Source organism: Merdimmobilis hominis, from assembly GCF_016901855.1.
Lineage (GTDB): Bacteria > Bacillota > Clostridia > Oscillospirales > Ruminococcaceae > Paludihabitans.
In genome coordinates, this window is sequence record NZ_JACJKY010000003.1 from 115,344 (window position 1) to 171,798 (window position 56,455).

General features: G+C 53.3%; 55 protein-coding genes and 6 pseudogenes (1 of these 61 running past the window's edge). 49 read left to right on the forward strand and 12 right to left on the reverse strand.

The window, feature by feature from the left end; genetic code table 11:
• From H6A12_RS02785 to H6A12_RS02965, 36 genes and pseudogenes are all read left to right on the forward strand, one after another.
• Positions 1 to 1,339: the 3' portion of a SpaA isopeptide-forming pilin-related protein gene (locus tag H6A12_RS02785; RefSeq protein WP_204444551.1), read on the forward strand. Its footprint begins 2,891 nt before the window's first position; only the last 1,339 of its 4,230 coding nucleotides appear in the window; its start codon lies beyond the left edge, outside the window; its stop codon occupies positions 1,337 to 1,339.
• A gap of 190 nt (positions 1,340 to 1,529) precedes the next feature.
• Positions 1,530 to 1,772 (forward strand): hypothetical protein, encoded by a 243-nt coding sequence (locus H6A12_RS02790; RefSeq protein WP_087242929.1) that lies wholly within the window; start codon positions 1,530 to 1,532, stop codon positions 1,770 to 1,772.
• Positions 1,765 to 2,004 carry a hypothetical protein gene (locus H6A12_RS02795; RefSeq protein WP_015535532.1) on the forward strand — a complete coding sequence of 80 codons (240 nt, stop codon included), beginning with the start codon at positions 1,765 to 1,767 and terminating at the stop codon, positions 2,002 to 2,004. Before H6A12_RS02790 ends, H6A12_RS02795 begins: the two co-directional genes overlap by 8 nt.
• Positions 2,004 to 2,627: a hypothetical protein gene (locus tag H6A12_RS02800; protein ID WP_204444553.1), complete on the forward strand. Its 624-nt coding sequence runs from the start codon at positions 2,004 to 2,006 to the stop codon at positions 2,625 to 2,627. Before H6A12_RS02795 ends, H6A12_RS02800 begins: the two co-directional genes overlap by 1 nt.
• Positions 2,624 to 3,262: a DUF7007 domain-containing protein gene (locus H6A12_RS02805; protein ID WP_204444559.1), complete on the forward strand. Its 639-nt coding sequence runs from the start codon at positions 2,624 to 2,626 to the stop codon at positions 3,260 to 3,262. The genes H6A12_RS02800 and H6A12_RS02805 overlap by 4 nt, the downstream gene beginning before the upstream one ends.
• Positions 3,259 to 4,218 (forward strand): hypothetical protein, encoded by a 960-nt coding sequence (locus H6A12_RS02810; protein WP_243415266.1) that lies wholly within the window; start codon positions 3,259 to 3,261, stop codon positions 4,216 to 4,218. The genes H6A12_RS02805 and H6A12_RS02810 overlap by 4 nt, the downstream gene beginning before the upstream one ends.
• A gap of 35 nt (positions 4,219 to 4,253) precedes the next feature.
• Positions 4,254 to 4,523, forward strand: a complete 270-nt coding sequence (locus H6A12_RS02815) for a hypothetical protein (RefSeq protein ID WP_204444561.1) — start codon at positions 4,254 to 4,256, stop codon at positions 4,521 to 4,523.
• Positions 4,520 to 5,065, forward strand: a complete 546-nt coding sequence (locus H6A12_RS02820) for a hypothetical protein (protein WP_204444564.1) — start codon at positions 4,520 to 4,522, stop codon at positions 5,063 to 5,065. The genes H6A12_RS02815 and H6A12_RS02820 overlap by 4 nt, the downstream gene beginning before the upstream one ends.
• Before the next feature lie 10 nt (positions 5,066 to 5,075).
• On the forward strand, positions 5,076 to 5,384 hold the full coding sequence (locus H6A12_RS02825; RefSeq protein ID WP_015535527.1) for a hypothetical protein: 309 nt from the start codon (positions 5,076 to 5,078) through the stop codon (positions 5,382 to 5,384).
• Positions 5,385 to 5,403: 19 nt separating this feature from the next.
• Entirely contained in the window at positions 5,404 to 14,817 is a 9,414-nt protein-coding gene (locus H6A12_RS02835; protein WP_430623625.1) for an LPD11 domain-containing protein, read from the forward strand.
• 11 nt (positions 14,818 to 14,828) lie between these two features.
• A complete protein-coding gene (locus H6A12_RS02840; protein ID WP_015535525.1) occupies positions 14,829 to 15,164 on the forward strand; it encodes a DUF3848 domain-containing protein in 336 nt (111 codons plus the stop codon).
• Between the two features lie 69 nt (positions 15,165 to 15,233).
• Positions 15,234 to 15,566, forward strand: coding sequence for a DUF6664 family protein (locus H6A12_RS02845; RefSeq protein WP_204444569.1), 333 nt, complete (start codon positions 15,234 to 15,236; stop codon positions 15,564 to 15,566).
• A 167-nt stretch (positions 15,567 to 15,733) separates the two neighbouring features.
• Positions 15,734 to 16,933, forward strand: coding sequence for an ATP-binding protein (locus H6A12_RS02850; RefSeq protein ID WP_204444571.1), 1,200 nt, complete (start codon positions 15,734 to 15,736; stop codon positions 16,931 to 16,933).
• A gap of 37 nt (positions 16,934 to 16,970) precedes the next feature.
• On the forward strand, positions 16,971 to 17,183 hold the full coding sequence (locus tag H6A12_RS02855) for a DUF3791 domain-containing protein (RefSeq protein WP_204444573.1): 213 nt from the start codon (positions 16,971 to 16,973) through the stop codon (positions 17,181 to 17,183).
• Positions 17,184 to 17,377: 194 nt separating this feature from the next.
• Positions 17,378 to 18,349 (forward strand): DUF3991 and TOPRIM domain-containing protein, encoded by a 972-nt coding sequence (locus H6A12_RS02860; RefSeq protein ID WP_204444575.1) that lies wholly within the window; start codon positions 17,378 to 17,380, stop codon positions 18,347 to 18,349.
• Between the two features lie 84 nt (positions 18,350 to 18,433).
• Positions 18,434 to 19,828, forward strand: coding sequence for a helix-turn-helix domain-containing protein (locus H6A12_RS02865; RefSeq protein WP_204444578.1), 1,395 nt, complete (start codon positions 18,434 to 18,436; stop codon positions 19,826 to 19,828).
• A gap of 79 nt (positions 19,829 to 19,907) precedes the next feature.
• Positions 19,908 to 20,099, forward strand: coding sequence for a DpnD/PcfM family protein (locus tag H6A12_RS02870; protein ID WP_058967065.1), 192 nt, complete (start codon positions 19,908 to 19,910; stop codon positions 20,097 to 20,099).
• A 141-nt stretch (positions 20,100 to 20,240) separates the two neighbouring features.
• The gene (locus H6A12_RS02875) at positions 20,241 to 20,354 is read left to right on the forward strand and encodes a DUF3789 domain-containing protein (protein ID WP_075877504.1); all 114 of its coding nucleotides are present in this window, start codon (positions 20,241 to 20,243) and stop codon (positions 20,352 to 20,354) included.
• The gene (locus H6A12_RS02880) at positions 20,351 to 20,782 is read left to right on the forward strand and encodes a plasmid mobilization protein (protein WP_015535519.1); all 432 of its coding nucleotides are present in this window, start codon (positions 20,351 to 20,353) and stop codon (positions 20,780 to 20,782) included. Before H6A12_RS02875 ends, H6A12_RS02880 begins: the two co-directional genes overlap by 4 nt.
• Before the next feature lies 1 nt (position 20,783).
• Positions 20,784 to 22,220, forward strand: a complete 1,437-nt coding sequence (locus H6A12_RS02885; RefSeq protein WP_204444580.1) for a relaxase/mobilization nuclease domain-containing protein — start codon at positions 20,784 to 20,786, stop codon at positions 22,218 to 22,220.
• Between the two features lie 6 nt (positions 22,221 to 22,226).
• Positions 22,227 to 23,039 carry a PcfB family protein gene (locus H6A12_RS02890; protein ID WP_204444582.1) on the forward strand — a complete coding sequence of 271 codons (813 nt, stop codon included), beginning with the start codon at positions 22,227 to 22,229 and terminating at the stop codon, positions 23,037 to 23,039.
• Positions 23,040 to 23,045: 6 nt separating this feature from the next.
• The gene (locus H6A12_RS02895) at positions 23,046 to 23,969 is read left to right on the forward strand and encodes a hypothetical protein (RefSeq protein WP_204444584.1); all 924 of its coding nucleotides are present in this window, start codon (positions 23,046 to 23,048) and stop codon (positions 23,967 to 23,969) included.
• A 15-nt stretch (positions 23,970 to 23,984) separates the two neighbouring features.
• Positions 23,985 to 24,182: a hypothetical protein gene (locus tag H6A12_RS02900; RefSeq protein WP_015535516.1), complete on the forward strand. Its 198-nt coding sequence runs from the start codon at positions 23,985 to 23,987 to the stop codon at positions 24,180 to 24,182.
• The gene (locus H6A12_RS02905; RefSeq protein WP_204444586.1) at positions 24,169 to 25,992 is read left to right on the forward strand and encodes a VirD4-like conjugal transfer protein, CD1115 family; all 1,824 of its coding nucleotides are present in this window, start codon (positions 24,169 to 24,171) and stop codon (positions 25,990 to 25,992) included. The genes H6A12_RS02900 and H6A12_RS02905 overlap by 14 nt, the downstream gene beginning before the upstream one ends.
• An 88-nt stretch (positions 25,993 to 26,080) precedes the next feature.
• Positions 26,081 to 26,329: a glutamyl-tRNA amidotransferase gene (locus H6A12_RS02910; RefSeq protein WP_430623627.1), complete on the forward strand. Its 249-nt coding sequence runs from the start codon at positions 26,081 to 26,083 to the stop codon at positions 26,327 to 26,329.
• A 73-nt stretch (positions 26,330 to 26,402) separates the two neighbouring features.
• Positions 26,403 to 26,945 (forward strand): annotated as a pseudogene (locus tag H6A12_RS02915) (hypothetical protein); the annotation flags it as partial.
• Positions 26,946 to 27,548: 603 nt separating this feature from the next.
• A complete protein-coding gene (locus H6A12_RS02920) occupies positions 27,549 to 29,381 on the forward strand; it encodes a reverse transcriptase domain-containing protein (protein ID WP_204444593.1) in 1,833 nt (610 codons plus the stop codon).
• Positions 29,382 to 29,483: 102 nt separating this feature from the next.
• Positions 29,484 to 29,777: pseudogene (locus H6A12_RS02925) on the forward strand (hypothetical protein); the annotation flags it as partial.
• Between the two features lie 16 nt (positions 29,778 to 29,793).
• Entirely contained in the window at positions 29,794 to 30,009 is a 216-nt protein-coding gene (locus H6A12_RS02930) for a hypothetical protein (RefSeq protein ID WP_087168739.1), read from the forward strand.
• Between the two features lie 4 nt (positions 30,010 to 30,013).
• Positions 30,014 to 30,427 carry a PrgI family protein gene (locus tag H6A12_RS02935; protein ID WP_154259047.1) on the forward strand — a complete coding sequence of 138 codons (414 nt, stop codon included), beginning with the start codon at positions 30,014 to 30,016 and terminating at the stop codon, positions 30,425 to 30,427.
• A complete protein-coding gene (locus H6A12_RS02940; RefSeq protein ID WP_204444595.1) occupies positions 30,420 to 32,777 on the forward strand; it encodes a VirB4-like conjugal transfer ATPase, CD1110 family in 2,358 nt (785 codons plus the stop codon). The genes H6A12_RS02935 and H6A12_RS02940 overlap by 8 nt, the downstream gene beginning before the upstream one ends.
• Positions 32,774 to 33,178, forward strand: coding sequence for a DUF6075 family protein (locus H6A12_RS02945; RefSeq protein ID WP_204444598.1), 405 nt, complete (start codon positions 32,774 to 32,776; stop codon positions 33,176 to 33,178). Before H6A12_RS02940 ends, H6A12_RS02945 begins: the two co-directional genes overlap by 4 nt.
• Before the next feature lie 26 nt (positions 33,179 to 33,204).
• On the forward strand, positions 33,205 to 33,957 hold the full coding sequence (locus H6A12_RS02950; RefSeq protein ID WP_204444600.1) for a DUF6674 family protein: 753 nt from the start codon (positions 33,205 to 33,207) through the stop codon (positions 33,955 to 33,957).
• An 18-nt stretch (positions 33,958 to 33,975) separates the two neighbouring features.
• Positions 33,976 to 34,764, forward strand: coding sequence for a class B sortase (srtB, locus tag H6A12_RS02955; protein ID WP_204444602.1), 789 nt, complete (start codon positions 33,976 to 33,978; stop codon positions 34,762 to 34,764).
• Positions 34,765 to 34,797: 33 nt separating this feature from the next.
• Complete coding sequence (locus H6A12_RS02960) at positions 34,798 to 36,609, forward strand: CHAP domain-containing protein (RefSeq protein ID WP_204444604.1); 1,812 nt, start codon at positions 34,798 to 34,800, stop codon at positions 36,607 to 36,609.
• A 52-nt stretch (positions 36,610 to 36,661) separates the two neighbouring features.
• A pseudogene (locus H6A12_RS02965) lies at positions 36,662 to 36,928 on the forward strand (TnpV protein); the annotation flags it as partial.
• Positions 36,929 to 36,985: 57 nt separating this feature from the next.
• Here H6A12_RS02965 and H6A12_RS02970 read toward each other — a convergent pair.
• The gene (locus H6A12_RS02970) at positions 36,986 to 37,861 is read right to left on the reverse strand and encodes a helix-turn-helix domain-containing protein (protein WP_243415267.1); all 876 of its coding nucleotides are present in this window, start codon (positions 37,859 to 37,861) and stop codon (positions 36,986 to 36,988) included.
• A complete protein-coding gene (locus H6A12_RS02975) occupies positions 37,824 to 38,195 on the reverse strand; it encodes a helix-turn-helix domain-containing protein (RefSeq protein WP_204444607.1) in 372 nt (123 codons plus the stop codon). The genes H6A12_RS02970 and H6A12_RS02975 overlap by 38 nt, the downstream gene beginning before the upstream one ends.
• Positions 38,196 to 38,376: 181 nt before the next feature.
• Between H6A12_RS02975 and H6A12_RS02980 the strand changes: the two genes are divergently transcribed.
• The 7 genes from H6A12_RS02980 to H6A12_RS03010 all read left to right on the forward strand — a co-directional run bounded on the left by H6A12_RS02980 (position 38,377) and on the right by H6A12_RS03010 (position 42,373).
• The gene (locus H6A12_RS02980; protein WP_082669688.1) at positions 38,377 to 38,592 is read left to right on the forward strand and encodes an AbrB/MazE/SpoVT family DNA-binding domain-containing protein; all 216 of its coding nucleotides are present in this window, start codon (positions 38,377 to 38,379) and stop codon (positions 38,590 to 38,592) included.
• A 164-nt stretch (positions 38,593 to 38,756) separates the two neighbouring features.
• Positions 38,757 to 38,990, forward strand: a complete 234-nt coding sequence (locus tag H6A12_RS02985; RefSeq protein ID WP_204444609.1) for an AbrB/MazE/SpoVT family DNA-binding domain-containing protein — start codon at positions 38,757 to 38,759, stop codon at positions 38,988 to 38,990.
• A gap of 17 nt (positions 38,991 to 39,007) precedes the next feature.
• Positions 39,008 to 39,751: an ABC transporter ATP-binding protein gene (locus tag H6A12_RS02990; RefSeq protein WP_204444612.1), complete on the forward strand. Its 744-nt coding sequence runs from the start codon at positions 39,008 to 39,010 to the stop codon at positions 39,749 to 39,751.
• Complete coding sequence (locus tag H6A12_RS02995; protein WP_058966924.1) at positions 39,744 to 40,385, forward strand: ABC-2 transporter permease; 642 nt, start codon at positions 39,744 to 39,746, stop codon at positions 40,383 to 40,385. Before H6A12_RS02990 ends, H6A12_RS02995 begins: the two co-directional genes overlap by 8 nt.
• 514 nt (positions 40,386 to 40,899) lie before the next feature.
• Entirely contained in the window at positions 40,900 to 41,334 is a 435-nt protein-coding gene (locus tag H6A12_RS03000; RefSeq protein ID WP_204444614.1) for an RNA polymerase sigma factor, read from the forward strand.
• Positions 41,331 to 41,570, forward strand: coding sequence for a helix-turn-helix domain-containing protein (locus H6A12_RS03005; protein ID WP_204444616.1), 240 nt, complete (start codon positions 41,331 to 41,333; stop codon positions 41,568 to 41,570). The genes H6A12_RS03000 and H6A12_RS03005 overlap by 4 nt, the downstream gene beginning before the upstream one ends.
• 608 nt (positions 41,571 to 42,178) lie before the next feature.
• A complete protein-coding gene (locus H6A12_RS03010; protein WP_204444619.1) occupies positions 42,179 to 42,373 on the forward strand; it encodes a helix-turn-helix transcriptional regulator in 195 nt (64 codons plus the stop codon).
• Positions 42,374 to 42,614: 241 nt separating this feature from the next.
• On the opposite strand, the pseudogene H6A12_RS03015 reads toward H6A12_RS03010, so the two are convergent.
• The 4 genes and pseudogenes from H6A12_RS03015 to H6A12_RS03030 all read right to left on the reverse strand — a co-directional run.
• Positions 42,615 to 43,821: pseudogene (locus H6A12_RS03015) on the reverse strand (tyrosine-type recombinase/integrase); the annotation flags it as partial.
• A gap of 79 nt (positions 43,822 to 43,900) precedes the next feature.
• Positions 43,901 to 44,104: an excisionase gene (locus H6A12_RS03020; protein ID WP_087154949.1), complete on the reverse strand. Its 204-nt coding sequence runs from the start codon at positions 44,102 to 44,104 to the stop codon at positions 43,901 to 43,903.
• Between the two features lie 434 nt (positions 44,105 to 44,538).
• On the reverse strand, positions 44,539 to 44,778 hold the full coding sequence (locus H6A12_RS03025) for a helix-turn-helix domain-containing protein (protein WP_144364363.1): 240 nt from the start codon (positions 44,776 to 44,778) through the stop codon (positions 44,539 to 44,541).
• A 5-nt stretch (positions 44,779 to 44,783) separates the two neighbouring features.
• Entirely contained in the window at positions 44,784 to 45,215 is a 432-nt protein-coding gene (locus H6A12_RS03030) for an RNA polymerase sigma factor (protein WP_204444622.1), read from the reverse strand.
• 690 nt (positions 45,216 to 45,905) lie between these two features.
• On the opposite strand from H6A12_RS03030, the gene H6A12_RS03035 reads away from it, so the two are divergent.
• From H6A12_RS03035 to H6A12_RS03055, 5 genes are all read left to right on the forward strand, one after another.
• Positions 45,906 to 46,589: a response regulator transcription factor gene (locus tag H6A12_RS03035; protein ID WP_204444624.1), complete on the forward strand. Its 684-nt coding sequence runs from the start codon at positions 45,906 to 45,908 to the stop codon at positions 46,587 to 46,589.
• Positions 46,586 to 47,617 (forward strand): sensor histidine kinase, encoded by a 1,032-nt coding sequence (locus H6A12_RS03040; protein ID WP_204444626.1) that lies wholly within the window; start codon positions 46,586 to 46,588, stop codon positions 47,615 to 47,617. The genes H6A12_RS03035 and H6A12_RS03040 overlap by 4 nt, the downstream gene beginning before the upstream one ends.
• Before the next feature lie 119 nt (positions 47,618 to 47,736).
• Positions 47,737 to 48,402, forward strand: coding sequence for an ABC transporter ATP-binding protein (locus H6A12_RS03045; protein ID WP_204444651.1), 666 nt, complete (start codon positions 47,737 to 47,739; stop codon positions 48,400 to 48,402).
• A gap of 14 nt (positions 48,403 to 48,416) precedes the next feature.
• On the forward strand, positions 48,417 to 50,921 hold the full coding sequence (locus H6A12_RS03050) for an ABC transporter permease (RefSeq protein ID WP_204444628.1): 2,505 nt from the start codon (positions 48,417 to 48,419) through the stop codon (positions 50,919 to 50,921).
• A gap of 276 nt (positions 50,922 to 51,197) precedes the next feature.
• Positions 51,198 to 51,392 carry a helix-turn-helix domain-containing protein gene (locus H6A12_RS03055; RefSeq protein WP_177310995.1) on the forward strand — a complete coding sequence of 65 codons (195 nt, stop codon included), beginning with the start codon at positions 51,198 to 51,200 and terminating at the stop codon, positions 51,390 to 51,392.
• A gap of 68 nt (positions 51,393 to 51,460) precedes the next feature.
• Here the strand turns inward: H6A12_RS03055 and H6A12_RS03060 are convergent, their stop codons facing one another.
• From H6A12_RS03060 to H6A12_RS03080, 5 genes and pseudogenes are all read right to left on the reverse strand, one after another.
• The gene (locus tag H6A12_RS03060; protein WP_204444630.1) at positions 51,461 to 51,661 is read right to left on the reverse strand and encodes a transposon-transfer assisting family protein; all 201 of its coding nucleotides are present in this window, start codon (positions 51,659 to 51,661) and stop codon (positions 51,461 to 51,463) included.
• A gap of 2 nt (positions 51,662 to 51,663) precedes the next feature.
• The gene (locus H6A12_RS03065) at positions 51,664 to 52,608 is read right to left on the reverse strand and encodes a hypothetical protein (RefSeq protein ID WP_204444632.1); all 945 of its coding nucleotides are present in this window, start codon (positions 52,606 to 52,608) and stop codon (positions 51,664 to 51,666) included.
• Between the two features lie 4 nt (positions 52,609 to 52,612).
• Positions 52,613 to 53,245: pseudogene (locus tag H6A12_RS03070) on the reverse strand (YodL domain-containing protein); the annotation flags it as partial.
• A gap of 824 nt (positions 53,246 to 54,069) precedes the next feature.
• Complete coding sequence (locus H6A12_RS03075) at positions 54,070 to 55,149, reverse strand: hypothetical protein (RefSeq protein WP_430623626.1); 1,080 nt, start codon at positions 55,147 to 55,149, stop codon at positions 54,070 to 54,072.
• 31 nt (positions 55,150 to 55,180) lie between these two features.
• Positions 55,181 to 55,390, reverse strand: a pseudogene (locus H6A12_RS03080) (hypothetical protein); the annotation flags it as partial.
• Positions 55,391 to 55,670: 280 nt separating this feature from the next.
• On the opposite strand from H6A12_RS03080, the gene H6A12_RS03085 reads away from it, so the two are divergent.
• Positions 55,671 to 56,108, forward strand: a complete 438-nt coding sequence (locus tag H6A12_RS03085) for an RNA polymerase sigma factor (protein ID WP_204444635.1) — start codon at positions 55,671 to 55,673, stop codon at positions 56,106 to 56,108.
• Between the two features lie 129 nt (positions 56,109 to 56,237).
• Here the strand turns inward: H6A12_RS03085 and H6A12_RS13380 are convergent.
• Positions 56,238 to 56,455, reverse strand: a 218-nt coding sequence (locus H6A12_RS13380; protein ID WP_243415276.1) for a hypothetical protein, incomplete at its 5' end; no start/stop codon positions are given.

The window sequence follows — 56,455 nt, forward strand, 5'->3', positions numbered from 1 at the left end:
GCAGGATGAAACATTTGGGATTGGCATGAATGGCGAAATTTCCGCCGTGACCTTCGGCCTCTATGCACAGGAGGACATCACCGCAGCGGATGGTTCCGTGATCCCGGCAGACGGGCTTCTGGAAATCGTTTCTGTGAATGAGAACGGCCAGGCCGTTTGCAGCACCGACCTGCCTTTCGGCAGCTTCTACCTGAAGGAGCTGTCCACTGACAGCCATTACCTGCTGAATGGCGAAACCTTCCCGTTCACCTTTGAGTACGGCGGGCCTTCCGTTGCCGTGGTAGAGATTTCCGCTAATGATGGCGAGGCTGTCACAAACGAGCTGATCCGCGGCGAAATCAAGGGCCTCAAAACCGATGAGAACGGCACGGGCCTGGGCGGGGCTGTAATCGGTCTGTTTAAGTCCGATGAAACCGAGTTTACCGCAGAAAATGCCTTGGCCACCGCCATCTCAGCGGAGGACGGCAGCTTCTCCTTCGCAGGCGTCCCCTACGGGAATTGGGCGCTGAAAGAGATGGAAAGCCCGGAAGGGTTCATCCTCTCCGATGAAGTGATCCCCGTTACTGTGGAGGAAGATGGGCAGGTAGTGGAAATCTCCCTTGCCAATGAGCGCATTTACGGCGACCTGCGTTTGACGAAGGTGGATAAGGATTATCCCAACAACAAGCTCACCGGTGCCGAGTTCGAGGTATACCGCGACACCAACGGCAACAAAGAGCTGGACGAGGGTGACGAGCTGCTGGGCAAGCTGGAGGAAACCAGCACCGGCATTTATGAGATGTCCCACATCCTCTACGGCGGCGTGTTCGTAAAGGAAACCAAAGCGCCGGAGGGCTTCCTGCTGGATGAAAACGCCTACTATGTGGAGATCAGCGAGAACGGCAAGATCTACGAGGTAGAGAACGAGGCCGGGATTGGCTTCACCAACATGGCCCAGACCGGTTCCCTGCGGATTGAAAAGACGTCCAGCGACGGCAAGGTGGAGGGCTTCTCCTTCCGCGTGACCGGAGCCAACGGTTATGAGCAGATTTTCACCACGGACGCGAACGGTGAAATCTTTATCGAGGGCCTGCGCGTGGGCGATTACACCGTGTCCGAGGTGTCGGATGGGGCCAGCGCCAACTATGTGCTGCCTGCGGATAAGACGGTAACGATTTTTGCGGATAAGACCACCGTGGCGGAAATGCACAACGAGCTGCGCGACACCCCGAAAACTGGCGATGACAGCAAGCCCTGGCTGTGGGCGGCTCTCATGGGCGTGTCCGCTATGGGCGCTGCCGCCCTGGGCGTTGCGGCCTATGTGGGCAAGCGCAAGAAGGGCAAAAACACCGTGAAATAACTGCGGCTTGATTCTGTGTTAGGAGGAATGATTTCATGGAATTGAAAACGATCATTGCCATTGCGCTGGTGGTATTCATCATCGGCAGCCTGATTTTCCTGAAAGTCAGAAGCCGGAAGAAGTAACCAGCCAGGGGGCGGCCATGCGGGGCCGCCCCTTTTACATACCAAAAAAGAAAGGAGCTTTGCAGATGAGAGAACGATTTGAACAACGGCTGTTCCGCATCTTTGCCCAGGCTGGTTACTCCCCGGTGCAGCTTCTCACCATCACTCCGGAGGAGATGGTGGAAATCCCCGGCATTACCGTTCCCAACATCCGGGCGGTGCTGTGCGTCCAGAACAAGGTGCTGGCAGACCGGAATAAAGTCCGCAGCGGCAGGCTGGTGGAGGAATTGCTGAAAGAAGCTGAAGAAAGCAGGTGTTGCCATGAATGAACTGCACCTGCTGGACATACTGGCGGCCCGGCATGGCTGTTTCATCTCCGACTTAAATCTTTCGCCTATCCTGCGGCGGGCGGCCCTTTTGGACCTGTGCAGGATGGATGAGAACAGCTACCCGCTGTCTCAATGGCAGGACACGGTGCGCTACCTTACCGGGGATGAACGGGATTTTGCCAGTGTAAAGGAAATCAAAGTATTTATTAAACAGGAATTGGAGGCAGAGTGATGAACGATGATTCCACAGAAAAACGCATGGCCGGTGATTATGAGATTATCCAGGCGGTGCATATAGGCGACCGCGAGGTTGTCCTGGGGGAAAATCCGCAGGATGATACCGGCATGAAGTATATGTGCGCCTTTTGTCGGCAAAACGCCTTATTTGCAGAATACAGCGAAGTGATGGCCAGTGATGATTTCCCGGAGATTGTGGAGCTGTTCGGCCAGCGGGTTGCCGAGCAAGCACAGAAAACCCACATAGAGCTGAACAAGCCCCGCATACAGGGCATAGACGACCGCCCCATCACAGCGGAGGGCTGCATCCCCATTTCCCATGAGGATGATCTGCACGGGAAAATCATAGTGATAAAGCCGGAGGTGCTGCGCCGGGAATACCGCAGGGCTACCCGTCAGCTCAAGCTCTGTATGGGAGGCTTTGGGGCTTCCCCACACAGCAGGGGGTCAGCCTGTTACTGCGTTGACCTTTATACTGGCAAAGAAAGCCGCTATGAGCGCATGGACGTGCTTGGTACGATACAGCCGGAGAACCTTCCCGGCTGGGCCAAGCATGGCCTTACTGCGATCCAGCAGGAACAGGCCAAAAAGAAAACGACGAAGGAGCGTGAACGATGATGGATTACAGAGAAAACGCCGGATATATCATTACGGATTCCTGTCATGTGGGCGACAGCGAGTTTGTGTTGGGCGTTCATTTGACAGCGCCCCAGCAGTTTGTCACCTGGAAATGCAGTAACCGGACGGACTACGATTGGGGCCACTATTTCAGCGATCTGTTTTCTGCGCAGAAAGATTTGGTGGCGCGGGCGCAGGAGGAGGTGCAGTGTCTGGAGGATCAGCGGCAAAACGCCATTGTGCCGGAGGCCCCTTCCTATTCCCCGTGGGGCAATATTCAGGAATGTGAAACGCTCTGCCCCGGCGTTTATTCCGTTTCCACCCCAGGGCATGGCGGAATTATGGTGCGCCGGGAACTGGCGGAAAAGATATTCCGAAAAGAAGCGATGGGCTGCGCCTTTGTTGAGGGCGGCTACCTCTGCTTTGAGGAGGACTGCGACGCGCAGGTGGCTCTCCGGGAGCTGATGGATAAAAAGATGATCCAGGCTCCAGTGAACGAGCGCTTTGGCCCCGGCGCGTATGAGGCTGTTATCAATAGCAGCGTGCAAATTCACCACCCCGAATATTGGCAGGCACGGGAAAAGGCCATATCGGAGCAAAACCGACAAGCGAAAAAGAAAGGACGTGAACGATGATGGAGCTGAAAATCACCAGCATGACCCCGGCAGATCGCCTGTATGCGTACAACCAGAGCAGCCAGCTTGAAGGGCAAACCGGCTGTATCGGCCATCTGCGCGGGGATTTTGGCGGCGGCCAGGAGTTTTACACTTCCTGGTTCGACCACCGGAGGGAATACAAGACGGACGAGTTTAAGGCGGAGTTTGATGAAGTGGTCAACACTCTGCGGGAAAAGGACGGGCTGCTCTGCACCCGTGACAGCATGACCAGGTTTTGCTATCAGAACCCGGAGGCTGAGTTTGAGGGAAACTACTGCGCCGAGTACGGTTTTAAGGTGCAGACGCCCCAACACACCTATATGCTCCGGTGCAACCCCAATTATGGAGACTACAACTTTTACCTCTATGCCTACGTTGCCCGATTTCTGGAACACCACATGGAAAAGGCCAAACAGGGCATCCGGTTTATCACGCCCGGCTACAAGGAGCTATTCCGTATCCCCGATGGCGACCACATCCGCATTTTCACTGGCGGCGGAGGAACCCGCGACCGCACCTGCCGGTTTATCGACGAAACCCATTTTGAAACCAGCGGAGGGTATTCCAGCGCCCTTTATCATATCTGCGAATTTGCAGAGCGTTTGGAGCAAACTCACGGGAGCGTGATCCCGCTGCGTTCTTCTCTGCCTGTACAGTGCTTTAGTACGCTGCCCTCATCCGGGGAGCTGATTCTTCTGACCAGGGGCGAAAAAGGATACAACCCCTGTCCTGAATTTTCAGCGGCGGACGCCGGAGAAAATCGCAGATTTGCAGAGGACAGCAATGGAAAAAACGGCGTCACCAAAGCACAGGAGGCCGCCATGCTGGCCGGCTCCATGTTTGGCTGGCAGACCCCCGCCGCCGATCCCAAAAACTATGACGAGCAGGGGCAGCCCATCAAGCCCAGGCAGAAAGACCGGGGTGAAGCCCGATGAAGAATAGGCATAATCAAATCTGGGCGCGGATAGGTATGACATTTTCTCTTACGCCGGATGAAATGGAGCTGCTTGTTTCTGGAAACGACTTGGACAAACGAAAATGTCTTTCCCGGATTTTCACGGAGGGCAGAGCCGTGGTTAATGGTGACAGCTATATTCCAGATTCTATTATGGAGAAGTATAACGAAACCTATGGAACGCATTATGACTGCGGGGACGTGGATTTAGATACAGAAGAACTCTCCGGGAAAACTGTGTGTTTGGGTAAATTCCCTTTAAGAAATCGAAGTGAAGCCCGATGAAGGAGGAAAGACACGTTATCTGGAGCAATTATGGCCTGGACTATGAGGATTGGCGGGACGATCTGGAGGCAGAATACCCGGATTTATCCGAAAATGAGCGCATTTCCTTGATGTATGAAATCAATGGGGATTACCTGGATGATGAACGCGCTAACCTCAATGTGCAGCTCTCCCAGCCGATTTTAGTCGTAGGCGACCTGGGCCTGTGGAATGGGCGGCGCATGGGATATAAGGAAATCCCCAGCGGCAACATCCGGGACTGCCTGTATTCCGATACGGATTATTCCACCTGGTATGTGGACAGGCTGGGCGATCTGCGGTGCGACGCCATCCACCATGATGGCACGAACTTTTACCTCTACCGCGTTTACAAGGACAGCGCCAGCCCTTCTCAAATTGAACTGCTGAAAGAAAAACTATATCGCGGCATTGCAACCCGCGCCGATATTACGAGAGTGACCCGCAGGCTGGGCGACGACATCGCCAAAGTCTACGGGTTTTCCATTCCCCGGCAGCGGCAGGCCGTCGCCATGGAAAGATGAGGTGATAAAAATGGCGTCTTTACCGCCTGTAAAACTGGATACGCATGAGGACTGGTTCAACTTGCTGATGACGGTTCTCCATCAGCAGGCGGAACAGAACCCCTATGAAGAATACCGGGAGATGGCCCAAAAGCTGATCGACCAGTTTATGCGTTATGGGAGGCCCTTTGTTGACAGCGACCATGCGCCCTGCGTGGCGCTTCGGATGTACCCGAAGGAGGCCGGAAATACCATCTGGCTGTTGCTGCTCTCCCTGTGCAATCAATATGACCCGGATAAGGATTACAGCGCAGAACTGAAAGCTGCGAAAAAAGAATAAGAAAAGGAGGGGGCAACCGATGGCGATACGATATAAAGCCTTGACGGAGCTGTACCAGGAAACGCAGCGCAGCGTAACAGCTCCCGACCAGTGGCGGGCGTTTCTGGCTTCTGCCTGCCGTAACTACCGGCTTTCTTTCGATGAACAACTGCTTGTCTACGCCCAGCGCCCAGACGCCACCGCCGTCCTGGAGATCGAGCGATGGAACCGGCAATTTGGGCGCTGGGTAAACCGGGGCGCAAACGGCATTGCCGTTTTTGACGGCGAGCATACTGGCAAACCCCGGCTGAAATACTACTTTGACATTTCCGATACCCACGAGGCCCGTTTTCCCCGCCCCGTCCCCCTTTGGACGGTGCGGGAGGAATATGCGCCGGACATCATTGAAACGCTGGAAAACAGCTTTGGAGAGCTGGAGCGCAAGGAGGATTTGGGTGAAGCACTGCTCTCTGCGGCAAAGAACGCCGTGGAGGACAATATGCCCGACTACCTGGCAGAATTGAAAACCCTCACGGAAGGCAGCTTTCTGGAAGAACTGGATGAGCTGAACCTGGAAGTGGAATACCGCAGGGCGGTGCAAAACAGCATTGGATATATGCTGCTGGTGCGCTGCGGCCTTGACCCGTCTGAATATTTTGAGGACATGGATTTCCGGGATGTGACGGACTTTAACACCCCGCAGACGTTGAACGCTTTAGGCGTGGCCACCGGGGACATCTCCCAGATGTGCCTTTCCGCCATTTCCCGCACGGTTCTTGCCCTGCAAAGACAGCCCCAAAAAGAAAATCGCACATTTGAACCCCAGCAGAAAAACCAGTATGCTGTAACTGAACAGGAAAACACACAGCCGGAAAGGAGTTTTGAATATGACCGAGATCACTTACACCAGGCAGGGCGATTACAATCTGCCGAACCTTCTGCCGCCCCAGGAGGAGCCGGTTCCCCATGGGAAATACGCATTGCTTCGGAAGAAGTTCCTCAAGGAGCACCGCAGGGTGACGTACACCAACCTGCTGACCAGCGGCAAGCTGAACAGCCATCTGGCGGAGATCCAGCAGACCGCCCAGCGCCGGATGGAGCAGATCGTGGCGCAGATGGCCAAGAACCAGGGCGTGACGGAGGAACTGAAAGCCAGCGACCAGATGAAGTGGGTGCAGATGATGAGCAACCTGCAGAACGCGGCGGAGGAAACGGTGCTGGCGGAGCTGATTTACAGCTAATTGATGAACCGGAAGAAAGCGCAGGTGGCGAACAGCTCCCTGCGCTTTTGGATGAAAAGCAGATCATGGCCATCATCGCCAACAAAGATGATGACCTGAAATATAAGAAAAATCAGATCGAGCTTTTCTTTTCGGTTCACAGCGACGTTCAGGAACGGGCCGACTACCTGAAATCCGCTTATCAGGACCGGTACACTGAGATCATCGCTGACGGGCAGCGCCTGGGATATAAGCCCCAGGAGAATGGCCTGCTCATGTGGGAAGGCTCTTACCCATCCCGCACCAAGGAATCCGTTTTTTCCTGGGATATTGTGGCCCAGTGGACTGCCCAGCTCATTGACAAAAAAGAATATTTCATTCAGACGGACATCCCGCAGCTCCTTACCCAGGAGAGCCAGCAGATGTCCCTTTTTGATTTTGCGGCGCTTCAGCAGCCAGCCCAGGCCGAGGGTACGGCCCAACCATCCATTTTCCCTCACCCGGCTCTGCCTCAGCAGGTAATCGACGAGGCGCTGTGCATTGGTGCCAACGACCAGAACAGCCGCCTCATCATCTGCGCCTATTTCAAAAAGGATAAGCCGGACAATGCCAGGTTCCTGGCAGAGCACTATGGAGAGAACGGCGCTGGCTTTTATCTGGATGGCCGACAGTATGCCATCTGGTACAACGCCGAGGGAATCCGCATTGCCCAGGGCGAAAGCGCCCAGCGTTCCAGCGCCACCCTCATCCCCTGGGAACAGGCGGCGGCCCGTATCCGGGAACTGCTGGATTTGGGCCGGTATATGCCCCAGAGCGAGCTGGACCGGGTGGACGGGTATGAACGCCAGCAACGGGCCGCGCAGCTATGGTATCTCCGGCAGGATTTTGCAGAAGGCACCGCCGACGCGGGCTATCTTCCCACGGTGAATGCCATTTACGGCAAAAATCATGGGTTTCCAGAGGAAAGCGCCGCCATAAGCGATTTGTTAGGCCATCCGGAGGGGCTGCAGAACCTGCGGGATGAGCTGGAGCAGTTTGTCCAGGCATACAGAGAGAACCGGGAACTGCTGCGATTCCATTTCCACCGTCCGCAAAAATTGCTGGAGCAGCTTTCCGACCTGCAGCGGGAACCGCTGCACTTTACCGCCGCCGAAGGGTACGCCCCCCAGCGGCGTTTTTTCATCTCCGGGGACGAGATCGACAACCTTCTCCGGGGTGGAAAACGCAGCACCGATTACCGGCTGGCCGTGTATTCTTTCTATCGCAACCACACAGAGCGCAAGGAACGGGAGAATTTCTTAAAGCACTACCACGGCGAGTACAGCGGCCATTCCGGTGGGAATGACGATGTGACCTACCAGCTCAGTAAAGGTGTTTCTTTCAGCCACGGCAGTATTACCGCCCCCTACGCCAAGGTGGAGCTGAAATGGAACGCCGTGGAAAAGCGCGTCAGCGCCATGATCGCCCAGGGGCGGTTCCTCCCCGATGAGGACCGCGCCGCCATGCCGCAGTATGAGAAGCACCAGCTTGCCCGGAATATCCGCACTTTCTTTGAGAATGTGCCGCAGGAGCAGCCCCACCCCTATCCCTTTGGCTTTGACTATTGGGACGCGGTGAAGCTCATCGAGACGCAGCTTGACGACCCGGCCCGTGTGGAAGAAATCTATCAGATGATGGTCCCCGTTTGGGAGGCCACCCCGCAGGATGACAGGATGTATGCCCTGCGCCAGCAGGCATTTGAAAACCTCACCGCCTTCCGGCAGGGAACCTTCACGCTCTTTGCAGAGCACAAGGAGCCTGCGGCTCCTGCTATGCCGCAAGCCAAAGCCTACGACCTGGGCTATGGCCATTTGGGAAATGGGATTACTGTGTGGAACCGGCTGGAGGAAGAACACGGGGACTACAAAACGGTTGCCCACATCGCGCCGGACCGCACGGTAACGATTTATGATGAGGAAATGCCCCAGGCAGTGCGGGAGGAAATCCAGCGGATTGCTGACACTTCGGAAATGACCATTTCCGTGACCCAGGACGCGCCGGTGTTCGCCGTGCCACCCAGGGTACAGGAACCGCTTCAAAAAGAAGAACCGGCAGACCCCTACCCGGAGCTGGCCGCCCAGGTGCTGCGCTTTGTGGGAGAGTTTGACGGTTCCCGCATGGGCTATGGTGAAGATGACGCCCAAGCGTTGGAAAATATTGCCCAGCAGCTTCACGACCCCGTTCAGCGGGAGGAAATCCGCAGACTGCTTCAATCCTTCCTGGATCATGCGGACCCGGAAGAAGAAATCGCGGTGGACATCACCCTCTGTATGGAGCAGATCGGGGAGCTGCCCCTGGCCCTTACCCCGGAACAGGCGCAGATAGAAGAAATCGCCGGTTATCTGGAGGAGGCCGGATATGCGGCTTCCAGAGAACTGGTCGAAGAAGGCTTGATGGATTACCGTGCTCATGGCGGCAAAGGTAACAGCCAGGATGTTGCCGACTTCATTGAGCGCGAGTTTTTGTCCGAGGAGACGGAACCTGCTTCACTGGAGATCGCCAAAGAGTTTATCAACGATTTCTGCGAGGCCGAGTATGGCAGCCCAGCCGACTTCAGTGATCTGGAAAAGGTGGGCATTGCCTACACCACTGTCACGGATGAGGAAATCCCCATCCAGGTCAATGCCGATCTGGTCCATTACCGTATTGAGCGTTATCTGGGCGGGCAGTTTTTGGAGCGCAGGCAGTATGAGAGCCTGGATGAACTCATCCAAAATGAGCTGGCCGAACTGGATTTTGACGACCTTATTTCCGTTTCCGATGAGGAGCTGGAATCCATCAGTACCACGCCGGAGCAGGATTCGGATGACTACCGCTTACTCAGCCGCCTGAAAGCCGACTGCGACTACTTCCTGGGCGCTGGCGGACGGGCGGAAAAGCACCTGTGGGCTGGGAACGTGCGAGAGCAAATCGCCAAAATGCGGGAACTCTATGACGCCCTGCCGGAAAAACCGGAATGGCTCACCATGGAGGACATCGACCGCTATGCCCAGCGCATGGAGCCGCCTTTTGAGGTGGTGGTGTACCACCACTTCGAAAATGGCTATGATGAACGGCTGGATTACCAAACGCTGGCGGAGGCCGAACAAGCTGCGCAGAAATATGTGGCCGGCACTATGGAGGGCGAGGATGGCTTTGCCTATGATGGCGCGGGTATCTATGACCTTCAGGAGAACAGATGGCTGCGGGTTTACGGGAACTTCCCTGATGAACGAGCCATTGAGCAGGCAAAACAAGCCCCTGCCGCAGAGGAACAGCCAGCCAGCCCAGAGCAGGCCGATTTACAGCCTAAAAAAGAAGAAGCACTCCCCCTGCCGCCGAAGCACCCCCGCCGTGAGCGCATTACTTTCACAACCCTGCACCCGGAGGTCCCCAGGGATCAGCGCCATGATTTCCACATCACCGACGACGCCTTGGGCCACGGCACCCCCAGCGAGAAATACGCGGCCAATGCTGCCGCCATCCGCACCTTGAAGCAGATTGAGGCGGAGGAACGGCTGGCCACACCCGAAGAACAGGAAATCCTATCCCGCTATGTGGGCTGGGGCGGCCTTGCAAACTGCTTTGAACAAACCAGCCCCCATTATGAGGAACTGAAATCTCTGCTGGATTCGGAGGAATACGCAGCGGCCAGGGCCAGCTCCCTCACCGCCTTTTACACGCCGCCTGTGGTCATCCGGGGAATCTATAAGGCCCTCGCTCAGATGGGCTTTACCCAGGGCAACATTTTGGAGCCATCCTGCGGCACCGGTAATTTCCTTGGCTTGCTCCCCACAGATTTGGCGGGCAGCAAAGCCTATGGCGTAGAGCTGGATTCCATTTCCGGGCGGATTGCGGGCCAGCTTTACCAGAATGCCAACATTTCCGTAAACGGCTTTGAAACTGTGCAAATGCCCGACAGCTTTTTTGATGTAGCCGTGGGCAACGTCCCCTTTGGGGATTTCAAGGTGCTGGATAAACGGTACGACAAGCACCACTGGCTGATCCACGACTATTTCTTCGGAAAGACGCTGGACAAGGTGCGGCCCGGCGGTATTGTGGCGTTCATTACCAGCAAAGGCACTCTGGACAAGGAAAACTCCAGCGTCCGAAAGTACCTGGCACAGCGCGCCGACCTGATCGGGGCCATCCGCCTGCCGGATAACACCTTCAAGCAGAACGCCGGAACGGAAGTGACCAGCGACATCATCTTTCTGCAAAAGCGCGACCACATCACCGATTTAGACCAGGATTGGGTGCATTTGGACACGGATGAAAACGGAATCCGTATGAACCGCTATTTCGTGCAGCACCCGGAGATGATTCTGGGCGACATGGTGATGGAATCCACCCGGTTCGGGCCGGACAGCGCCTGCAAAGCCCGCGAGGGGGAAGATTTGTCCGAGCAGCTTGCCAATGCCATCCAGTTTTTGCAGGCGGAAATCAAGCCCTACGAGCTGGAGGAGCTGGACGAGGAGGAAGATCGCTCCATCCCTGCCGACCCCACAGTGAAGAATTTCAGCTACACGATTGCAGATGGGCAAGTATACTACCGGGAAAACAGCCTCATGCACCCGGTGGAAGTCTCCGTCACGGCGGAAAACCGCATCCGGGGCATGATCGAGCTGCGGGAATGTGTCCGCAGGCTCATTGAGTACCAGACCGAAGGCTACCCGGATGAGGAGATTGCAGCCGAGCAGCAAAAGCTCAATGACCTTTACGACAGCTTCACCGCCAAGTATGGGCTGCTGAACAGTCGCGGCAACAAGCTGGCCTTTTCGGAGGACTCCAGCTACTGCCTCTTGTGCTCTCTGGAGGTGCTGGATGAGCAGGGCAACCTAAAAAGAAAAGCCGATATGTTCACCCGGCGCACCATCCGGCCCCATGTGGCTGTCACCAGTGTGGATACAGCCAGTGAAGCGTTGGCGGTGTCCATTTCGGAAAAAGCCCGTGTGGATATGGACTATATGGCAGAGCTGTCGGGTAAATCCCTGGAGGAACTGGAAAAAGAGCTTGCCGGGGTGATCTACCGGGATATTCGCTGTGCGGAGAACCCGGAGGACATCCTGCCTTCTTTGGCGGATTTGAGCCGCTATCCTCTTGTCACGGCGGATGAGTACCTTTCCGGGAAAGTGCGCCAAAAGCTGCGGATGGCAAAAGCATTCCTGGAAGTGGCCCCTGACAATCAGAAGGAAACCGCCCGCAGGAATGTGGAGGCCCTGGAAGCCGTTCAGCCCCAGGATTTGGGCGCTGGAGAAATTGGCGTGCGCATTGGCGCGAACTGGGTGCCCATCGAGGTGTACCAGCAATTCATGGTGGAGCTGCTCACCCCCAATTACTATGTGCGGGACCGTATCAAAATCCTGCGCTCCGAAGCCACCGGCCAATGGAGCATCCGGGAGAAAAACGCCGACCGCAGCAATGTAAAAGCCAATACCACCTACGGCACCAAGCGGATGAGCGCCTACCACATCTTGGAGCAGACTCTAAATCAAAGGGATGTGCGGGTATTTGACTATATTGAGGACGAGAACGGCAAGAAAAAGCCTGTCCTCAACAAAAAGGAAACCGCGATTGCCCAGGACCGGCAGGAACTCATCAAGCAGAAGTTTGCCGAGTGGATCTGGAAAGACATCGACCGCCGGGAACTGCTGTGCCGTATTTACAACGAAACCTTCAACGGCGTCCGTCCCCGTGAGTATGATGGGCGGCACATCCGGTTTGAGGGCATGAACCCGGAAATTTCCTTACGTCCCCATCAGATCAATGCCATTGCGCACATTTTGTATGGCGGAAACACCCTACTGGCTCACGAAGTAGGGGCAGGCAAAACCTACGAGATGGTGGCCGCTGCCATGGAGATGAAGCGTTTGGGCCTTTGCACCAAGTCGCTGATCGTGGTGCCAAACCACATCACCGAGCAGTGGGCGGCGGAATGGCTCCAGCTCTATCCCAGCGCCAACATTTTAGTTGCCACGAAGAAAGATTTTGAAACCCAGAACCGCAAGAAGTTTTGCAGCCGCATTGCCACCGGGGACTATGACGCCATCATTATCGGGCACTCGCAATTTGAGAAAATCCCCATGAGCGTGGAGCGCCAGCAGGCTATTTTGGAGCGCCAGATTGAGGAAATCCTGGAAGGGATCGAACAGGCCAAGGTGCAGAAGGCGGAACGCTACACGGTCAAGCAGATGGAGCGTACCCGGAAATCGCTGGAGACAAGGCTGGCCAAGCTCAACGACCAGAGCCGCAAGGATGATGTGGTCACGTTTGAGCAGCTTGGTGTTGACAGGCTCTTTATTGATGAGAGCCATTATTTTAAGAACTTGTTTTTGGCGACAAAAATGCGAAACGTGGGCGGCATTGCCCAGACCGAAGCCCAGAAATCCAGCGATCTGTTTATGAAAACGCAGTACCTGGACGAGCTGACCGGCGGGCGCGGCGTGATTTTTGCCACCGGCACCCCTATCTCCAACTCCATGGTAGAGCTTTACACCATCCAGAGGTATTTGCAGTACAGGCTCCTGCAGGAGATGGGCCTGATCCATTTTGACGATTGGGCAAGTAACTTTGGGGAGACTGTCACCGCCATCGAGTTATCGCCGGAGGGCACCGGCTACCGTGCTAAAACCAGGTTTGCCAAGTTTTATAACCTGCCGGAGCTGATGGCTGCTTTCAAGGAGGTGGCTGACATCCAAACAGCGGATATGCTCAAACTCCCCGTGCCCAAGGCCAACTTCCACACGGAAGTAATCCAGCCCTCGGAGCTTCAGAAGGAGATGATAAAGGGGCTGGCGGAACGGGCTGAGAAGATTCGCGGCGGCGGTGTTGATCCTCATGTGGACAATATGCTGCGCATTACCAACGATGGAAGAAAACTGGCGTTGGATATGCGGCTGATTCAGCCTCTGGCCCCGGATGACCCCAATGGCAAGGTGGCTGTCTGCGCCCGGAATGTGTTCCGCATCTGGGAACAGACCAAAGAAAAACGCTCTGCACAGCTTGTGTTCTGCGACCTGTCCACCCCTACCACCGATGGCTCTTTCAGTGTTTATGACGACCTAAAAAAGAAACTGATGGACGCCGGTATCCCGGAGGAGGAAATCGCCTTTATCCACACGGCAGACAGCGAAGCCAAAAAGAAGGAGCTGTTTTCCAAGGTGCGCGCCGGGCAGGTGCAGGTGCTGCTGGGTTCCACGGCCAAAATGGGCGCAGGCACTAACGTCCAGGATAAGCTCATTGCCCTGCATGACCTGGACTGCCCCTGGCGGCCTTCCGACCTTCAGCAGCGGCTGGGGCGTATCGTCCGCCAGGGCAATGAAAATGAGGAGGTGGAAATCTATCGGTATGTAACGGAAGGCACTTTTGACGCTTACCTCTACCAGCTTGTGGAGAACAAGCAGAAGTTCATCGCCCAGATCATGACCAGCAAGGCCCCCGTCCGTGTGGCGGATGATGTAGATGAAACTGCCCTCAGCTATTCGGAAATCAAGGCATTGGCCACCGGCAACCCACTTATTATCGAGAAGTGCAACCTGGATATGGAGGTGGCGCGGCTCAATATGCTGAAAGCCAGCCACTTGAACCAGGTGTACGCTCTGGAGGAACTGGTGTATCGGAAATACCCGGAGGAAATCACCCGGCTCACGGAACGGATCGCGGGTTATGAGCAGGATGTGGCGCTGGTAGCGGACCACCCCAAGGCTCAGGAGGGCTTCTGCGGCATGGAGGTGGATGGCAAACACTACACCGAAAAAGAGGACGCAGGCAAGGCTATCATTGACGTTTGCACCCGCATGACTGGTTCCGACGCTGTTCTTTTGGGGCAGTACCGGGGCTTTTCCATGGTGCTGGCCTATGACGGGATGAGCAATGAATACCGGATCACCCTCAAAGGAACTCTTTCCCACACGGTGACGCTGGGCGCGGATGTGTTCGGCAATATCACCCGCCTGGACAATGCCCTGGAAAATCTGCCGAAAGCACTGGAGTCGGAACAGGCCAAGCTGGCAGAAACCAATGCCCAGCTTGAAAACGCCCGCACCGAACTGGCTGCCCCTTTTGCCCGCGAGGAGGAGCTGGCGGAGAAAACAGCCCGTTTGAAAGAGCTGAATATTCTGCTCAACATGGATGAGAAGGACAAAACATTGATGGACGATACCCCAGACGAGGGCGAGGATGTGCCTGCCCGGAGGGTTGCGGAGCTGGCACGGTAAAGGAGGATACGATGACCAACGAAGAATTAAATACCAGGCTCTATGAGAAAATGTTTGCGGAACAGGAGCAGTTCCGGGATTGGCTGCTCTCCCAACCGCCGGCTGAGATTTTGAACCATGCCTATGAGTACACGGTGCGGGAGGACATCCTGATGTCTCTTGAATACCACGATCTGGAGGATAGTCAGGCCAGGGCGCTGCTGAAATCTGACAAGCCCTTGAAGCAGATTTTTGAGCGGTGGGAGAACCAGGAAACCTCTTATATGGATACGGTATGGGATACTGTCCAGGAACAGGCCAGGGCCGCCGAAGCCAAACAGAAAGCCAAAGCGCAGAAAGAAAGGTGATCGCACATTTGCCATTGCGCTGCGGGGCAGGTATAGTATAATAAAAATCGTAACAAGGGGTGATGATAGATGGACGATAGCTACTGCCTGCTCCCGGAGCGCATTTCCGAGCAGTTTTCTGAAATCGACAGCGACATCGTGATGGATTTGGCGGCTGCCAGCCCGGAATATACCGAGTTGAAGGCCCAGATGGAGGAACTGAAACGCCGAAATCCTGTGATTGGCGCTCTGCTGGAGGGCAAGGGAGAACTTTCTTTTACCGCTGAGGAGCATGAAGCCTTGAAGGAATTTATCCGGCTGTATATGCGGGCCGATAATATGGAACGGGAACACATCTACTTTCGGGGCCATGCAGATGGATTTGCCTATCTGAAGAAAATCGGCGCTTTCAAAACGGAATAGCTCTTTAGGCGGCATGGAGAAATCCATGCCGCTTTTACATACCAAAATTCATTCGAACCCAAAAAAGGTTTTGTAGAAAATAAGTTTTTACGGATTACAAGTAAAAACTATTGATATTCTTGGAGTTTTTCGCTATACTACTAGTAAGGAACAAGGAGGCGAACGATATGATTATCCGACCACAATATATGAACACGCTGAAAACCTATCGGGATGTTCCGCTGGTGAAGATACTGGCAGGAATCCGGCGCTGTGGTAAATCCACAATTTTAGATATGCTGCGGGATGATCTGCTGAAAAGCGGGATTGCCGCAGACCACATTATCAGTATGCGCTATACGTCGGAGGACTTTGACGACGGTATGACCGACAAGGATATGTATCACGGTATCAAGGAGCAAATGACCGGCAATGGGCGCTACTATCTGCTGCTGGACGAAGTACAGGAAATTACCGGCTGGGAAAAAGCGGTCAACAGCCTGCTGGAAAACGCCGACACCGATATTTATGTGACCGGTTCCAATTCCAAGCTGATGTCCAGCGAGATCTCGACCTATTTGACGGGACGGTATATCTCCATCCCGGTCTATACCCTGTCCTTTGCTGAATATCTGGATTTCAAAAAAACGGATTCCCGTTCCCCAAAGGAGCTGTTAAACGAATATCTGCGGCTGGGTGGATTCCCTATTGTGGCGCTGGGCAACTTTGACGAACGCTCTGCCTATCAGATCGTGGAGGGAATCTATAACTCTGTGATTACCAACGATATTACAAAGCGGCATAACATCATGAACTTTGATTTGTTCAACCGTGTTGTTAAGTATATCGTGGAAAATGTGGGCAAGACCTTTTCTGCCAACGCCATTGCAAAGTTCCTCAAAAGCGAGGGGCGCTCCCTATCCGTGGAGGCAGTTTACAACTATCTGAACTGGCTGGAAAAGGCGTTTGTGATCTATCGCTGCCAGCGGTATGATTTGCAGGGAAAATCCGTGCTGAAAACCCAGGAAAAATTCTATCTGGCAGACGCTTCTCTGAAATACTGCATCATGGGTTTTAATCCGAAGTCCATTGCCGCTATGCTGGAAAACATCGTGTATTTTGAATTGCGGCGGCGGGGCTATGAAGTTTATATCGGGAAGAATGAAACGAAAGAAATTGATTTTGTGGCAGTGCAGCGCGACGAGCGTATCTACGTTCAGGTGTGCCGCAGGTTGCCGGAGGAATCGGATCGGGAGGTTGCCAATCTCCTCGAAATCAAAGACCACTATCCGAAATATGTGGTAACGCTGGATGAGCTGGCGGCAGGAAATATCAATGGCGTGAAGATCGTGCATTTGGCGGATTTCCTGCTGAGTGACACATACTGATTTAAGAGTGTGATACAGTGGCGAAAGAAGGGTGGATGTGACCAGACAGGGCGATTTTCTCATTTATTGCGTGGAGACCTACAAAAATGCCAAGCACTTGACTGGCAGGCAGGTGGCGGAACTCTTTACCCGTTACCATGTGTGGGACTATGTGTATTCCTGTTATGAAGCCCTGCACACCACCGGGGCCAATTATATCGTGGAGGACATCGACCTCTATATCGAGGCAAGGAAACCTGCTATGGCTTAAAGCTGTCTGACCGAAACTGCACATTCCCCATTCATATCTGCATATAAATCGCAAAAGTATATGCAGAAAAAGCCGATTGGAGCGATCCGGTCGGCTTTTTTCATATCTGAAAAGAGTACAGCCCCCTTTACATAGTCAGCTACCCCACATGGGGCGGCTAATCTACGGCTATGTGAAGGGGGCTGTATTTTTTTATGCCTTTTTACGATTCAGAAGCCATCGAACGGGCAAGGCAGGTGGATCTTCTCACCTATCTGCAAACCTGCGAACCCCAGGAGTTGGTCCATGTGTCCGGCAACGTCTACTGCACCAAGACCCATGACAGCCTGCGGATTTCCAACGGCAAATGGTGCTGGTTTTCCCGCGGGATCGGCGGTTACAGCGCGCTGGACTATCTCATCAAGGTCAACGGCTATTCCTTTCTGGAGGCCATGGAAACCATCTCCGGCAGGGCGGCTATCCCGCCGCCTTCCTTTGTGCCAGCGCCGAAGGAGGAAAAGCCTAAGAACCTGCTTCTGCCCCAGGCCGCCCCGGATAACCGGGCGATGATGGCCTATCTCAAGGGGCGGGGCATTGACCAGGAGATTTTGGACTACTGCGTCCAGACCGGACGGATTTATGAGAGCCGGAACAAGGGCCACGGCAACGTGGTTTTCGTTGGTTTTGACAAGGATGGCAAGGCGCGGTTCGGCTGCCTGCGGGGAATCAGCGAAGCCCGGTTCCACGGGGATTTAAGCGGTAGCGATAAGCAATTTTCCTTTGCTCTGCCCGCCTGCGTGGAAAATCCGGCAGTCCATCTGTGTGAGTGCGCCATTGATGTCATGTCCTATGCCACTCTCTGCAGGCTGGACGGGATCGACTGGCGGCGGCACAATCTGCTGTCCCTGGCCGGGGTGTACCAGCCAAAGAAAAAGATCGAGGAAAGCAAGCTGCCGGTGGCCCTCACCCGATTTTTGGAGGACCACCCCCATGTGAAAACCATCTATCTTCATCTGGACAACGACACCGCTGGCCGGCTGGCGGCCAAGGCAATCATGGCTGTCATGCCGGAGGGCTACCGGGTGGAGAACAAACCGCCGCCCCGTGGAAAGGATGTGAACGATTTTCTGTGCCACCGGCTGGGGATTCCCATTCGGGGCAGCCACAGCAAAGAGCCGGAGCGGTGAGTTGCCGGTTTCCCAGCTTCGACAGATTCTCCCTCTTGCAAATTGTTATCATATATGTTAACATTAAAGCAGTGAGGTGAGAGTATGGATGAACTGCGCAAACGGCAGAAAATCATATCCCAGCTTGTGGAGGCCCGTCTGGAGCAGGGCATTTCCCAGGCAGAACTGGCAAGGCGGCTGGGAATCCAGCGTTCCGGCATTAACCGCCTGGAAAGTGGGACACAGAACCCTACGCTTGATATGATCTTAAAAATCGCCTCGGCGCTGGGAAAGGATGTTTCACTGGAACTGAACGACAAGGAGGAGCCTATGAGTCATGTTTACAGTCTCCGCATTTATGATACGGAGCTAATGCGCTTTTCCATGGAAAAGCAGGGCTTGTCCGGCCTTGTGGCTGAAATCTTATACACCAACGAGGAGCAGGCCCATTTGCTGCCTTTGGATATGGAGCGCACCGGCGAGGGCGTCATTCATTGGCTGGAGCGGCGGGTTATCCCCAAAAACCGCGCCTTTGTGGACGAGATTTTGAAAACCCTTGGCCTTAGCCACAACGACACCAAGGGAATCATCGACGTGTGCAAGGGGCTGTCGCTGAACGACAGCTATTGGGTGGTGCGGTCAGGATTTGAGGGGAAGTTCTCCCAATACAATCTTTATGAGCGCCCATTTCCAGAGAGGCTGGCATCCGTTGCGTTCACCGGACATGGCCACGGGAAAAACAGTTCAGCTATTTCCCCGGAGCTGACCACAGGCGGTATGCTGCCCAAGGCGTGGCGCTATGTGGAGCACGATGGGATTTATCTCTACAAGGGCGGCACGACCGGCGCGTCCAATACGGGCCGGGAACCGTACTGCGAGTATTATGCTTCGCAGATTGCGGAAACCATGCGTCTGAACGCCGTGCATTATGACCTGGAGAACTGGAAAGGCATTACCGCCTCTAAGTGCGCCCTGTTTACCAACATCGACACAGCCTATATCCCCATCGGGCGCATTGTCCGAACCGGGGGCATTGCCGCCTGCCTTGCCTACTACGACAAGCTGGGGCCGGAGTTTTCCGAGCAAATCCGCAGTATGCTGGTGTTTGACGCCCTGATCTACAATGAGGACCGCCACTTTGGAAACTTCGGCGTCCTGCGGGATAACCACAGCGGCAACATCATTGCGCCCGCCCCCATTTTTGACAACGGGCTGTCCCTGTTCTGCTATGCCGGCAAGGAAGATTATGCGAACCTGGACGAGTATGCAAAAACCCGTTCTAACCCCTACAACATCTCCTATGAGGAAGTGTGTGCGGAAGTCATGGGGCCAAAGCAGAAAGAGCAGCTTCGCCGCATGATCGGGTTCCGGTTCAAGCGTCACGAAAGCCTGGGCCTGCCGGAAGAACATTTGCAGGCTATTGAGAAGCATTTGGAGGGCCGGGTGCGTAAACTGCTGGCAATCCCCACCCGTCATTTGAAACAGGAGAAGGCGCGGTAAAAACGAATATCTTTTTTGGAGAGCGTTCTGAAAATAGACGCTCTTTTTTGCTGCCCATTTTTAGAGAGGAGCGTGAGCGATGAACCATTATGATGTTACCATCCGGGAAACGCTGGAGGTGAAAATGAAGGTGGCGGCAAACAGCCGGGAGGAGGCCGAGCAGTTTGCCAGGGACCAATGGAAACGCGGCGAGGTCGTTCTGGACGCCAGCCATTTTACCGGCGTGGAGTTCCATGCCAAGCGGTATTCCCGTGACCGGGGCGAGCGATGAGTTCTTTTTTCGACTGTCCCAGATTCCCCGCAGGGGAATGGAATGTAGCTGTACCAGCAAGCATCGCCTTTGTGATACCACAAAGGCCGCTTGTTAGGGGGAACGCCCCCTAATACCCCTTTTGAAAGGATGGAGGTTTTCATGGAAGGATTGTTTTTTGCCATTGGATTTCTGCTGGGCGGTGTGGTCGGCGTGCTGATTATGTGCCTGCTTCAAATCAACCGCATCGGCAAAAAGGAGGATTCAGAAGAATGAGAAAACGCAACGTACACGTCCAGTTCTGGCTGGACAAAAAAGAGGCGGAAGCCTTTAACAAGAAAGTAAAACGCAGCGGCCTTTCCCGCGAGGCGTACCTGCGCCATCTGGTGAACGGCCTGGTTCCCCAGGACGCGCCGCCGCCCGCCTACTACGACTTTATGCGGGAGCTTCACCGGATTGGCGGCAACCTCAACCAGATCGCCCAGAAAGCCCATGTGCTGGGCGTCATTGATGAGCGCCGCTACGATGAGGAAATGCGGAAGTTTGACCAGCTCGTCCGGGACATCACCAAAGCGGTGATCCTTCCCCGCGCTATGGACACGAAGGGGTCCCCGCGAAGCCTGCTTCGTGGGGAGAAGGAGCACCCGCGAAGCGGTGAGCCTTTTGACGCTTGCGGCAAAAGCGGCAAGCGGAGCGCGGTGTGACGTGGCTACCACGTCCATCTGGCGGGTGAACGGCTGGCTGGGCAAGGTCCTCATCTATATCGAGAATCCAGATAAGACCGAAAATCCTGATTTCTTTGAAAAGCAGGATATGGATGGCAAGGAGGCCCAGGGCCTATCCGATGTGATCGAATATGCCGTCCAACAGCAAAAAACAGGCAAGGCGGTGGAAAGCGAAGGCGAAACGGTCATGCGGCAGTTTGTTTCCGGGGTGAATTGCAGCCCCTCTACTGCCCGCGATGAGATGATAGCGGTAAAAAAGCGTTTCGGAAAGGAGGACGGGACTGTGGCCTACCACGGCTATCAGAGCTTTGCCCCCGGCGAGGCCACGCCGGAGCTGGCCCATGAGATCGGCCTTGCCCTGGCAAAAAAGCTGTGGGGTGAAAAATACCAGGTGCTGGTGGCTACCCATCTGGACAGGGAAAATCATCTGCACAATCATTTTGTAGTGAACACGGTTTCCTTCGTGGACGGCATCAAGTACCATCGTACCGAGCAGGATTATTTCGATATGCAGCGGGAATCCGACCGGCTGTGCCGGGAGTATGGGCTTTCTGTCATTGAGAACCCCCAGCGGGGAAAATCCAAGCACTACGGGGAATGGCGGGCCGAGCAGGAAGGCCGCCCCACCTATCTCTCCCTTATCAAAGCCGATGTGGATACTGCCATCCGTCAGTCTATGACGGAACGGCAGTTTTTTTATCATCTGCGGCAGATGGGCTATGACGTCAAGGTGGGCAAGGATATTACGGTCCGCCCGCCGAATTACCCCCGTGGACGCAAGCTCATGCGTAACTTTGGCGAGGACTACTCGATGGAGAACATCCGCAGGCGGATTTTAGCCCAGCGCCGCCCCCAGCGGGAACACAGGCCGGAGCCGTTTCGGTGCAGGCTCCACGGGGATTTGAAACAGGCTAAAAAGGCGACGGGGTTCCGCGCCCTCTACTTTCACTACTGCTATCTGCTGGGGGTATTCCCCCAAAAGCAGAACCGCCCGCCCAGGCGGGTGCCTCATGCACTGCGGGAGGATTTGATCCGGGCGCAGGAGCTTACCGATGAAGCCCGCCTTCTTTCCCGGCACCGCATTGACACCCTGGAGCAGCTTAACGCCTATCAGTCCGATGTGGAATCTCAGCTTGCCGGCCTGACGGAACAGCGGAAAAGCCTGTACCGGAAACTTCGCACCAAGGCGGTTCTGGCCGACCCTGCCCAGCAGGAGCACATCCGGGCTGAGATCTCCAAACTGTCTGCGCAGATCAAGGAGCTGCGCCGGGAGGTGAAGCTGTGCGAGGATATTGCCCTGCGCTCCACTTCCATCAAGGATAAGATACAGGCCGCCCGTGAGGAAGTCTCCGGCAGGGATGAGAAAGCCCGCCAGGAGCCGGAGCAGGGCCGGGCGGCTCCCCCAGGAAGGAGATGATTTTTGATGTATAACTCAGGCGACGCGGCGGAGCAAGTGGTACGGATGAGCCTGGAGGGTGCTGAATTTGCCCTCAAAATCACCGGTTCTGCTGCTAAAAATCTGGCCGCCGCCCTTTACACGGTTTTGAAAGACCAGAAAAAGACCAAGGGCAAAGCCCGCATTGAGGCTATGCTGCGGGAAAAGCGCCCCTTAAAGGTTTACACCATCAAGAAGGAGGATTGCCCGGAGTTTGCCAAGCAAGCCAAGGGGTACGGGATTCTCTATGCGCCTATCCCGGTGAAGAAAGGCGATGATACCATCGACATTCTGGTGTTCGAGGATGACGCCGCCAGAGCCAACCGGATCGTGGAGAAGTTCAAGCTCACCGTTGTGGATACGGCTTCGATCAAGGAGGACATTGAGAAATCCCGCGAACAGCGCGGCAGCGAACCCGCCGCGCCGGAGCAGGCCATGCCGGAAAAGAGCGAGGACGATCAGCTTTTGGATGAGCTGATGGAAAAGCCCGTCCAGAAGGAGAAGGCCCAGCCGGAGAACCCGGCTGCAGAGAAGAACGCCCCTTTTGCTCCAGCGGCGGAAAAATCCCATCCGTCCGCGCCTATCTCCGAGAACAGCAGCAAGTCCGCAAGGGGTACTTCTGATGGGGCCGAAAAGCCTTCCGTCCAGCAGGAGCTGCGGGACATCCAGGCCCAGCGGAAGAAGGAGGCGGAGGCTGCCAGGGCCGAGGAGCCGGCTGCGCCCCAGAAGAAGGCGGCTCAGAAAACCACACGGCACCAGCCGCCCAAACCCAAAAAGAAACCCAAATCGAAAGAGAGGTAATCTGTGATGAATAACTTTGATGATCTGTTTGAACAGCATCCCCAGGCGGAGGCCGCGCCGCAGAAACAGGAAAGCCGGAAAGAGCGCCCTAAGCGCCAGTGGTGGCAGGTAAAAGAGGAAAAGCAGCGAAAAGAAGCCTATGCCACCTTGGACCGGATTTTTGGAGAGTTCTCCGAGGGTACGGGCAGTATGGAGGCATATCTGGATGTGCAGAGCCGTTTTCCCTTCCACTCTGCTCGCAATGCGCTGCTGATTGGGGATAAATGCCCCGACGCGGTGCGTGTGGGCGGCTACAAGGAGTGGCATTCCCAGGGGATCGAGATTTTGGAGGATGAGAAGCGTTTGCCCATTATCATCCTGGAGCCGGGCAAGGCATACCGCCGTGAGGATGGCAGCGTGGGCCAGAACTTTTACGCCAAGGAAGTCTATGATATTTCCCAGACCACGGCGCGGGATCTGGCGCAGCCCCAGGTGAGCTACGATGACCGCCTGCTCTTGAAGGGCCTGATCGCCAGTTCCCCGGTGCCCATCCGGGCTGTGGAGGAGCTGCCCCAGGGCCGTGGTGCCATGTTTTCCGCAGAGCAGAACGCCATCCTGGTGAAAAAGGGCATGGACGCGCCGGACATCTTCCGCTGTGTTTCGCTGGAGGTTGCCAATGTGCAGCTTGCCCAAAGCATGGACGGCTATTCCAGGGAAACGGACGGCTACAAAGCCTATGCGGTCAGCTATATGCTCTGCAAGCGGTATGGCGTGGACGCCAAAGAGTATGAGATTTCCAAACTGGACGGCGTGTTTCAGGGGCAGGTCCCCAGGGAGGATATTCCTGCTGCCCTCACCGATATGCGGGATACGTTCAAATCCCTCAATGGCCGTATGGCCAGGGCTATGGGCCTCACCCGCGACAGCAAGCAGAAGGAACAGGAACGGTAAAGGAGGAGTAGACCCATGGAAAAACAGGAAAAAGTCGTCCTCACCCTGGACAGCTATGAGCATGGGATCATGATTCGCGCCCTCAACGAACTGCGCAACGATATGCTGGAGGAACAGCGCGACCCCGGCCCGGTGGAGGACGTTCTGCTGAAAACCATTGACGCCCCAGCCCAAAAAGACAAGAAAGCGAAGCGCCGGGATGAAGCCAGATAACAAGGCGGGCGGCCCCTGGCTCTATGCCCTGGGGCTGGTCCCGGTGATCTGGTTCGCCCTGTTGATTGCGCCTGCCATTTCCGGGGGACTTTCGGAGATTGTCAGCGCCCTGCCTGCGGCAATGAACAATCCATTCAAAATTGCGTGGTGTGAGGACAGTGTAAAAACTGTCCTCATTTTTATTGCCGCCTATGGGCTGGGTATTGGCATTTATCTCTCCTCCCGGCGCAATTACCGCAGAGGCGAAGAACACGGTTCCGCCAAATGGGGCGATCCGCGGGCCGTGAATAAGAAATACCGGGACAAGGACCCGTTCAAAAACCGCATTTTTACCCAGCACGTCCGCATGGGGCTGGATGGCCGGAAACACCGCCGCAATCTCAACACTTTGGTGGTGGGCGGCAGCGGCGCGGGCAAGAGCCGGTTTTATGCCAAAGTGAACATCTGCCAATGCAATACGTCGCTTTTTATTTTGGACTGTAAGGGGGAGCTGCTCCGTGACTGCGGCGGTCTGCTGGAACGGATGGGCTATGAGATCAAGGTGGTGGACCTTCTGAACATGGAGAAAAGTCACTGCTACAATCCCTTTGCTTATCTGAAATCCGACAACGATGTGCAGAAGATGGTGACGAACCTGTTCAAAGCCACTACCCCGAAAGGGAGCCAGTCCAACGACCCTTTCTGGGACACGGCGGCCAGTATGCTCCTCATGGCGCTGGTGTTTTATCTGTGGTACGAAGCGCCGGAGGACGAGAAGAATTTCCCCATGATTATGGAGATGCTCCGAGCCGGGGAGGTGCGGGAGGATGATGATTCCTACCAATCCCCCCTGGACGAGCTGTTTGACCGGCTGGAAATGCGCTCTCCGGACCACATCGCCGTGAAGTATTACAAGGATTACCGTTCCGGCTCTGCCAAAACGCTGAAATCCATTCAAATCACCCTGGCGTCCCGCCTGGAAAAATTCAATCTTTCCTCGGTGGCGGCCCTCACCGCCACGGATGAACTGGACCTTTCCAGCCTGGGCGAGAAAAAAGTAGCACTCTTTGCGCTGATCCCGGACAACGACGCCAGCTTCAATTTCTTGGTAAGTTTGCTGTATGCCAGCACTTTCCAGGAACTTTTTTATTCTGCCGACCGGATACACGGCGGGAGCCTTCCCGTACCGGTGCATTTTCTCATGGATGAGTTCGCCAACGTGAGCTTGCCGGATGATTTCGACAAGCTGCTGGCCACCATGCGCTCCCGGAATATCAGCGTTTCCATCATCATCCAGAACATTGCCCAGCTCAAGGCGCTGTTTGAAAAGCAATGGGAATCCATCATCGGCAACTGTGATGAATTTCTGTACCTGGGCGGCAACGAAACGTCCACCCACAAGCTGATCTCCGAGAACTACCTGGGGAAAAGCACCCTCTGGCTGGACACCTACGGCAAGAGCACCGGGCATTCCGGCAGCTATTCCACCAACAACCAGATCACGGGCCGGGAGCTGATGACGCCCGATGAGGTCCGTATGCTGGACAACAACCTGGCCCTGCTCTTTATCCGTGGCGAAGCGCCGCTGATGGATGAAAAGTATGACCTCTTAATGCACCCCAACATCAAGTACACCACCGATGGCGGCGCGCCCGTCTATTCCCACGGCGGCACCGAAAACGCCGTGGCGGATATGACCATTGGCCGCCTCACCCCCGGCGACCTTGCCAATATCCAGGAGCCGGAAACCCTTTACGAACTTCTGTCCGATGAGGACATGGAGAATATCTTTCAATTTAAGGAGGACACCCAAAATGAAACTGTTTCATAACGAAAGCAAGCAGAAGAAAGAAACCCGCAGCCTGCCCATGGGCAAAAAGAGCCGGAGCGCCTTTGCTGTTTATGCAGCCCTGGTGCTCATGCTGTGCTGCTGCACCACCACGGCCTTTGCCGCCAGCGACCCGTTGACGGTTATCAACAACCTCAGCGATTTCATCTTCGGCCTGATTCGCGCCATTGGTATGATTCTGCTGGGCTTCGGCGTCGTGCAGATCGGCCTTTCTCTGAAAAGCCATGACCCCAGCCAGCGAGCCAATGGTTTTCTCACTCTGGCCGGCGGTGTTGTGATTACGTTTGCGAAGGAGATTTTGACCCTGATTACCGGCTGATTCTAATAACGGCAGTGTGGGGGCAGGCCCGTGGCGGCCTGCCCCTTACCGTTGCCGGAAAGGAGGTTGTTGAATGTCCGATAACTGGGTTGTTCAAAATTTGCAAAATGCCCTCGACACCTGGAACAAGTACCTGTCCGAGATCTGGCAGCTCATCACCCAAAGCCCGGAGCAGTTTAAGGGCGGCTCCATCTGGGGCGTCATTGTCAACATCCACGATGCGGTGCGGGCCATTGGCCTTGCGCTTTTGGTGCTGTTCTTTGTGGTGGGCGTTATGCGCACCTGCGGCAGCTTTGCCGAGGTGAAAAAACCGGAACACGCCCTGAAGCTGTTCATTCGGTTCGCTATTGCCAAAGGCGTCGTGACCTATGGATTGGAGCTGATGATGGCTCTCTTTAATATTGTCCAGGGCCTCGTTTCGACCATAATGAACGCGGCGGGCTTTGGTTCGGCCCAACAGACTGTGTTGCCGCAGGAAATCATTGACGCAGTGGAAAGCTGCGGCTTTTTCGAGAGTATCCCCCTCTGGGCGGTGACGCTCATCGGCGGGCTGTTTATCACGATATTGTCTTTCATTATGATAATGACCGTCTACGGGAGATTTTTTAAGCTCTATTGTGCGCCCGGAAGGGCTGCGGCGTAAGCCAAAGCAGCTCGCGGGCAATTTGGGATTCTGCCAGTAGCGCGGCAGTAGGAAAAGGTATTCCGAAGGGAGGTGCAAATTACCCTATCACCAACCGATTTATCCGGCGGGGAAACCCAATGGGGAGTGTAGCATATCGGTAACGTCGTAAGTTGGGAAACTATCGAACCACTACTGAACGGCAAGGTGAAACGTTGTGAATGAGGAATAAAGCTGGATTGCTTGAAGGGCAGTCCAAGGCGGCATACTTGAGCCGGCGGCGCAGGATAGTTGTATTCGCCGCATGCCGTGGCAATCGGTGACAGGTACACGCCGATTGCGAAATACCCACGACAGCCAACCGCAGTAAGCGGATAACGGACGAAAACCCATTCCGACATCACAACACGCTGTCCCAAACTGCCTAACCGGGGATTGCCTAACCCGGAACGCCCCTATAGGCTATGGCTTTCAGAGCCTGAAAATCCGGTATGGCAACGGAGCCGCCGTAGTAGTCCGAGCAAGGGAAAGCCTTGCACATGGCGAAGGGCGGCAGGATATCAACCAAACTATCAATGGAAAGGTGCGTGAGGCATTATGAGAAATCCAAAGAACGTTTTGGAAAGTCTGACATCAAAAGCAGCAAGCAAAGATTACCACTATCAAAGGCTCTATCGAAACTTGTACAATCCTGCATTTTTTCTGCTGGCGTATGAGCGTATCCAAGCAAAACCCGGCAACATGACAGCCGGAAGCGATGGGAAAACAATCGATGGCATGAGTATGAAGCGAATTGAAGCCCTCATTCAGAAACTGAAGGATTTCAGCTATCAGCCGAAACCGGCCAGAAGAACGTATATCCCGAAAGCAAACGGTAAAACACGCCCGCTTGGTATTCCGTCCTTTGATGACAAACTGGTACAAGAGGTGGTGCGCATGATACTGGAAAGTATCTACGAACCTACCTTCTGTGCTACTTCCCATGGATTTCGCCCAAAGCGGAGCTGTCATACAGCCCTGCAACATATCAAGCGGAATTACACGGGGGTCAAATGGTTTGTTGAGGGTGATATCAAAGGGTGCTTTGACCATGTTGACCATCATGTGCTGGTGCAGATACTGCGCAGACGCATTGCGGATAAGCATTTCATCGGCCTGATTTGGAAATTCCTGAAAGCGGGATATATGGAAAATTGGGTGTACTACAACACCTATTCCGGCACCCCGCAAGGGTCGCTGATTAGCCCAATCCTGGCGAACATCTACCTCAATGAACTGGATGTATTCATGGCGGAATATTCCAAATCCTTTAACTGCGGTACAAAACGGAAAATCAACCCGGCCTACAAAAAGCCGTTGGATGTCCGGCGCGGAAAACAGGAATGGCTGAAACGCAATGAAGCAAAAATCAGCGAGGAAAAACGCCGGGAGGTCATGGCGCAGATACAGGAACTTAATAGCCGACTGCGTTCTATCCCTTACAGCGACCCCATGGATACGGAATACAGACGGGTTGTTTATGTCCGCTACGCTGATGATTTCCTGATTGGTGTGATTGGGAGCAAAGAGGACGCAAGACAGGTCAAATCCGATGTGGGGACGTTCATCAAGGGACATCTCCATTTGGAGATGTCCCCGGAAAAAACGCTCATCACCCACGGAAGTGACTTCGCCCACTTCCTCGGATATCTGATTGCAGTCAGCCGGGAACAAAACAGTACCCGGACAAAGACGGGGGTTACACGCCGAACCTATGTAGGAAAAGTCAAGCTGTATGTGCCCAAAGAGAAATGGCTGAACCGCCTTCTCTCCTATGGCGCGCTGAAAATCGGCTATGACAAAACCCATGGGAACAAAGAGGTATGGGAACCGGTACGGCGTCCGGGGTTGATACGTCTGGATGATATTGAGATTCTGAACCAGTACAATGCAGAAGTACGGGGCATGTACAACTATTATCGGCTGGCAAACAATGCAACGGTGTTGAACTCCTTCCTCTATGTGATGAAGTTCAGCATGTACAAGACCTTCGCCGGAAAATATCGGACGAGCATGCGGAAAATTATTCGCAAATACTGCCACAACGGGGATTTTACCGTATCGTATCCAACGAAAAACGGGACAAAATCCGTGGTGTTTTACAATCAGGGCATGCGTCATAACGACAAAGTCGTTGTAACGGAAAACCCGGACATTATTGGCAGGGCTAACGAGAACCGCCGCTATACCCGGCTGACAGACCGGTTGCAAGGCCATATCTGCGAGTTCTGCGGAGCCGAAACAGAGAATATTGAAATCCATCATGTCCGAAAACTGAAAGATTTAAGTGGTAAGGCAGAATGGGAACGCCAAATGATTGCGCGTAAACGCAAGACAATGGCGCTGTGCCACTCCTGCCATGTAAAGCTGCACAATGGAAAGTTAGACTGATATCTGGAAAGCCGGATACATCGAGAGGTGTACGTCCGGTTTGGAGGGGAGCGTTTGGAAACCTACCGCAGTAATGCGGCAAGGCGCTGGGCGCTTACCCTACTATATACGGCCATCGCCCCCGTCCCTCTCTCCACCTTCGCCGGGGAACCGACCCAAAACGTGGGCAAGAGCTTTATCAAGAGCTATGCCGCTGTCTGCCTTGAAGGTGCCATCATTGTGCTGGCCTGCATTATCTTTTCCCTATTTGCGGCGTCCCCGCCTGCCATTGACCCCAATGCGGCGGCTGTCACCCAGGTGTGGAGCTATATCGGGGAGCTGGTATTTAACATGTTAGTGCTCGTGGGCGCGGTGAAAATGGCCGACCGCGTGGTGCGCGAGATGATGGGCCTGTAAAAAAGGAGGAAAACAAATGCGTTATCAAACCTATGTGCTGCACTTGATTGATGGAACCGCCATCCCAATGGTGGAGGATTACGACCTGCCCGCTGAAAAGGGAATTGTGGGCCATTTCTCCAAAGCAGCCCCTGACGAGATTTTTACCGTGGGCGACCGGCTGCTGGGCTTTGCCTATATTCCCAAGAGCAGCATTGTTTACCTGGAAACCGGCGATGTGATTGTGAGGTGATATTTTGGAAGTCAAGATCAACCGGGAAATCCGTAATTACACGGAGAGTATGTTCTTTGGACTGTCTATGCGGCAGTTCATTTTTTCGGTGCTGGCCTGCGGCGTGGCCGTGGGCCTTTACTTTATCCTGCGTCCGTACTTTGGGGTGGAAACCCTGTCCTGGATGTGTATTTTGGGGGCGGCCCCCTTTGCCATGCTGGGCTTTATCACCTACCACGGCATGACAGCAGAACAATTCATCTGGGCGTGGCTGCGCTCGGAAATGCTGGAGCCGAAGGAGTTTAAGTTCGAGGACAGCAACTACTACTATGCGGCTCTGAAAGATACCATCGAGGAGCTGCAAACCGGGCGGCCCGGCAAGAAGCGCCGGCAGGAGCCGAAACACTTTAGCAAGCGAAAGGAGGCCAAGCATGATTAAGACCATCAAAACCATGTCCAAGCAGGAAAAGGAACGCTACACCGTCCCCCGGAAGGTGCAGGATGTGATCCCCGTCCGCCGTATCTGGCCGGACGGTATTTTTCTTGTGGGGAATAAGTTTTCCAAAACCTATAAATTCAGCGACATCAACTATCTGGTGGCCAGCCGGGAGGACAAGGAATCCATGTTTCTCACCTACTCGGAGCTGCTCAATTCCCTGGATTCCGGTGCGGTGACGAAAATCACCATCAACAACCGCCGCATGAACAAGGCCAACTTTGAAACGTCTATTCTCATGCCCATGCAGGGGGATTTTCGGGATGAGTACCGTAAGGAGTACAACCAAATGCTGCTGGACAAGGCCACCGGAGCCAACGGCATAACCCAAGAGAAGTATATCACCATCTCCGTGGTGAAGAAGGACATCGAGGAGGCCCGCGCCTACTTTGCCCGCGTGGGGGCCGACTTGATTTCCCACTTTGCGGCCCTTGGCTCCAAGTGCGTGGAGCTGGACGCCACCGAGCGCCTGCGAATCCTGCACGACTTCTACCGCCAGGGTGAGGAAACTGAATTTGTCTTTAACGCCCGCGAGATGATGAAGCGGGGCCACAGCTTCAAGGACTATATCTGCCCGGACGGGATCGAGAAAAACAGCGACTATCTGAAGCTGGGCGATAAGTTCTGCCGTGTGCTGTTCCTCAAAGACTACGCCTCTTATATTAAGGATAATATGGTGACGGAGCTGACGGATTTCAACCGCAATCTGATGTTCTCCATCGACATTGTGCCGGTGCCTACGGACGAAGCTGTGCGGGAGGTGGAAAACCGCCTGCTGGGTGTGGAAACCAATATTACCAACTGGCAGCGCCGCCAGAATGCCAACAACAATTTCAGCGCCGTGGTTCCTTATGACATGGAGCTGCAGCGGAAAGAAAGTAAAGAGTTCCTGGACGATCTTACCACCCGCGACCAGCGGATGATGTTTGCGGTAATGACCCTGGCCATCACCGCCGATACCAAGGAGCAGCTTGACAGCGACACCGAAGCCGTACTCTCCGTGGCTCGAAAGCACATGTGCCAGCTTGCGGTGCTCAAGTTCCAGCAGCTTGATGGCCTGAATACCGCCCTGCCCATCGGGGTGCGGAAAATCAATGCGTTTCGCACTCTTACTACGGAATCTCTGGCCGTGTTTATTCCCTTCAAGGTACAGGAAATCCAGGATAAAGGCGGCATTTACTTTGGAGAGAACGCCATTTCCCACAATCTCATTATGTGCAACAAGGCGAACCTTTTGAACCAGTCGGCCTTCCTGCTGGGCGTACCTGGTGCGGGTAAATCCTTCAGCGCTAAAGAGCTGATCGCGTTTCTCATGCTTCACCCGGATTACGCCAATGATGACATCCTGATCTGCGACCCGGAGGGAGAATTTGGCGCACTCGTCAAAGCCCTGGGCCAGGAGAAAGCGACGGTGGCCCACCTGGTGGCGGGCGGCAAAGACAGGCTCAACGCCATGTATATGGTGGAGGGCTACGGTGAGCAAAACCCCATCGTGGAAAAGAGCCAGTTTGTCATGTCCCTCATCGAGCAGATCGACAAGCGCGGCGTGGGGCCGCAGCATAAATCCATCATCGACCGCTGCACCGCCCTGGTGTACCCGGAGGCGGAGAATGCCGGGAGGGTGGCCACCCTCTGCGACCTGCGGAATAAGCTGCTGGAGCAGCCGGAGGACAAGGCCAAAGAGATCGCCCTTTCCTTGGAGCTGTACACCACCGGCTCCCTGGACATCTTTGGCCGGGAAAGCACAGTGGATTTGAACAAGCCCTATGTGGTGTTCGACATCCACGGCCTGGGCGAGCAGCTAAAGCCTGCCGGTTCCCTGGTCATCACCGATACGATCCTCAACCGCGTCACCCTCAACTGGAAACGGGGCAAGCGCACCCATGTGTTCATCGACGAGTTCCATGTGATGTTTGAGAATGAGCAAAGCGGCATTTTCTTTAACAGCGCATGGCGGCAGTTCAGAAAACGTGGGGCCTACCCGACTGCTATCACCCAGAACGTGGAGTACCTTTTGGATTCCGTCCAGGCCAGCACCATGCTCTCCAACTCGGAGTTCATCGTCATGCTGAACCAGGCGGCGTCCGACCGGGCAAAGCTGGCGAAGCTCCTCAATATCTCCAATGAGCAGATGAGCTATGTCACCAATGCGGACGCAGGCTGCGGCCTCATCCGGTATGGCAGCGCCCTGGTGCCGTTCATCAACCGGTTCCCGCGTGATACCCGGCTCTATGCTTTGATGACCACCAAGCCCGGTGAAGGCGTATTCGGCGGCGAGGAGGTGCCGGCATGAGCAATATCCGGTTTGCCTCCCCGGAGCACCGGGATTTCTTTTTGGATATGATGAGTGAGGCGCGGAGGAACGACTGTTACCACCGGGCCTTTTTCTATGTGATGGGGATTGCCCCGGAAACGCGGGCGAACATCCGCCAGATGTTTGATTTCAAGCAGGATTGCATTGAACCGGATGGTATGCACGGCGGCTGGCAGACCAGCGGCACCGTCCGGGTGTGCCGCCTTGCTTTCAATCTCTGGAACGGCTACACCGACCCGGAGCACAGCAACGCCTATTCCCCGGAGGATTTGTTCTGCTGCGAGTTTGCGCCTTACTTTATGGAGGGCGTGAAAATCCGTTACCCGGAATACTGCCGGGAGCTACCCCCTGCGAAAAAGCAGGTGGAACCGACGCGATGATACTTTTGAGAATGGAGGAATGAACAATGGCTGAACCAGCTCTTGCGCTGCGGGACCATCCGCAGATCATAGACCTGATTTCCGTTCTGGAACAGAGCGGGCTTCAAAAGCAGAAGGAAGAAGTGCAGGCCCTGGTGGGCTATATCGACGGTATGGAAGAAAAGCTGGCGCAGATGATGGACGAAATGAAAGAAATGCGTCTGGAGGTAGGCAAGCTCCACGACAAAGGAATCCGCGCCCGGTGCTCTCAGCTTGTGGACACTGTGGAGGGTAAAGTCCACCAGACCAAAGTGATGGTTTCCACGGCAAAAGAAAACCTCATTTCATCTGCAAAGCAGATGGTGCAGACTTTCCGAGAGAAAGGGCGCTCCGCCCTGTGCCATGCGGCCCAGACCCTGCGTATTCCCTCGGTTCTTTCCCGGATGGGACGGGGCTTTGCCCATGCGGAAAAAAGCATGGGGCAGCTCGCCGTGAGACTGGACGCCATGCGGGAAGAATTGTACCAGGCGGGCGGCCACATCAAAAACGCCGGGCTTGCCCTTGCGGGAAAGGAACCCCAGGAAAGCAAGGAATTATCTGCGGATAAGGGTGTGCTTGCCAAGCTGCGGAGCTTTGTGCTGTCCTGCGGCAAGGCATTTTCTGAGATGGATCGTGACACGGCGCTCACGGTGGAGCGAATCAATGGAGGGCGTTCATCGGTGAAAACTGAGCTGCAGGGGCTGAAATCGGCCCAGGCCGGGCAGCGCCGCCAAGCCGCCAGTAAAGAGCAGGCACGATAAGTACAGGAGGGTGAAAATATGAGTGACAAAGCAAAAAGCAGACTGATGATTGCTGGGGCGGCCCTTTGTGCCGCCCTGTTCCTTTTCTCCGGGGCTATGCTGGCCCGCGAATACCTGGATCAGAAACAGAGCACCGAAGCCTTTGACGAGGTGGCGGATTTGGTTAAGGAAGATGTAGAGCTGCCCACGCTGGAGCTTGCCGATGATCCGGCCCAGGAGCCGGACGAACTCACAGCCTTTGAAAAGTATGCGGATGTGTACGCACAGAACAGCGATTTGGTGGGCTGGATTTCCATTCCCGGCACCCGGATTGATTATCCCGTCATGCAGACCAAGGATAACCCCAATTTCTATCTGAAGCACGCTTTTGATAAGTCGTATAGCAGCTATGGGGTGCCCTATATGCAGGAAAACTGCGACATCGGCATTTCCGACAATCTGGTGCTGTACGGCCACCACATGAACAACGGCAGTATGTTCTCCGACCTGTGCAAGTACGAGAGTGAGGATTTCTACCAGGAACACAAGACCATCCGCTTTGATACTCTGGACAGCTTTGGTGAATACGCGGTGCTCGCCGCCTTTAAGACGGTGGCCTACTCGGAATCTGGCTTTAAGTATTACCATTTCGTCAATGCAGAAAGCGAAGCCGCTTTTGATGAGTATATTGAGGGGTGCAAGGAACTTTCCCTATATGATACGGGCGTGACTGCGGAATATGGCGACCAGCTCATCACCCTTTCCACCTGCGAGTATTCTCGGACCAACGGGCGGATGGTGGTTGTGGCCAAGCTACTGGAGGAATAAGGGCGGCTCCGCCCTGGGAAGGAGGTGAAGCCCATGGGCAAGGGCATAAAAACAAGAGTTTCTGAGAAAAAAGGCATTAAAGCGATTGATAAAGCGGCGGTTGCTTCTGAACGGATGAAGGAGGCATATATCCGCACCAAGGATAAAGCCGAGCATGGGATGTATGCTGAGGACGGTTCCCCCGGTGAGTATGCGTCCGACCGCCTTTCCGCTGGGGTGGATAATGTCACCCATGAAGCGGTCCACCAGTTTGATAAACAAGGCCGCAAGGGGGTTCAGACGACTAAGGAGAACATCTCCAAGGTCAAGGAGAAAATCCAAAAGCGGAAAGCCGCAGCCGAACAGCCGAAAAAACAAGCGGAGAAACAGGCGGCTCGGCAGGCTGGACAGCCTACCACACGCTGGAGCGGGCGTCAGGCGGCGGATACGGTTTCCGAGCCAGCCAAGGCGGTCCGTCAGGAGCGCGGGGCCATCAAGACCCTGGACCGTGGTAAGAAAGGCATTAAGACAGTGGACAGGAGCCGCAAAACTATCAAGCAGGCTTCTTCCACGGCCAAGGGGACAATAAAAACCACCAGCAAATCTATCAAAACGGCGGAAAAGACTGCCAAGGCCAGTATCAAGACCAGTCAGCAGGCGGCCAAAGCCGCCCAGCGGACTGCCCAGGCCACGGCGCGGGCTGCCAGGGCTGCGGCCCATGCTGCCCGTGTAGCGGCCCGGACTGCGGTAGTTGCGGCAAAGGCGGCGGTCAAGGCTACGGTTGCGGCTGTGAAAGCCATCATTGCGGCGACCAAGGCGCTGATTGCGGCCATTGCTGCTGGCGGTTGGATTGCCGTGCTGGTGATTATTGTGATCTGCCTCATCGGTATGATTATCGGCTCCTGCTTTGGAATTTTCTTTTCCGGCGAGGATTCGGGCACCGGGCAGACCATGCAGACTGCCGTACAGGAGATCAATACGGATTACCAGGAGAATCTGGACGAAATCAAGGCATCCCACAGCTATGATGTGCTGGAGATGTCCGGTTCCCGCGCTGTGTGGAAAGAGGTGCTGGCGGTTTACGCTGTCAAAACCACCACCGACCCGGACAACGCCCAGGAAGTGGCTACCATGGATGATGAGAAGTTGGAGCTTTTGAAGGACATCTTCTGGCAGATGAATGAGATCTCGTCCAGCACGTCCACCCAGACGGAAACGGTGATTGAAACATCCGATGATGGCAACGGCAACATCGTGGAAACGGAAACCACGGTCACGCAAACCTATCTGTATATTACCGTCAGCCATAAGACCGCCGAGGAAATGGCAGACCAGTTCGGCTTTAACGAGGACCAGCGGGAACAGATGACGGAGCTTTTGGCCGATGAGAACAACTCCCTTTGGTCCCAGGTGCTCTACGGCATTACCGGAGGGGATGGCGAAATTGTCACGGTGGCGCTCTCCCAGGTGGGAAACATCGGCGGCGAACCGTACTGGAGCTGGTACGGCTTTGGCAGCCGTGTGGAATGGTGCGCCTGCTTTGTAAGCTGGTGCGCCAACGAGTGCGGTTATATCGAAGCCGGCGTTATCCCGAAATTTGCGGCCTGCACGTCCCAGGGCGTTCCCTGGTTCCAATCGCATGGGCTGTGGCAAGACAACAGCTATGAACCGCGCCCCGGTGACATCATCTTTTTTGACTGGGATAATGGAGGCCAAGACGGGCAATCTGACCATGTGGGAATTGTGGAGAAGGTCGAGAATGGCCGTGTCTACACCATAGAAGGCAACTCCGGCGATTCTGTGCGCCAGAACAGCTACCCCATTGGGTACTATGAGATTTATGGGTACGGCACCCCGGCTTATTAACTTTCTCAAAAAAGAAAGACCCAGCCGAATTCTGGCTGGGTACATAACTTTGTATGGCTGTATGAGGCAACGCTATCTGAAGGAACACCGGCCCGCCCTTTACAGCAGTTTGATTTTGAGTGAAAAGCTGTACTCACACCTGTTGGAGATTGACCGGGCGGCGCGTGAACGGATGGACGCCATGTTGCCCCGCATGATGGAGGCGGCAGGCGTCACCGAGGAACTGAAAGCCCGTGACCCCATGCGCTGGGTAGTGCTGATGAACACGCTGAAAGCGCAGGCGGAGGAAGTTATTTTTCAAGAATTGATTTATACATAGTTTTGAACATAGGCAGGAGCCGAGACATTATCTCGAAAGAGATTTCTCGGCTCCTACCTAAATATTTTTTAATTTTTTTGAGCGCCGATATTCCAGCGGGTTCATCTGAAATTGTTGACGGAATACCTCGGCAAACTTACCCTGTTTTGTATATCCAATTTGTGCAGCGATTTCAGATATGGATAGCGTGGTTTCAGTCAATAACTTTTCTGCCATGCTCATACGCAAATCGCGCAGATAATCAGAAACATTTTTCCCATACACTCCACGGAAATAGTTTTTCAGACTTGTTTCACTAACGCCGAATTGCTGTGCAATCTGCTTCATGGGAATATGCTGTTTCAAATCAGCGGTTAATATCTGTTCTGCTTTTTTCGCAATTTCTACTTGTATGCTGGTATAGAAGGTAAGAGTTTTTTCCTGGACAACATTTCCAGCATCTAACAGCAGATGCAGCAACTCTAAGACGCAAAGTTTCATGTGAAAAGGGGACGGTGTTTCATAGAGCTGCCATAAATTCTCAAGGATTTTTCCCATTTCACTGCTGGCTTCTGCGATGTATGTATCCTTTTTTTCAAAGTAGATTTCTGACAGTTGCGACAAGTTCAAATTAAAAAGATTATCCACATTGGAGTTGGCTTCTGTAAAAAAATCAGGGTCAAAATACATGGTAATACCGTGATAATACTTCGTAGGGAAATAAGATTCGCTTTGCGAGGTCTGCCTGCTGATGCAAAAATCTTTTTCTTTTGCTTGCTGTTTTTGTTCTTCTCCGCTATAAGTACATTCGGAAAGCTCCAAACTACCCGCAAAACAGGGACTTCCCCGGAAAAAAGTGCAAAAAAATAAGGACGCTTCCGCGTCCCCGCAAACAGAAGAAAACAGAGGATGGTTTTCAGGCATCCCCCGTTTCTTTCTTCTTTGGCTGTTCAATTTTCATAGCCCCGTCAATCGCGCCCTCAATGATCGGCAGGTATTCTTCGGGACAGAGTTTCAGCTTGTGGCCGACCCGCTGGCGCTGCTCACTTTCCGAGCGCAGCACTTCGGGATTGAAATACCGTTCCACAGGAAGCCCGCAAGTCTTGATAAGCTGGATCACGACCGGGAGGCTGGGGATTGTCCCTTTATTCTCAATGTTGGCGAGATACCGCCACTCAATACCTACCATTTCCGCCAGCGCCTTACGCGCCAGACGCCGGGCTTTCCGCGCAGCCTTTACATCCGCGCCGAAAGTTTCAAAGCCGGGGCAATCTTCTACTTTCGCCATATAACATCACCCATTTACATTGTATAATTCATATTTGCCCAATGGAATGTTGTTATATGCAGGTAGATTAAACTTTATAATTCATATTCAGATCGGACGGCGCGATTGACTTTGCGTGAGTTGTGTGGTAAAATTTTTTCTACAAGTAAAACTACGTTCCCCCCGGAAAGGAAGTGAAACAATGGGAAAGGAAAAGCCAGTAGAGGGAAAATTTGTTACTTCGGTCAAAGTCGGGCCGAAAGGACAGATCATTGTCCCGAAAGAGGTTCGGGATATGTTTAATATCCAGCCGGGAGATATGCTGTTGATGTTGGCCGATGTCGAACAGGGTATTGCTATCCAAACATTCAATACCACGAATGAAATGTTTGAAAATCTGTTTCCGGGAAAGAAATAATTTATGGAGAATATATTACCGCGCTTCATTTCGAGGCGCGGTGTTTTTTTGTCGCAAAAGTAAAACTTGTAAAACTTATATTGACTTTCACTACTTCACGCGCTATAATGCAAGTATGGTGTTACAAGTAAAACTTGTAACACTAATAAAAAGGAGGAAACCGGATGACAGAAGAAAAAAAGAATAGTACATCTGTCGGGAAAAACCGTTACATGGCTACCGTCAAAGTCGGTTCAAAAGGTCAGATTGTCATACCGCAAAAGGCACGACAGCTTTTGCACCTTAAACCGGGCGATATGCTCCTGATACGAGCTGATAGCTCCCTCGGTATTGCCATTCAACCGCTTGATATGGTTGGCGATTTGTTTGACGATCTTTTCCGCACATCACCTGACTAATTTTTAAGGAGGATCTTATGAGATTGCTTGAAGTAGAGGGGTTGACGAAGAAGTACCCCAAATTTACATTGAAGAATGTTTCGTTCTCTTTGGAGCAAGGGCGGATTATGGGCCTGATCGGTAAAAACGGCGCTGGCAAAAGTACAACGCTTAAATCCATGCTCAACATGGTTTGCCCGGACAAGGGGACAATTAAAATGCTCGGTCACGATTTCCGGCAGGATGAAGAAAGCTGCAAACAAAATATCGGTGTGGTTTTAGGGAGTATTCAGTTTTACCAAGACAAAAAACTGCAAACGATTACCGGCGTGACGAAGCGTTTTTACCAGAACTGGGATGATGCTGCATACCGAAAATATATGTCCATGTTTGAACTCGACGAGCAAAAGCAGGTAAAGCAACTTTCCGAAGGTATGAAGGTAAAATATTTAATTGCGCTTGCACTTTCGCACGACGCCAAGCTGCTTATTTTCGATGAACCGACCAGCGGCCTTGACCCTGTGGCTCGTGAGGATTTGTTGGAGCTTTTTCAGCAGTTGGTAAAGGACGGGAAAAGAAGCATTTTATTTTCCACGCATATCACCTCGGATTTGGACAAATGCGCTGACGATATAACCTATATCAAAAATGGTGAAATTATCGCCAGTGCGGATAAGGCTTCTTTTATTCAGACTTTCCAATCCCTGAAAGCTCCCGGCGAAGATAGCCTGAATTTGGAGGAAATCATGGTGAGAAATGAAAGGGGGACTTATAATGTCTAATTTACTCTATAAGGAGTGGCACCTTGCCGTACATTCCGTTGTTTACCTGTTCCTGTTGATTGGGGCGCTGCTTCTGGTTCCCGCATATCCGTATGGCATGATCTTTTTCTTTGGCTGCCTCGGACTATATTTTACTTCCCAATTTGCCAGAGAAAATTCCGACGCCTTTTACACAGCCACGCTTCCCATCAAAAAGCGCCATGTGGTAAAAAGTAAATGCCTGTTGTTCGTGAGCATCGAGATTGCACAACTTATCATCTGCATACCGTTTTCGATCATCCGCTTGTGGACGCTCCCTGACGGCAATCCTGTTGGCATTGAGGCGAATGTGGCATACTTTGGATTTGGCCTGATTGTCTATGCAATATTTAACTTTCTGTACCTAACTGTGCTTTTTCAGTCTGCATACCAAGTAGGCAAGGCGTTTGTAATTGCCATTATCCCGGCAACTGCGGTAATCGCGTTGATGGAATACAGCGTACATCTGCCGTCCTTTACATGGCTTGATAGCTTACAGACAGGCGATTTGATAAGGCAGCTTCCTATATTGGGCATCGGCATCTTGATCTACATTGTCGGCAACATTTTGACCTATCGCGTTGCATCGAAGCGTTTTGAACACGTTGACCTCTAATGCACTGACATCCATATTAGGATTTTGATTTAGGCCATAAACGCTTGATACACAATTCATTCCATAATCATCTGCCGGACGACGGCAAAGAAAAAAAGCCGTCGTTCAGCAGCCATTTCCCATGCCTGATTACATTACGGCGGCTTTGAACAAATCAAGGCCGCCGTTCTCTATGCCCTCATACTGACGACGCCCTGACGCTGGCGGGATCGGCGGCCCACGGAGGGAGCCGCCATGAAGCAAAGAGCGTTTCGACAAAATCCGACGGGGTATAAACCGTTAAAAAAAGCCCGTCCCCGGTAGCGGGGACAAGCGGCCATGAGTATGTACTATACCATGTAAATCAACTGCACATTACTTCTTCTTTCGCCCGGTGGGTCTGCAACCTGCCGGGCGAAATTTGTTGTTTCCTGCGGTTCGTCGGTGCGGGCCGGGGCCGCAATGTTGCTGCCAATGAAAGGAGTGGCATAAGCAGCTTTATCTTCTCACTCTCCCGCAGATCGGGGGTGAGAAGATGAACGAATACACCTTTGACTATGTGGAACGGAACCGGCTGGACGCTTTCTGCAAGACAGTTCTTCGCAACGAGGCCATCAACTACCTGTCGGAGCTGACCCGCCGCCGCGACCGGGAAAAGCCGCTGGACACCTTGCCGCAGGCAGAAATGGACAAGCTCTGTACGCTGGACGAATACCCCAGCGACAGCTTTGTGTTCTCGGCCTTTGGCTATGACCTACATATCCGGGACGAACTGGTGGCCGGAGCCTTTGCCAGCCTGCCGGAGCAGGAGCAGCAGATTTTAATTCTGCACTGTGTCGCGGCTATGGCGGACGGCGAGATCGGCGGCCTTGTGGGGATCTCCCGCAGCGCCGTCCAGCGCCACCGCACAAAGACTTTGAACGATTTGCGGCAGAGATTGGAGGACAACGGAGGGAGGAACGCGAAATGAAGCAGCCCACATTCCACGGCAGGGTGCTTCTGCCCCTGTCAGTCTTTGCAGAGGCCCGCACCGGTGATCCGCTGGCAATGGAGCGCATCTTGCGGTACTATGACGGCTACATGAATAAGCTGTGTACCCGGACGCTCTATGAGCTGGACGGTACGCCTCATGTACGGGTGGACGAGTACATGAAACACCGCTTGCAAAATAAGCTGATCCGGGCCATCCTAAAGAACAGCCTATGAGAAAGCGCCGGGCGCAGGGCCAGTAGGCCGCGTCCGGCGCTTTCTCATGGGTTGTTTTCTACGCATTTAAAAGTGTGTTCTGGCGGGGATTGGATAGTCTGTCCCGCTTGCCTGCCGACCATGCCGGAAAAGCCTTGAAATGGCTGGCTTATTACTGGCCTAAATGCGTAGACAGGAGGTATTTCAACCGGGCCATCCCCGGCTACCACAACAAGATTGAGATTTGAAAACACAGGCGGAAACGCTTTTTCCATATCTTCACGCCTTGTCACCCCTTTGCCGGTCTGATTTTGAGTACTTCCGCAACGGCCTTGCGTGCATTATACGGAATTGTTCATCGGATTTGTAGGACGCTCATTAACCAAACCGGCGCAGATCGTTGACATATTTTTATCTACAAGAGATTTTTCATGTGTGTTCATTTCCGTGCGGCCAAAGACAGGTATCTTTATCGCTGCCGTTCGGCCTCTTTCTTCCGGCGCATCCGCACCGCGTCCAGAGGAATGACGGCGGCCTTAAACTACCATAGACATATTGAAAATATCTTTTACAAATAGCAAGAAATATGTTATACTGAAAAGCAAATTTTCGAGGAAGGCGGTGAGTAGATGGCGGGAAAAAGCAAATACACTTTTGAGAGCAAAATCCATGTGTACCGAGCAACCAAGCGAATGACCCAGCAGGAACTTGCCGATTTAGTCGGTGTGTCCCGCCAAACCATTATGCAGCTTGAAAGAAACCGTTATAACCCATCTATGCTTTTGGCATATAGCATTGCGAAAGTATTTAATCAAATAGTTTAATAGATTTCAGATTATCTCTTTAGAAATTCTTATATGCCGGTATAGCCCATAACTACGGGCTTTCCCGGCATTTTCCGTAACGGGAGAAGCTCACGTTTCCTCTCATAACCCCTCATGTTTTTGCGTCCTAAAGTAGTAGGAACGGTAGTAAATACCGGCTTCCTGTTTAGGCAGCAGCCTTGGTTTCCTCCGTGTTCTCCACGGTGGTTTCCGCAGCGGCTACGGCGGTTTCTGCCTTGGCCGCTTCCAGCCGTTCCATTTCCGCCTGTGCGGAATTGAACGTGGCGTGTGCGTAATAGTTCAGCGTCATAACGATGTTGGCGTGTCCCATGATGTACTGTAAAGCCTTGGGGTTCATCCCGGCGTTTGCCATCCTTGTACAGAATGTGTGCCTCATGGTGTGGGGCGTCATTACCGGCGGCAACGGCTCCTTGTGACACTTGTTGAATTTCTTGGCGAGGCCCTTAAACATGGCGTCATAGTTGACGGCCACTTTCGGCAGGCCGTCCCGGTTCAGGAACAGGAAATTGCTGTACCCGTCAACCTCAATGGCCTTTGCGCCTCTGCGGTTCTGCAACACTCGCTGGAACGCTTCATACGCGGCTGCACTCATAGGCACCTGCCGAAATCCACTGTCCGTCTTGGGCGTTTCGATATAGTAGCCATCCTCTGTGCTTCTCAAAAGCTGGTGGTCTACATTGACAAAACGCTTTTCAAAGTTCAGGTCGGTTTCGGTCAGGCCGCAAAGCTCGGAAATCCGAAGCCCTGTTTCCAGCAGGATCACAACCTCGTCACAATACTTGGCATACACGGGATCGTCCTGCATGAATTTCAGGAGTTCTTCTTCCTGTGCGGGGGGTGAGAGGCACCTTTGGTTCCGTGTCGTCGTTGATTACGTCATTGATCGGGAAGTCAAACGGGTTCTTGCGGATGCAATCGTCCTGAATAGCCATATAAAAGATCGCTTTCAGGGAACGCTTGCTGTTGCAGATGGTGTTATAGGCAACACCCTGTTCCTGCATACGCAAGGCCCATTCTTTTGCGTCGGACAGCTTCACGCTGTCGATGCTGGCCGCCCCCAGCTTGTCGTCCGATAAAAGTTTCATCAACTGTTCGCGGCTTTTTTTCGTCCCACGCTTCACGTTTCCCCGCTGCCGGATGTACTTGGCATAAAGCTGGCAGACCGTCATTTTCTTGCCGATGGGGTCGATCCCGTCGGCAATGTCCTGTTGTATCTGCCTGACCTTTTCACGCAGAGAAAGGTCGGGGCGCTTCCCGGCAGGGATTTTGTCGGTGGGTACTAACTTCCATGAGTACACAAACTTGGGGTTTCCAAAGGCGTCCATATATTTGTAAGCGTATCTTCCGTCTGGTCGCTGGCTCTCTCCAGATTTCAAAAGGCGGCCTTTGCTGTCGCGCCTTTTTTCATCTCGTTCTTTTCTCGGCATATCGTCATGCTCCTTTCCATGACGGAAAGAGCCTTGACACGCTATAAGGATATTATAGCATATTCAAGGCCCGATTTCACTATATGGCGTCAAGGCTGTCAATAATTTTTTCAAACTGCTTCCGCTTGATTTGGATGCGGTTGCCGTTCATAATCACCCAGCCAGCGGTAGGGTTTTCCTCGGCCAGTTTACGCAGCTTGTTTTCCCCGACGCGGAAATATTTGGACGCTTCTTCAATCGTCAGCGTGTATTTTTCCCAGATTGGCACATCAGTATTATTCATACTTTTAGCCCCCTTTCCAATGGCTAAAAAAGTTTGTAGTTGCAAAAGGGGCCATAACGGACGGCTGCTGGCGCAGCTCCACGGGACTTTCACCCCCGCGTGGTTCTCACACGGCCATGCTCGTTGCCTGCGACGCTTTGAACGCTCGGACTACGACGGCAAGGGAGTATCATTGTCCTGCCTGCACGTCGTCGCCCGCAAGCTGCCACACTTGCTTTACGGCCCTGTGTTTTCCGCTCCGCTTTTCCCGTAGGGAAAAGCCTCATGGCGCACCAGCCGCCCGGCTCGGCACAGACAGAATGTGTCCGTTTTGCCCTATGATGCGCCGCCGTTATCTTGCGGGCATATTTGTCAAGGTGCAAGCCTGCGGCCAGCGGGTCGGCGGAAATGTGGAAAGGGAGTAAAAAGCGATTTCCGTTTCCGTGGCCGGGTCGTTACTTCAAATCAACGACGATGGCATGAATGAGCTTGATTTCCAGACGGCGCTTCATGTACTCGTCCACGCACACATAAGGGATGCCGTTGCTGTCGTACAAGGTACGGGTACAGAGCTTGTTTATGTAGCACTCGTAGTACCGCAGCACTTGTTCCATAGCTATTGCGTCCCCAGCGTGGGCGGCTTCCATCACCGAAAGGGGCAGAAGCTCCCTGCCGTTGAATGTGGGCTGCTTCATCCGCGTTACCTCCCTCCCGGCATTAACGCCATCAATTTCACGCGCAACTGTTTCAGGGTGCTTGTCCTGTGGCGCTGGACGGCGCTGCGGGACATCCCCACAAGACCGCCGATCTCGCCGTCCGCCATAGCCGCGACACAGTGCAGAATTAAAATCTGCTGCTCCTGCTCTGGCAAGGTGGCAAAGGCTCCGGCCACCAGCTCGTCCCGGATATGTAGGTCATAACCAAAGGCCGAGAATATAAAGCTGTCGCTGGGGTATTCGTCCAGCGTACAGAGCTTGTCCATTTCAGCCTGCGGCAAGGTGTCCAGTGACTTTTCCCGGTCACGGCGACGGGCCAGCTCCGACAGGTAGTTGATGGCCTCGTTGCGGAGAACGGTCTTGCAGAAAGCGTCCATCCGGTTCCGTTCCACATAGTCAAAGGTGTATTCATTCATCTTCTCACCCCCGATCTGCGGGAGAATGAGAAGATAAAGCTGCTTACACCACTCCTTTCATTGGCAGCAACATGGCGGCTCTGGCCCGCACCAAAGAGCCGCAGGAAACAACAAATTTCGCCCGGCAGGTCACAGACCCACCGGGCAAAACAGGAAGTGTTATGCACTTGATTTACATGGTATAATACATATTGATAGGCGTTTTTCCCCGCCTTTAGGAACAGGCTTTTTTTGACAGTACATGGTCTGTCATAATTTGTCGAAACGCTCTTTGCTTCATGGCGGCTCCCTCCGTGGGCCGCCAATCCCGTCAGCGTCAGGGCGTCGTCAGTATGAGGGCATAGAGAACGGCGGCCTTGATTTGCTCAAAGCCGCCGCGTTTTAGTCAGGCACGGGAAAAGGGCTGCTGCACGACGGCTTTTTTTCTTTGCCGTCGTCCGGCAGGATTTGGGGTATCTTTATTCTGATATTATTTTAAGGCCCAATTCTCGCAGAAATCTCACAGGAAAACAGGTTTTGACAAAATTTACCCCTTGAAATCTCGCAAGTTTGTGACATTTCAAAGTTTCTGAACGATGGCTTGCTGTTCGTGTCAGCAAAAGATAAGATAAAAGAAATTCAAAAAAACACTTTATCGTGAGGTTTCTGTGACATTTGGTTGATACTCTATAAAGAAAAGGATGTGAGCGAATGAGAATTTTAGTGGTTGAGGATGACCGCCTTTTGAATAATACCCTTTGCTATAATCTATCTGCCGCAGGCTATGAAGTAGATGCGGCTTTAACGAAAAGCGTTGCTGAACGGTTTTGCAGGAAACAGGAATATGATTTGATTGTCCTTGACATCAATCTGCCGGATGGCAATGGGTTTGATTTTTGCCGGGATATTAAGGACAGCCACCCGGACACCGCCGTAATTTTCCTGACAGCAAACGATATGGAAAGCGATATGCTCAAAGGCTATGAGCTGGGGGCGGATGATTATGTGACAAAGCCTTTCCCCATGAGCGTATTTCAGAAAAAAGTGTCTGCATTGCTGGCCCGGATCAGGAAGCAATCTAGCGGTGACTTCTACAACGACGGCAACCTGTTTATCAACTTTACGGAAATGACCGCAACGCGGGGCGGGGAAAGCATTTCTTTTACTCCGATGGAATACCGGCTTTTGAAAGTGCTGACGAAAAATCCGCAGATCGTTTTGACCCGGCAGGTGCTATTGGAAAAGCTATGGGATATTGACGGGAATTTTGTGGATGAACACGCGCTGACTTCCACAATCAGCCGGGTACGAAACAAAATTGAAAATCCAGATCATTCCTATATTAAAACCGTCTATGGCATGGGCTATATGTGGATTGGGGGCGGTAACAAATGAGGACAGAAAAACTCTCTGTCAATAAAGTGTGCATGGTTGTGTGTGTAGCCCTTTTTCTGCTTTCGGTCGCCATGTCATGTACCATTTACTTTTTGACGCGGAACATATTGGCGCTATGCTGCGGATTGCTCTATGCGGTTTTCGTCGCCGGGTGCATGGCTGCTTTTCTGGCCTTTGTGCGCCGGAAATTAACGCTGTTTTCGGACGCTCTGTGCAAGCTGTTGGACGATATGATGTCAGCAGATCAGACCCCGCCGCAGTACACAGAGGAAGAAAACCTGTTCTATAAAATCCAGCACCGGCTTTCCCGGCTCTATGATGTGCTGCGGGAAAGTAAGAGCAGTATTGCAAAGGAACGGGCCGACTTGCAGGAATTGATTTCGGACATCTCCCATCAGGTCAAAACACCGATTGCAAACCTGAAAATGCTGGATGCCACTTTGTTGGAACAAAATGTATCACCGGAAAAGCAGAGAGAATTTCTTTTGGCGATGGACAGCCAGTTAGACAAGCTGGATTTTCTCATGCAGGCAATGATTAAAACGTCGCGGCTGGAAGCCGGGGTAATTGCTTTGGAGCCGAAGCCGCAGGCCATCTATGATACTCTCGCTGCGGCGCTGGGCGGTATTCTGCTGAACGCAGAACAGAAAAAGATCGCGGTCACCGTGGAGTGCCCGGAAACGGTAACGGCAACCCATGATCGGAAATGGACAACCGAAGCCCTGTTCAACATTCTGGATAATGCGGTGAAGTACACGCCAGAGGGCGGGAAAATCCATGTGGCTGTGGTGTGCTGGGAAATGTATGTGAAGATTGATATTTCCGATACGGGCATTGGTATTCCAGAACAACATCAAGGGACGATTTTCAAACGATTCTACCGTGAGGACAGTGTGCATGACGCCCCCGGCATCGGGATCGGCCTATATCTTACCCGTGAAATTATCACCCGGCAGGGGGGCTTTATCCGTGTTGCCTCGGAAGTCGGCTCCGGCTCTACCTTTTCGGTGTTCCTGCCTCATTCTTGAAATGTCACAGGATTGCGACATTTCAAGGCATTTTAAGGGAAAATTCAGGGACCGCCGTGACATTTCTGCGAGGATTTCCTTTTACAATGGAACCATCAAAAAGAAAGGTGGTAGAACTTATGCCTATTTTACAGACAACAGATTTGAAAAAATACTATGGAGATGAGCCGAATATTACAAAGGCTCTGGACGGCGTTTCTCTTTCGATTGAGCCGGGGGAATTTGTTGCCATTATTGGCACATCCGGCAGCGGAAAATCCACATTGCTGAATATGATGGGTGGTCTGGATGTTCCTACTTCCGGCAAGGTTATTGTGGATGGTAAAGATTTATCTACATTGAATGAGGAACACCTTGCGATTTTCCGCAGGCGAAAAATCGGATTTGTGTTTCAAAACTACAACCTTGTTCCCGTTCTGAATGTGTATGAAAATATCACTCTCCCGGTTGAACTGGACGGAGATACCGTGGATAAAGCGTTTATGGACGATGTAGTTCGTATGCTGGCTTTGGACGATAAACTAAGCAATATGCCGAACAATCTTTCCGGCGGCCAGCAGCAGCGCGTCGCTATTGCCCGTGCCCTGATTTCAAAACCAGCTATTGTTTTGGCGGACGAGCCGACGGGTAATCTGGACAGCCGGACGAGTAATGATGTTCTTGGCCTGCTGAAAGCTACCAGCCACAGATTTCATCAAACTCTTATCATGATTACTCATAACAACGAGATTGCCCAGCTTGCGGATCGTATTATCCGTATTGAGGACGGCAGAATTTCAGAGTAAGGTGGTGAAAAAGAATGAACGACATTTTATTTGGCAACAATAATGGCCCGATTCTTAAAAAATTGACAAAAAGAAGTTTGAAAGCCAATAAACGGCGAAACTTTTTTCTTGTTATGGCAATCATGCTTACCACCTTACTGATCGGCTCTGTTTTCAGCGTTGGCATGAGCCTTGTTGAGTCTGTAAAAATGGAGCAGATAAGATTTGCAGGTACAATGGCGCACGCTGCCGTAGGTCATCCGACGACGGAGCAGATCAAGCGGCTTCACACATTGGACTATGTAAAAGAAGTTGGTACTGGTAACAGCGTTGGCGTTGTTCAAAATACAGCAGATATGGGAAATATCAGTTTGACCCTTCACTATTTCGACAAGACCGAATGGGAAGAACTGCGCGCCCCCGCCTATGTTGATATAGTAGGGAACTATCCTGAAAAAGAAAATGAGATCATGGTTTCTCGTGGAGTGCTGGAACGGATGGGAATTGATACCCCATCTATTGGCATGGAGATACCCCTCAACTATTACACAGATAGCGAAAACAGAGATTCCATAATTCAGGAAACTTTTACCTTGTCGGGGTGGTTCACAAGCTATGCGTTTGTCCAATCAACGGAGACTGCCGATGTGATTTTCGTTTCTCATGCGTTATCACAAAGATATGGAAAGACCGTGGAAAAAGATGGTTCTGCTTCGATTCTGTTTGCAGATGAGTCCAGAGTTTCAGAATATTGTAACGCATTAGTGGCCGATTTAGGGTTAGCAGAAAATCAACCTGTTGCAATGGTACAGCTTTATGAAGCAGATGCTGGTCAGGGAACCGCTACTTTGCTTTCCTTATGTGCTATTGTGGTTTTCCTCATTTTTACAGGCTATCTGCTGATTTATAATATCCTATACATTTCCATCTCCCATGATGTGCAGTTTTATGGGCTTCTCAAAACGATTGGGACGACGCCAAAACAGATCAAGCGTATTGTTATTCGGCAGGTTATACGCCTTTGCCTTATTGGAATACCCGTTGGCATTATCCTATCATTGCTGCTTTCTTTAGGGGTGGTTCCATTCTTGATTTCAGAACTTGGAGCCATTTCCACAGAAGAAGCCGTTGTATCATTCTCACCGATTATCTATGTAGGAGCAGTGTTCTTTCCTTTGCTTACTGCTATATTAGCCGCATCAAAACCTGCAAGAAAAGCCGCGAGTATTTCTCCCATAGAAGCGCAAAAATATACGGGAGTTATAGGCACTGTGAAACACATCCGAACACTGGCACACGGCAAACCGTATCGTATGGCTTGGCGGAATATTTTCCGGGATAAAAAACGTGCAGGAGTGGTATTGTTCAGTTTGTTTTTAGGAGTGACGACCTTTCTATCAGTGACAACATTGGTTTTTAGCACGGATGTTTCAAAGTATATTGATTCTGCTTTTGAAAGTGATTTGGTACTGGATAATGAGACTTGGCCCGCGCAGACGTTGGATGATTCATTAGTGGAACAGCTCATGCTAATTCCCGGAGTTGAAAATATACACGCTACAACGTGGGAAGAAATGCGGTTGGATTACTCGGATGCGTTTAGAGGATATATTGCTAACCATCCCATGCAAGAGCAGATTTCCGCTTTGTCAGAGCAAGATATTGAGGACAATTTCAATGGATTTCTCATTGGAGTTGATGGAGAAACCCTAACAAAATATCGTGACAGACTTGGAAACCCCATTGATATTGAAGCATTTGATCGAGGAGAAATTGCTTTGATTGCCACCGATAATCCCGAATTATTCTCAAATGTTCAAGAGCTGAATATTACCCCTTCTTATCGAGAAGAAAACAGCGTTTCCAATCAGCAAGAATACAAATTTGTTCTTGGTGGCTTTGTTCCGTTCAGCTATAAAGGCATTGGCTCCAGCCTTGCGCCAACCGTGATTGTGTCAAATACTATTATGCAGGAATGGTTTGGAGAACCGGCCGTAAAACAGCTTGACATGAATGTTGCCAGCGGGTATGAGAAAAATGCTTTCATTGCATTGAAGCAGATTATAGGAAACAATTCTGGAATTTCTTTGACATCAAGAATTGAGTCTATGGAAGAACTGGATCGTGCAAAAATGGCCGTACTGGTTCTTGGTGGAAGCATTTCGTTTGTAATCGCACTTATTGGAATACTTAATTTTGTTAATGTCATGTCGGTTAGCGTTGTGGCCCGCAAGCGTGAATTGGCAACGCTTGAATCTATTGGAATGAGCCGTAAGCAGGTTCGGAAAATGCTGATAAGTGAGGGACTTTACTATGCAATAATCACTCTGGTTCTTGTCTTGTCTGCTGGCAATCTGATTGCATACGGTATCTTCAAATTATTTCAGCAGCAAGTGAGCTTTGCGGTATTTACCTATCCGCTTATTCCGGCGGTCAGCATTATTCTGGTGATAATGATAATCTGCTTTATAACGCCGGAGAGGATGTATCGCTCTCTTAGTAGAGAAACAATAACGGAGCGATTAAGGGAGACAGAGTGATAGCAATATAGGAAATCCCCTGCGCTTTCTTCAACAAGGGTACTGTCGTAGAACGCCTGCGGACAGCGGAATAAGCCTCGTTCTCTACGCATTTAAGCCGCTGATAGGCCAGCCGTGACAAGGTTTTCCCAGTGTGGTCGGCAAGCAGGCGGGACAGATTATCCAATCCCCGCCAGAGAGGACTTCAAAATGCGTAGGAAAATGTTTCCGCCGCTGGTATTTCTGCCGGTTCTGTGTTATGCTGATACAAGCATAAAAAAGACAGGAGTGGACAGGATGGCCGAACAGGAAATGTTGCTGGACAGCGCCACGATCAAGGCCGCCGTCGCAGGCGAGAAGTGGGCCACGGAAAAGGTGATTGAACACTATGCCCCCATGATCGACGAGCTGGCCGTGGACGAGGATATGAAGCAGCACTTGATTATGAAACTGTTGGAAGCCCTGCCGAATTTCCCGATGGAGCAGGCATAAAGGCAAAAAAACAGCGCCGGACGCAGAGGCCATATAGCCCCCGCGCCCGGCGCTTCGTTATGCTTTACTTATTCGTCCGTGAAATGGAACTGCCGCGTCGCAAAGTCGGCGTCGGTCATGGTGTCCAGCTTGGCAAGGGTCTGGCGGGCCAGCGCCGCCATTTCCCCATCCATATCCGGCAGCGCGGCATGGAGCTTCGCCATCGTCCTGCGCCGGTCGGCATTGTGATACAGACAGATCAGGTTTTCTTCCTCCACATTAAACTGCATTGTCATACCTCCAATTCGTTTTTCTTGGTGCGGGCCGGGGCCTTTTTCGGGGCTTGGGCCTGCTTATTTTCGGAAAGCTGCTTTCGGATGGAAGCGCGGGGCCGCCGCACTTCCTTGTCCCGGTTCTCGTCCTTGCCTATCATGGCATATATCCCGTGCCTGTCCTTGATGCCAGTAAAAACCAGCGATTTGTAAGGCAACATGGAAAAGAGGCGGTCGGTGTCCTTGCTGGACGCAATCTGCGTAAAGTACGGGGACAGCTCTACCATGAAATGCGTCTTGTTGGGGCTGTTCGGAGTGGACAGCTCTTTCATTCCCGCAACAATGCGCTGGGCTTCGTCCCGGATCAGGCGGTCGTGCAGTGCCGTGACATGGGATTTGAAGTCGCCCGGTTGAAGCTGCTCCCGGCCTTTCTGTTCCTGCCGCAGCACTTCCCGCAGGTGTTCCGACTCATTGGGCTTTGCCTCATACCGCAGGAACGCCCCCAGCTTGGGGTCGGGGTGGCCGTCAAAGTACAGCTTGGCAGGCTGCTCCCGGTCGCCCTTTTCATAGTGCAGAGTGATGGTGTCGGCCTGTACCGCCTCGGCTGCGACGTGCCGGAAATGCTGGGGATAGTCCAGCTCATAGAGGTTGCCCCGTATCTTTCCGCCCACCTTGCCGGTCAGCTCCACGGCGTAGGCCAGAATACGGTCACGGGTTTGCTCTCCATAAAAGCGCCATGTGTTATGCTGCCGGGTATCTTGCAGGAAAACGTCGCGCTCCCGGAAACAGTACGTCCCGGACGGGCGGGACATCCACAGCAGCGTTTTGTCCTCGGCCCTGTCGCTGGCGGCGGCCTGCCGGATGATTTCTTTGTCAATCTCAAAATCATTGCGGTAAAAGGCGGTGTTCTGCCGCATAAGCTGTTCCAGCGCGGCCAGCACATCCACATTTTCAAACTTGTTCACGGCTTCACACCTCCAATTCCTTTGATTTTTCCCGCTGCGGCGGCTTCTTGGCCTGTTCCTCCTTGGCGGCTTTGAGCTGCGCCCGGATGGACGGTTTTTTCTGACGCTGGGTGGTCTTGGCCTCCGTGCGGGTCTGCTTCGGCTTCTTGTCCTCGGCCTTGGCTGCCTCGGCCACATCGAAAAGGGAAATCTGTTCCCCGGCCTTTGCTCTGGCTTCCAGTTCCCCCATCGACGGGGCATTGTTCAGGGTGCCGTCAATCATGTTGTAATTTTGCTCGGTGGACATTTCAGCGGTCTTGATGGGGCTTTCCCGCATAAACTCCGGCACAGGGGTAAAACCGATGCTGTCACAGTAATGGGCTTCCTCCTTGCCGCCGCGATTTATTACAACAACATCCGAAACGGATAGGCTGTGGCCCCGGAAGTCGGCAGGGCGGTCGTCGGCGTTGAACGTGCGGTAAATATTCTCCAACGTGGTCTTACCGTCCAGCGGGGCCGTGTAGACAAGCTCATAATTTTTTCTGTCCACGGCCAGCCCTGCGGCCTGCAATTCCTCATAGGAACGGTAACGGAAATCGCGCCCCTCCGGGCCGGCAGGCACTTGATAGATGGAAAAGCTGTCGCCCGGCTCCGGGGGATCAACGACAAAATAGGGGTTCTTCCATTGAGAAAACGGCATATCCGGCATGGCCTTGTAGCTGCCATTTTCTTGCACATAGGGCCGTACCCGGTCAAAACCGATTTCCTTTGCCACGCGGGAGAGGCTTTCCAGTACCACAGGATCGTCCCGCAGCCGTTCCATGCGGGTGAAGTCCTCCACAAGATAGTTTTGGCCCGCCCGTACTTGGAGAATATCGGCGGCGCTCATGCCATCCTTGCTTTCCACGCCCAGCGTCAAATGTGCGTAGGGCTGTCCTGCGTCGTTAAGGTCTTGGGCCTTGTTGTACAGCTCCTTGACGGCCTCCTGCGTCAGCTCCCCGGTGTTGAGCTGATCCAGCAGTTCCCGGCGTTTTTCTTCCGTCCCGGCATAAAGAACCGCCCCGATTTTTACAGTGCCGTCCGTCTGCGGGACATAGGCTTGCAGCAAATACAGATTTTCCGGGCTGTCGCTGCGGATGGCGGCGTGTACCCGGTAGACACATTCCTCCGGCTCGGCTTGGGCCTGTGCCATCTGCGCCTGCTGCTGCCGGATGCTGCTGCGTTGCAGCTCCGTGGGCTTCTCGCCGGTAAGGGGCTGAATACTTGAAATGCGGTCGGCGGCGTAATAGGCGTTCCCATTCAAAAGCCGCTGCCATGCCCCGACGCTTGGCGCCCATCGGAAGCCGTGTTCTTTCAACTGCTGGCGGGCGTCGGCGTCCGGCTTATCTTCAAAGAACACCTGCAAACGGCTCTGTTCCCGGTTGGCCTCCACATGGCCGCCCTCAAACTCCCATCCCACATAGACGGTTTCTCTGGCGCGGGTCAGGCTGTCGATCCGCTGCCGGATGCGGCGGATTTCCGCGTTGTTGTTGGACAGCTCCCAGCTCTGAAAGGGTTTCTTTTCATAATCAGCATAAGCATGAGGCCCACGCCGCCGATCAGCAGCGCCCCTTTCCAGTGACGGACAAGGAACGACGCCCCCTTTTTGCTTTCCTTGGCGGCTTTCTTGGCGGCTGCGGCGCTGGCCTGCGCGGTCTTGGCGGCGGCTCCCGCCGCGCCCTGTGCCGTCTGGCCTGCGGCCCTCGCTGCTCTGGCGTAGTCACGCTTGATTTTCTGCTTCTGCCAGAACCGGGAAACGGGGTTGCTCACCGCCTGCGCCAGCTCCGGGTTATCCCGCAAAGATTTCTGGTAGATATACTCGGCGTTGGCGGCAATGGATTTCCGTTCCGCCTTGGCTGCGGCCCGGTAGGGTTTGAGCTTGTGGCGGCGGATGCCGCTGCGGATGGCCCTGCCCGCCTGCCGTTCGGCAAGTTCTTCCCCCTTGTGGCCGCCCTCCACGCCCACATTTTCGCCCTCGACTTCATGGATTTTGCCGTGGACGAACAGCCCGGCTTCCTGAACCGGGCGGCTCATGGGATTGGGCTTTAGCTTGGGGGCCGGTTTCTCCACCTTGTCAAAGCGCAGCTTGGTCTTGGCCCTGCCGGATGCCTTGTCGTAGACGGTTTCGGTGGTGACAACGCGCTTTTGGGGCAGCGCGTTTTTGGCAGCGTCCAGCTTATCCGCCTTTTTCTCTGCCTTGTGGATGTACTTGGAAAGCTGGGGGTCAGCCCGTTCCTCGGCGGTAAATTGCAGCCGGGAAGATGGCCGGTGCAGGGCTTCGCCTGCCTCCGTCACCACGTCCCCGGCGTCCTTGGCCGCCCGTTTCGCCTTGCGGCGGTCGCGGATGTCCCCGGCCCGTTCCAGTACCTTTTCCGCAGCGCCGCCCGGCTCGGCAGCAGAATATTCCTGCTCGGCCTCCCGGCTGGACACGTTGACGCTCTCGCCGGTGGTCTGGTTATCCAGCGTCAGGCCGTCGCGGGTCATGCGCTGCGTCACCTTGTCACGGGGTTTTAAGGGCTTCATGGCAAATCACCTCCTTTTTCGGCCCCGCGCCTCATACCGTGGCCCCCTCGCCTAACCGGGTCGTCATAATCCTGTAAAGCTGGGTGTTCTGCGGGATGGGGTTCTTAAAGGGCAGGATCACGTTCTCGTAAATCAAAAGCCCCTCGCCGGGTTCCGAATTGTCCACATACCGTAGCTGCTGCGGGGAAATGTTCAATCGCTCCGCAAGGATTTTTCGGTCGCCGGACGCCTGATTTAGTATGCACTGTCAAAAAAAGCCCGCCCCCGGCTACGGGGACAAGCGGCCATGAGTATGCACTATACCATGTAAATCAACTGCATATTATTTCCTCTTTCGCCCGGTGGGTCTGCGACCTGCCGGGCGAAATTTGTTGTTTCCTGCGGCCCGCGCCACCAGCCAAAACTTTTTCAAGAAAATTTCCAAAAAGTGGCGTTTACCGGGTAGCTGGCGGCCTTTCATTTGTATCTTTGGCGGAAAGGGAGAGAACCACCGAAATCCCCCATAGAAAGGGGGTGAAAAGATGGAAACGATCCCCCGCAATGACTTTGATACGCGGAACCGCTATGACGCTTTCTGCAAGGCGGTACTCCGCAACGAGGCTAAAAACTACCTGTCGGAGATGGCGCGGCACCGCGACCGTGAAAAGTCGCTGGAAGCCCTGACCCAGCAGGAATTGGACAAGCTCTCCGCCGTGGATCATTACCCCAGCGACAGCTACGTTTTTTCGTCGCATGGATATGACTTGCGGATCGACAACGAGCTTGTGGCCGAGGCTTTCGCCACCTTGCCGGAACAGGAACAAAGCATTTTGATTTTGCACTGTGTTCTGGATATGGCAGACGGAGAAATCGGCAGCCTCATGGGAATGTCCCGCAGCGCCGTCCAGCGCCACCGCACAAAGACTTTGAACGAACTGCGGCAGAGATTGGAGGACAACGGAGGGAGGAAACAGGCATGAAGCAGCCCACATTCCACGGCAGGGTGCTTCTGCCCCTGTCTGTCTTTGCAGAGGCCCGCGCTGGTGATCCGCTGGCAATGGGGCGCATCTTGCGGTACTATGACGGCTACATGAATAAGCTGTGTACGGTCAAAAAAACTTCCCGTTTTTCAACGGGATATTATGCCCTTCATACTGAACTATCATGCCATGATTTACACGAACTAAAAAGAAACGCACTTGCTGTTGGGGCTGTTGTCCCATTCTGCAGGTGCGTTTTTCTATATAGAGGAACCCCATCATTCCCACGTTGTAGGGGGCCGCCCGACCAGTCTGAATTTCTCGCAATTCAGACTGATCGGAGGTAA

Coding starts and splice junctions, on each gene's coding strand:
- H6A12_RS02790 (WP_087242929.1), top strand. CDS start 1,530: ATGAGAGAACGATTTGAACAACGGCTGTTCCGCATCTTTGCCCAGGCT.
- H6A12_RS02795 (WP_015535532.1), top strand. CDS start 1,765: ATGAATGAACTGCACCTGCTGGACATACTGGCGGCCCGGCATGGCTGT.
- H6A12_RS02800 (WP_204444553.1), top strand. CDS start 2,004: ATGAACGATGATTCCACAGAAAAACGCATGGCCGGTGATTATGAGATT.
- H6A12_RS02805 (WP_204444559.1), top strand. CDS start 2,624: ATGATGGATTACAGAGAAAACGCCGGATATATCATTACGGATTCCTGT.
- H6A12_RS02810 (WP_243415266.1), top strand. CDS start 3,259: ATGATGGAGCTGAAAATCACCAGCATGACCCCGGCAGATCGCCTGTAT.
- H6A12_RS02815 (WP_204444561.1), top strand. CDS start 4,254: ATGACATTTTCTCTTACGCCGGATGAAATGGAGCTGCTTGTTTCTGGA.
- H6A12_RS02820 (WP_204444564.1), top strand. CDS start 4,520: ATGAAGGAGGAAAGACACGTTATCTGGAGCAATTATGGCCTGGACTAT.
- H6A12_RS02825 (WP_015535527.1), top strand. CDS start 5,076: ATGGCGTCTTTACCGCCTGTAAAACTGGATACGCATGAGGACTGGTTC.
- H6A12_RS02835 (WP_430623625.1), top strand. CDS start 5,404: ATGGCGATACGATATAAAGCCTTGACGGAGCTGTACCAGGAAACGCAG.
- H6A12_RS02840 (WP_015535525.1), top strand. CDS start 14,829: ATGACCAACGAAGAATTAAATACCAGGCTCTATGAGAAAATGTTTGCG.
- H6A12_RS02845 (WP_204444569.1), top strand. CDS start 15,234: ATGGACGATAGCTACTGCCTGCTCCCGGAGCGCATTTCCGAGCAGTTT.
- H6A12_RS02850 (WP_204444571.1), top strand. CDS start 15,734: ATGATTATCCGACCACAATATATGAACACGCTGAAAACCTATCGGGAT.
- H6A12_RS02860 (WP_204444575.1), top strand. CDS start 17,378: ATGCCTTTTTACGATTCAGAAGCCATCGAACGGGCAAGGCAGGTGGAT.
- H6A12_RS02865 (WP_204444578.1), top strand. CDS start 18,434: ATGGATGAACTGCGCAAACGGCAGAAAATCATATCCCAGCTTGTGGAG.
- H6A12_RS02870 (WP_058967065.1), top strand. CDS start 19,908: ATGAACCATTATGATGTTACCATCCGGGAAACGCTGGAGGTGAAAATG.
- H6A12_RS02875 (WP_075877504.1), top strand. CDS start 20,241: ATGGAAGGATTGTTTTTTGCCATTGGATTTCTGCTGGGCGGTGTGGTC.
- H6A12_RS02880 (WP_015535519.1), top strand. CDS start 20,351: ATGAGAAAACGCAACGTACACGTCCAGTTCTGGCTGGACAAAAAAGAG.
- H6A12_RS02890 (WP_204444582.1), top strand. CDS start 22,227: ATGTATAACTCAGGCGACGCGGCGGAGCAAGTGGTACGGATGAGCCTG.
- H6A12_RS02895 (WP_204444584.1), top strand. CDS start 23,046: ATGAATAACTTTGATGATCTGTTTGAACAGCATCCCCAGGCGGAGGCC.
- H6A12_RS02900 (WP_015535516.1), top strand. CDS start 23,985: ATGGAAAAACAGGAAAAAGTCGTCCTCACCCTGGACAGCTATGAGCAT.
- H6A12_RS02905 (WP_204444586.1), top strand. CDS start 24,169: ATGAAGCCAGATAACAAGGCGGGCGGCCCCTGGCTCTATGCCCTGGGG.
- H6A12_RS02910 (WP_430623627.1), top strand. CDS start 26,081: ATGCTGTGCTGCTGCACCACCACGGCCTTTGCCGCCAGCGACCCGTTG.
- H6A12_RS02920 (WP_204444593.1), top strand. CDS start 27,549: ATGAGAAATCCAAAGAACGTTTTGGAAAGTCTGACATCAAAAGCAGCA.
- H6A12_RS02930 (WP_087168739.1), top strand. CDS start 29,794: ATGCGTTATCAAACCTATGTGCTGCACTTGATTGATGGAACCGCCATC.
- H6A12_RS02940 (WP_204444595.1), top strand. CDS start 30,420: ATGATTAAGACCATCAAAACCATGTCCAAGCAGGAAAAGGAACGCTAC.
- H6A12_RS02945 (WP_204444598.1), top strand. CDS start 32,774: ATGAGCAATATCCGGTTTGCCTCCCCGGAGCACCGGGATTTCTTTTTG.
- H6A12_RS02950 (WP_204444600.1), top strand. CDS start 33,205: ATGGCTGAACCAGCTCTTGCGCTGCGGGACCATCCGCAGATCATAGAC.
- srtB (WP_204444602.1), top strand. CDS start 33,976: ATGAGTGACAAAGCAAAAAGCAGACTGATGATTGCTGGGGCGGCCCTT.
- H6A12_RS02960 (WP_204444604.1), top strand. CDS start 34,798: ATGGGCAAGGGCATAAAAACAAGAGTTTCTGAGAAAAAAGGCATTAAA.
- H6A12_RS02975 (WP_204444607.1), bottom strand. CDS start 38,195: ATGGCGAAAGTAGAAGATTGCCCCGGCTTTGAAACTTTCGGCGCGGAT.
- H6A12_RS02980 (WP_082669688.1), top strand. CDS start 38,377: ATGGGAAAGGAAAAGCCAGTAGAGGGAAAATTTGTTACTTCGGTCAAA.
- H6A12_RS02985 (WP_204444609.1), top strand. CDS start 38,757: ATGACAGAAGAAAAAAAGAATAGTACATCTGTCGGGAAAAACCGTTAC.
- H6A12_RS02990 (WP_204444612.1), top strand. CDS start 39,008: ATGAGATTGCTTGAAGTAGAGGGGTTGACGAAGAAGTACCCCAAATTT.
- H6A12_RS02995 (WP_058966924.1), top strand. CDS start 39,744: ATGTCTAATTTACTCTATAAGGAGTGGCACCTTGCCGTACATTCCGTT.
- H6A12_RS03000 (WP_204444614.1), top strand. CDS start 40,900: ATGAACGAATACACCTTTGACTATGTGGAACGGAACCGGCTGGACGCT.
- H6A12_RS03005 (WP_204444616.1), top strand. CDS start 41,331: ATGAAGCAGCCCACATTCCACGGCAGGGTGCTTCTGCCCCTGTCAGTC.
- H6A12_RS03010 (WP_204444619.1), top strand. CDS start 42,179: ATGGCGGGAAAAAGCAAATACACTTTTGAGAGCAAAATCCATGTGTAC.
- H6A12_RS03020 (WP_087154949.1), bottom strand. CDS start 44,104: ATGAATAATACTGATGTGCCAATCTGGGAAAAATACACGCTGACGATT.
- H6A12_RS03025 (WP_144364363.1), bottom strand. CDS start 44,778: ATGAAGCAGCCCACATTCAACGGCAGGGAGCTTCTGCCCCTTTCGGTG.
- H6A12_RS03030 (WP_204444622.1), bottom strand. CDS start 45,215: ATGAATGAATACACCTTTGACTATGTGGAACGGAACCGGATGGACGCT.
- H6A12_RS03035 (WP_204444624.1), top strand. CDS start 45,906: ATGAGAATTTTAGTGGTTGAGGATGACCGCCTTTTGAATAATACCCTT.
- H6A12_RS03040 (WP_204444626.1), top strand. CDS start 46,586: ATGAGGACAGAAAAACTCTCTGTCAATAAAGTGTGCATGGTTGTGTGT.
- H6A12_RS03045 (WP_204444651.1), top strand. CDS start 47,737: ATGCCTATTTTACAGACAACAGATTTGAAAAAATACTATGGAGATGAG.
- H6A12_RS03050 (WP_204444628.1), top strand. CDS start 48,417: ATGAACGACATTTTATTTGGCAACAATAATGGCCCGATTCTTAAAAAA.
- H6A12_RS03055 (WP_177310995.1), top strand. CDS start 51,198: ATGGCCGAACAGGAAATGTTGCTGGACAGCGCCACGATCAAGGCCGCC.
- H6A12_RS03060 (WP_204444630.1), bottom strand. CDS start 51,661: ATGCAGTTTAATGTGGAGGAAGAAAACCTGATCTGTCTGTATCACAAT.
- H6A12_RS03075 (WP_430623626.1), bottom strand. CDS start 55,149: ATGAAGCCCTTAAAACCCCGTGACAAGGTGACGCAGCGCATGACCCGC.
- H6A12_RS03085 (WP_204444635.1), top strand. CDS start 55,671: ATGGAAACGATCCCCCGCAATGACTTTGATACGCGGAACCGCTATGAC.